This is a genomic window from Desulfosporosinus sp. I2 (assembly GCF_000960765.1).
GTDB lineage: Bacteria > Bacillota > Desulfitobacteriia > Desulfitobacteriales > Desulfitobacteriaceae > Desulfosporosinus.
Genome location: NZ_JYNH01000006.1, coordinates 1 through 57,671 on the forward strand (window position 1 = coordinate 1; position 57,671 = coordinate 57,671).

Annotated in this window: 53 protein-coding genes and 1 tRNA gene (1 of these 54 running past the window's edge); 50 read left to right on the plus strand and 4 right to left on the minus strand. The window is 42.6% G+C overall.

Annotation, left to right across the window (positions count from 1 at the left end):
- Positions 1-704 (minus strand): nucleotide sugar dehydrogenase (locus UF75_RS02815; RefSeq protein ID WP_045573084.1); only part of this gene is annotated, 704 nt, incomplete at its 3' end.
- Between the two features lie 183 nt (positions 705-887).
- On the opposite strand from UF75_RS02815, the gene UF75_RS26100 reads away from it, so the two are divergent.
- From UF75_RS26100 to UF75_RS02860, 8 genes are all read left to right on the plus strand, one after another.
- Positions 888-3,704, plus strand: coding sequence for a CotS family spore coat protein (locus UF75_RS26100; protein ID WP_052692968.1), 2,817 nt, complete (start codon positions 888-890; stop codon positions 3,702-3,704).
- A 300-nt stretch (positions 3,705-4,004) separates the two neighbouring features.
- The gene (locus UF75_RS02830) at positions 4,005-4,412 is read left to right on the plus strand and encodes a pyridoxamine 5'-phosphate oxidase family protein (protein WP_045573085.1); all 408 of its coding nucleotides are present in this window, start codon (positions 4,005-4,007) and stop codon (positions 4,410-4,412) included.
- Complete coding sequence (locus tag UF75_RS02835; protein ID WP_045573086.1) at positions 4,403-5,284, plus strand: xanthine dehydrogenase family protein subunit M; 882 nt, start codon at positions 4,403-4,405, stop codon at positions 5,282-5,284. Before UF75_RS02830 ends, UF75_RS02835 begins: the two co-directional genes overlap by 10 nt.
- 3 nt (positions 5,285-5,287) lie before the next feature.
- Positions 5,288-5,773, plus strand: a complete 486-nt coding sequence (locus UF75_RS02840; RefSeq protein WP_045573087.1) for a (2Fe-2S)-binding protein — start codon at positions 5,288-5,290, stop codon at positions 5,771-5,773.
- Positions 5,773-8,145, plus strand: a complete 2,373-nt coding sequence (locus tag UF75_RS02845; RefSeq protein ID WP_082074983.1) for a xanthine dehydrogenase family protein molybdopterin-binding subunit — start codon at positions 5,773-5,775, stop codon at positions 8,143-8,145. Before UF75_RS02840 ends, UF75_RS02845 begins: the two co-directional genes overlap by 1 nt.
- 240 nt (positions 8,146-8,385) lie before the next feature.
- Positions 8,386-8,928 (plus strand): gamma carbonic anhydrase family protein, encoded by a 543-nt coding sequence (locus UF75_RS02850; RefSeq protein ID WP_045573088.1) that lies wholly within the window; start codon positions 8,386-8,388, stop codon positions 8,926-8,928.
- A 132-nt stretch (positions 8,929-9,060) separates the two neighbouring features.
- A complete protein-coding gene (locus UF75_RS02855; RefSeq protein WP_045573089.1) occupies positions 9,061-9,915 on the plus strand; it encodes an amidohydrolase family protein in 855 nt (284 codons plus the stop codon).
- Between the two features lie 308 nt (positions 9,916-10,223).
- Entirely contained in the window at positions 10,224-11,225 is a 1,002-nt protein-coding gene (locus UF75_RS02860; protein ID WP_045573090.1) for a zinc dependent phospholipase C family protein, read from the plus strand.
- A 126-nt stretch (positions 11,226-11,351) separates the two neighbouring features.
- Here the strand turns inward: UF75_RS02860 and UF75_RS02865 are convergent, their stop codons facing one another.
- Complete coding sequence (locus UF75_RS02865; RefSeq protein ID WP_045573091.1) at positions 11,352-11,531, minus strand: hypothetical protein; 180 nt, start codon at positions 11,529-11,531, stop codon at positions 11,352-11,354.
- An 84-nt stretch (positions 11,532-11,615) separates the two neighbouring features.
- On the opposite strand from UF75_RS02865, the gene UF75_RS02870 reads away from it, so the two are divergent.
- Positions 11,616-12,278, plus strand: a complete 663-nt coding sequence (locus UF75_RS02870) for an HAD hydrolase-like protein (RefSeq protein WP_045573092.1) — start codon at positions 11,616-11,618, stop codon at positions 12,276-12,278.
- Between the two features lie 3 nt (positions 12,279-12,281).
- Here the strand turns inward: UF75_RS02870 and UF75_RS02875 are convergent, their stop codons facing one another.
- Positions 12,282-12,524 (minus strand): hypothetical protein, encoded by a 243-nt coding sequence (locus UF75_RS02875; RefSeq protein WP_045573093.1) that lies wholly within the window; start codon positions 12,522-12,524, stop codon positions 12,282-12,284.
- 81 nt (positions 12,525-12,605) lie between these two features.
- Between UF75_RS02875 and UF75_RS02880 the strand changes: the two genes are divergently transcribed.
- The 40 genes from UF75_RS02880 (at position 12,606) to UF75_RS03065 (ending at position 54,911) form a co-directional block, all read left to right on the plus strand.
- Entirely contained in the window at positions 12,606-13,328 is a 723-nt protein-coding gene (locus UF75_RS02880) for a type II CAAX endopeptidase family protein (protein ID WP_045573094.1), read from the plus strand.
- Positions 13,329-13,546: 218 nt separating this feature from the next.
- Positions 13,547-14,623, plus strand: a complete 1,077-nt coding sequence (locus UF75_RS02885) for a hydrogenase small subunit (RefSeq protein ID WP_045573095.1) — start codon at positions 13,547-13,549, stop codon at positions 14,621-14,623.
- A 70-nt stretch (positions 14,624-14,693) separates the two neighbouring features.
- Positions 14,694-16,406 carry a nickel-dependent hydrogenase large subunit gene (locus UF75_RS02890; protein ID WP_045573096.1) on the plus strand — a complete coding sequence of 571 codons (1,713 nt, stop codon included), beginning with the start codon at positions 14,694-14,696 and terminating at the stop codon, positions 16,404-16,406.
- A gap of 16 nt (positions 16,407-16,422) precedes the next feature.
- Positions 16,423-17,139, plus strand: coding sequence for a Ni/Fe-hydrogenase, b-type cytochrome subunit (gene cybH / locus UF75_RS02895; protein ID WP_045573097.1), 717 nt, complete (start codon positions 16,423-16,425; stop codon positions 17,137-17,139).
- Between the two features lie 207 nt (positions 17,140-17,346).
- Complete coding sequence (gene cmk, locus UF75_RS02900; RefSeq protein WP_045573098.1) at positions 17,347-18,030, plus strand: (d)CMP kinase; 684 nt, start codon at positions 17,347-17,349, stop codon at positions 18,028-18,030.
- Entirely contained in the window at positions 18,027-18,623 is a 597-nt protein-coding gene (locus UF75_RS02905) for a lysophospholipid acyltransferase family protein (protein WP_045573099.1), read from the plus strand. Before cmk ends, UF75_RS02905 begins: the two co-directional genes overlap by 4 nt.
- 80 nt (positions 18,624-18,703) lie before the next feature.
- Positions 18,704-20,695 carry a bifunctional 4-hydroxy-3-methylbut-2-enyl diphosphate reductase/30S ribosomal protein S1 gene (locus UF75_RS02910; protein WP_045573100.1) on the plus strand — a complete coding sequence of 664 codons (1,992 nt, stop codon included), beginning with the start codon at positions 18,704-18,706 and terminating at the stop codon, positions 20,693-20,695.
- A 113-nt stretch (positions 20,696-20,808) separates the two neighbouring features.
- Positions 20,809-21,963, plus strand: a complete 1,155-nt coding sequence (ftsW, locus tag UF75_RS02915; RefSeq protein ID WP_045573101.1) for a putative lipid II flippase FtsW — start codon at positions 20,809-20,811, stop codon at positions 21,961-21,963.
- A gap of 54 nt (positions 21,964-22,017) precedes the next feature.
- Positions 22,018-22,647: a membrane protein gene (locus UF75_RS02920; RefSeq protein WP_045573102.1), complete on the plus strand. Its 630-nt coding sequence runs from the start codon at positions 22,018-22,020 to the stop codon at positions 22,645-22,647.
- Positions 22,648-22,732: 85 nt separating this feature from the next.
- Complete coding sequence (locus UF75_RS02925) at positions 22,733-24,052, plus strand: DUF512 domain-containing protein (protein ID WP_045573103.1); 1,320 nt, start codon at positions 22,733-22,735, stop codon at positions 24,050-24,052.
- Position 24,053: 1 nt separating this feature from the next.
- Positions 24,054-25,391 carry a ribosome biogenesis GTPase Der gene (gene der / locus UF75_RS02930; RefSeq protein ID WP_045573104.1) on the plus strand — a complete coding sequence of 446 codons (1,338 nt, stop codon included), beginning with the start codon at positions 24,054-24,056 and terminating at the stop codon, positions 25,389-25,391.
- A 4-nt stretch (positions 25,392-25,395) separates the two neighbouring features.
- Positions 25,396-25,980 carry a glycerol-3-phosphate 1-O-acyltransferase PlsY gene (gene plsY / locus UF75_RS02935; RefSeq protein WP_045573105.1) on the plus strand — a complete coding sequence of 195 codons (585 nt, stop codon included), beginning with the start codon at positions 25,396-25,398 and terminating at the stop codon, positions 25,978-25,980.
- Positions 25,981-26,182: 202 nt separating this feature from the next.
- Entirely contained in the window at positions 26,183-27,196 is a 1,014-nt protein-coding gene (locus UF75_RS02940; protein WP_045573106.1) for an NAD(P)H-dependent glycerol-3-phosphate dehydrogenase, read from the plus strand.
- 351 nt (positions 27,197-27,547) lie between these two features.
- On the plus strand, positions 27,548-29,032 hold the full coding sequence (gene spoIVA, locus UF75_RS02945; RefSeq protein WP_045573107.1) for a stage IV sporulation protein A: 1,485 nt from the start codon (positions 27,548-27,550) through the stop codon (positions 29,030-29,032).
- 539 nt (positions 29,033-29,571) lie between these two features.
- Complete coding sequence (locus tag UF75_RS02950) at positions 29,572-29,784, plus strand: biotin/lipoyl-containing protein (protein ID WP_045573108.1); 213 nt, start codon at positions 29,572-29,574, stop codon at positions 29,782-29,784.
- A 166-nt stretch (positions 29,785-29,950) separates the two neighbouring features.
- On the plus strand, positions 29,951-31,729 hold the full coding sequence (locus UF75_RS02955) for a carboxyl transferase domain-containing protein (protein WP_242860093.1): 1,779 nt from the start codon (positions 29,951-29,953) through the stop codon (positions 31,727-31,729).
- A gap of 103 nt (positions 31,730-31,832) precedes the next feature.
- On the plus strand, positions 31,833-32,672 hold the full coding sequence (locus tag UF75_RS02960; protein ID WP_045573109.1) for an enoyl-CoA hydratase-related protein: 840 nt from the start codon (positions 31,833-31,835) through the stop codon (positions 32,670-32,672).
- Positions 32,673-32,696: 24 nt separating this feature from the next.
- Entirely contained in the window at positions 32,697-33,854 is a 1,158-nt protein-coding gene (locus UF75_RS02965) for an acyl-CoA dehydrogenase family protein (RefSeq protein WP_045573110.1), read from the plus strand.
- A gap of 80 nt (positions 33,855-33,934) precedes the next feature.
- On the plus strand, positions 33,935-36,025 hold the full coding sequence (locus UF75_RS02970) for a sigma-54-dependent Fis family transcriptional regulator (protein WP_045573111.1): 2,091 nt from the start codon (positions 33,935-33,937) through the stop codon (positions 36,023-36,025).
- Positions 36,026-36,270: 245 nt separating this feature from the next.
- Positions 36,271-37,389 (plus strand): sodium ion-translocating decarboxylase subunit beta, encoded by a 1,119-nt coding sequence (locus tag UF75_RS02975; protein WP_045573112.1) that lies wholly within the window; start codon positions 36,271-36,273, stop codon positions 37,387-37,389.
- Positions 37,390-37,666: 277 nt separating this feature from the next.
- A complete protein-coding gene (locus tag UF75_RS02980) occupies positions 37,667-38,680 on the plus strand; it encodes a TAXI family TRAP transporter solute-binding subunit (RefSeq protein WP_045573113.1) in 1,014 nt (337 codons plus the stop codon).
- 18 nt (positions 38,681-38,698) lie between these two features.
- Positions 38,699-40,693 carry a TRAP transporter permease gene (locus UF75_RS02985; protein WP_045573114.1) on the plus strand — a complete coding sequence of 665 codons (1,995 nt, stop codon included), beginning with the start codon at positions 38,699-38,701 and terminating at the stop codon, positions 40,691-40,693.
- A gap of 142 nt (positions 40,694-40,835) precedes the next feature.
- Entirely contained in the window at positions 40,836-42,983 is a 2,148-nt protein-coding gene (locus UF75_RS02990) for an acetate--CoA ligase family protein (RefSeq protein ID WP_045573115.1), read from the plus strand.
- 137 nt (positions 42,984-43,120) lie between these two features.
- Entirely contained in the window at positions 43,121-43,567 is a 447-nt protein-coding gene (locus UF75_RS02995) for an ACT domain-containing protein (protein ID WP_045573116.1), read from the plus strand.
- A gap of 59 nt (positions 43,568-43,626) precedes the next feature.
- Positions 43,627-43,703 (plus strand) — tRNA-Pro (locus UF75_RS03000).
- Positions 43,704-44,485: 782 nt separating this feature from the next.
- A complete protein-coding gene (locus tag UF75_RS03005; protein ID WP_045573117.1) occupies positions 44,486-46,714 on the plus strand; it encodes a hypothetical protein in 2,229 nt (742 codons plus the stop codon).
- 210 nt (positions 46,715-46,924) lie between these two features.
- On the plus strand, positions 46,925-47,371 hold the full coding sequence (locus tag UF75_RS03010; protein WP_045573118.1) for a hypothetical protein: 447 nt from the start codon (positions 46,925-46,927) through the stop codon (positions 47,369-47,371).
- A gap of 523 nt (positions 47,372-47,894) precedes the next feature.
- Positions 47,895-48,263 (plus strand): hypothetical protein, encoded by a 369-nt coding sequence (locus UF75_RS03015; protein ID WP_045573119.1) that lies wholly within the window; start codon positions 47,895-47,897, stop codon positions 48,261-48,263.
- 86 nt (positions 48,264-48,349) lie between these two features.
- On the plus strand, positions 48,350-48,697 hold the full coding sequence (locus UF75_RS03020) for a hypothetical protein (protein ID WP_156146189.1): 348 nt from the start codon (positions 48,350-48,352) through the stop codon (positions 48,695-48,697).
- A gap of 78 nt (positions 48,698-48,775) precedes the next feature.
- Positions 48,776-49,078, plus strand: a complete 303-nt coding sequence (locus UF75_RS03025; protein ID WP_045573120.1) for a hypothetical protein — start codon at positions 48,776-48,778, stop codon at positions 49,076-49,078.
- A 317-nt stretch (positions 49,079-49,395) separates the two neighbouring features.
- Positions 49,396-49,776, plus strand: coding sequence for a hypothetical protein (locus tag UF75_RS03030; protein ID WP_052692970.1), 381 nt, complete (start codon positions 49,396-49,398; stop codon positions 49,774-49,776).
- Entirely contained in the window at positions 49,769-50,020 is a 252-nt protein-coding gene (locus UF75_RS29815; RefSeq protein WP_242860088.1) for a HigA family addiction module antitoxin, read from the plus strand. The genes UF75_RS03030 and UF75_RS29815 overlap by 8 nt, the downstream gene beginning before the upstream one ends.
- On the plus strand, positions 49,981-50,868 hold the full coding sequence (locus UF75_RS03035) for an ImmA/IrrE family metallo-endopeptidase (protein WP_242860089.1): 888 nt from the start codon (positions 49,981-49,983) through the stop codon (positions 50,866-50,868). Before UF75_RS29815 ends, UF75_RS03035 begins: the two co-directional genes overlap by 40 nt.
- A 539-nt stretch (positions 50,869-51,407) precedes the next feature.
- Positions 51,408-52,235 (plus strand): DUF2779 domain-containing protein, encoded by an 828-nt coding sequence (locus UF75_RS03040; RefSeq protein WP_052692971.1) that lies wholly within the window; start codon positions 51,408-51,410, stop codon positions 52,233-52,235.
- A 302-nt stretch (positions 52,236-52,537) separates the two neighbouring features.
- Positions 52,538-53,167 carry a DUF488 domain-containing protein gene (locus UF75_RS03045; protein WP_045573121.1) on the plus strand — a complete coding sequence of 210 codons (630 nt, stop codon included), beginning with the start codon at positions 52,538-52,540 and terminating at the stop codon, positions 53,165-53,167.
- Positions 53,164-53,613, plus strand: a complete 450-nt coding sequence (locus tag UF75_RS03050; RefSeq protein WP_045573122.1) for a DUF488 domain-containing protein — start codon at positions 53,164-53,166, stop codon at positions 53,611-53,613. The genes UF75_RS03045 and UF75_RS03050 overlap by 4 nt, the downstream gene beginning before the upstream one ends.
- Positions 53,614-53,640: 27 nt before the next feature.
- Positions 53,641-53,937 (plus strand): hypothetical protein, encoded by a 297-nt coding sequence (locus UF75_RS03055; RefSeq protein WP_052692972.1) that lies wholly within the window; start codon positions 53,641-53,643, stop codon positions 53,935-53,937.
- A 104-nt stretch (positions 53,938-54,041) separates the two neighbouring features.
- Positions 54,042-54,293 (plus strand): hypothetical protein, encoded by a 252-nt coding sequence (locus UF75_RS26105; protein ID WP_348983021.1) that lies wholly within the window; start codon positions 54,042-54,044, stop codon positions 54,291-54,293.
- Between the two features lie 125 nt (positions 54,294-54,418).
- Entirely contained in the window at positions 54,419-54,679 is a 261-nt protein-coding gene (locus UF75_RS03060) for a hypothetical protein (RefSeq protein ID WP_045573123.1), read from the plus strand.
- On the plus strand, positions 54,663-54,911 hold the full coding sequence (locus UF75_RS03065) for a type II toxin-antitoxin system RelE/ParE family toxin (protein WP_045573124.1): 249 nt from the start codon (positions 54,663-54,665) through the stop codon (positions 54,909-54,911). Before UF75_RS03060 ends, UF75_RS03065 begins: the two co-directional genes overlap by 17 nt.
- Before the next feature lie 26 nt (positions 54,912-54,937).
- Here the strand turns inward: UF75_RS03065 and UF75_RS03070 are convergent, their stop codons facing one another.
- Positions 54,938-56,236, minus strand: coding sequence for a lactate racemase domain-containing protein (locus UF75_RS03070; protein ID WP_045573125.1), 1,299 nt, complete (start codon positions 56,234-56,236; stop codon positions 54,938-54,940).
- 242 nt (positions 56,237-56,478) lie between these two features.
- On the opposite strand from UF75_RS03070, the gene UF75_RS03075 reads away from it, so the two are divergent.
- Positions 56,479-57,671 carry the 5' portion of a sigma-54-dependent Fis family transcriptional regulator gene (locus UF75_RS03075; RefSeq protein ID WP_045573126.1) on the plus strand. Its footprint extends 727 nt past the window's final position, so the window shows 1,193 of its 1,920 coding nt (coding positions 1-1,193); the start codon lies at positions 56,479-56,481; its stop codon lies off the right edge, out of view.

Consider the following 57,671-nt stretch of genomic DNA (forward strand, 5'->3'; position numbering starts at 1 on the left):
ATATCGGCATAGTCTACTCCGTAAGCATCACAAATACGAGCCATTTCATTAGCAAACGAGATTTTCGTGGCTAAAAAGGCATTACTAGCGTATTTGATGAGTTCCGCTCCCGTTAAACTGGTAAAAATATAGGGTGCTTTTCCTCTTTCATATAGCTTTTTAAGCTCTATTATTGGACGACTGGTCTTCGTGCCAAAGACTAATTTATTAGGATGATAAAGATCCCATAAGGCTAATCCTTCCCGCAAAAACTCTGGATTGGAAACGACATCAAATAAGTCTTCATTGATGCCTTTTTCAACTAAGGTTTGGTGAATCCATTCATTGGTTCCTGGAGGTACAGTACTTTTTGTAATAATGATTTTATAAACATTTGTGGTCGAAGCAATGACTTCAACAACTTGGTTAATAAACGTAAGGTTACTGCTTCCATCTTCCTGAGAAGGTGTACCAACGGCAATTAGAATTATTGGATAATCTTTAATACTCTCTTCCACCTGCGATGAAAAAAAGAGCGTATTTTTTTTAATGTTTTTATTAATTAATTCATTCAATCCTGGTTCATATATGGGAACTCTGCCTTGACGAAGGCTTTCAATTTTTGATTCTTCCATGTCCACACATACTACTTCATGTCCAAAGTCAGCTAAAGCAGCAGCCGTTGTGAGGCCTACATAACCTGCGCCTACGATGCATATTCTCATTAATCGCTCCACCTATTCTAATAAAATGTCCATAATAGTTTATTAGAAAATGAGAATATGCGTTACATAATACAAAATATGGGAATAAGTTCTGAAATATAGACGTTAAGACTTTCCATGATTCCACTCACCGTCAGGGTTGAATAGATTATATATGTATCTTGTTAAAGTGGAGGGAAAGATGTGAAGGAATATCAGATTCACCCGTGGGATACCGAAGATCACCCAGGAATAATCGATTTAGATATGTGGGTACCACCAGAAATTGATGAATTAGCAACCCAAGTGATCGCTTGTTATGACATGAAGGTCAACGTCAAAACCTTAGTTACCGCTAAATCAGACAAAGGTGGGGCCATTTGGAAAATTGAAACCGATAAAGGACCTCGCAGCTTAAAAGTCTTACACCGTAAGCCCGCTAGAAGTCTTTTTAGCGTCGGAGCGCAAGACTATATTGTAAAACAAGGAGGGAGAGTACCGGAATTAAAACAAACCCAAAAAGGGCTTCTCTATGTCGAAAAAGGCGGTAAGTTATGGATTGTTACGGATTGGATTGAATCCCTCGTTCCAGCGAATAATGACCTTGAAGGTGCTCAGGCCTTATGTTATGGTTTGGGAGAGTTTCATAAGCATTCTAAGGGATATACTCCCCCACCAGGTTCCGAAAGAGCGTCTAGATTGTATCGTTGGCCAGATTATTATCGGAAAATTACCAGCAAAATCAATTGGTTTAGAAGTGTCGCTCAAGCTTACCCTGATCTTTCAGGTAGCCAATTACTTCTTTCCACTATCGACGTTTTTGAACGAGAAGCGCAAGCCGTAGTCAGCTTTCTTGAGAAATCATCTTATGCACAGATGGTTGCCATGTGGGAAGAGCACTGGGGACTTGTTCACCAAGACTTCGGATGGTCTAATGGTCAACTTGGAACCGGTGGACTTTGGGTGATCGATCTAGACGGGGTATCTTACGATTTACCAATTCGCGATCTACGAAAGCTAATATCAAGCACAATGTTCGACTTGGGCAAATGGGACGTTACGTGGATTCAGGGAATGATAAACGCCTACCACTCAGCAAATCCTCTTGACCTAGAAACGTATGAGATTCTATTAAATGATCTAGCCTTTCCCAATGAGTTCTACAAACACATAAATGAGATGTTGTACGATCCTCAAAATTTTCTTAATCTAAATATTGAAGCGATTCTTCAGCGTCTTACTCTCGTAGAACAAACAAAGGGCCAGGCCTTAGCTACACTGAAGCTCGATAAGAATAAGTTTAAGACTGGTAACTATGCGTCGATACCAGTTTTTGAACCCGAGATTCTTGAAATGATGCAAATGAGAGCGACTAAGGAAAAGACGACTTTACCAAGTCTAATTAAAGAAAATTTTCTCTTAAATTCAACAAAGGTGCAAGATGGCTCTTCTATTAAAAAGAAAAGAAATAAACGTAAAAGTATTGAAAAAGGTAAAAGCTCCAGTGGGAAGGACAGTATCAATAAGAATAGGAACCATCAATTAAAGATTCTTATGATTTGTACAGAAAAGTTACCAGTCCCGCCGGTACGGGGGGGTGCCATTCAAACCTATATCCAGGGAATTTCGGGGAAATTAGGTCAAATACATGATTTGACGATTTTGGGAACAACAGATTCCTCACTACCCCTTGAAGAAACTAAAGATAACATTCAGTATGTAAGAATCGACGGTCAGCAAATTTTTGAGATTTATGCCGAGAAGGTTATCAATTTCCTTCGCGATGAATCGTTTGACCTTATTCATGTCTTCAATCGACCGAGGCTTATTCCGTTAATTCGTGAAGTCGCCCCACATTCTCGATTAATCTTAAGTATGCATAACGATATGTTTAATACTAATAAGATTTTACACGACGATGCGCTTTCGGCAATTGCTGAAGTAGAACGTATTGTTACAGTTAGTGATTATGTTGGAAATACAATTTCAAATCTATATCCTCAAGCAGCAGAAAAGGTTCAGACGATTTATTCAGGAGTAAACCTCGAGGACTTTGTTCCTTGGGAGACGTCAAATACCGCCACTCAGATTCGCCATAAACTCAGGAAAGAAAATAATCTTGAAGACAAAACGGTTATTTTATTTGTTGGGCGGTTAACCCCTAAAAAAGGAACAGATCTATTAATCCAAGCACTAAAAGAGGCTCATTCTTCTAATCCGAATATTGCCTTGGTCATCGTAGGCGGAACATGGTATAGCGTGGATAGAGTCACTGATTATGTTGCCTTTGTACGTGCCCTTGCCGAGAGAGTTCCATTTCCGGTAATTACTACGGGTTACGTTTCCGCTGATAAAATTCATCAGTGGTTTTGGGCGGGAGATATTTTTGTGTGCCCTTCCGAATGGCAAGAACCTTTGGCTCGTGTTCATTACGAAGCCATGGCAGCAGGCTTACCCTTTATCACTACGGCAAGAGGTGGGAATCCTGAGGTTGTCATTGATGAAAATGGGTTAGTTGTTCAGAAACCTGAGGACCCTGTTGAATTTGCTGAGAAGATTAAAATACTCTTATCTAATCCCGAGCTTAGACAAAGAATGGGGCAGACAGGTAGACGTTTGGCAGAAGAACGGTTTGGTTGGGAACGAGTTGCTCAGGAAGTCATAGAGACATGGAAACCTGGAGCTTTTATTAAAACCAATCTGAAGATCGATCGTACCGAACTCATGACGAGTAAGAGTCTAGAGAAAGCCAAATTGACGGATAAAGGCAAACTTAAAAGGAAAGAAATAGTGGAAGTAAAAGTTAGTGGTACCGATAATATTAAGTGCCAAGCAGAGGTCTCTGTTGATTTAGATAGTCTTTCGTCAGTAGTGAAAGCCAGTTCCAACGTTGTGAAGATTACCCGGGACATGATGTTCCCCATGAGTTTTGATCATGATTTGTTGAATATTATTACACCCTCTAAAGTAACACCCGGTTTATCTGTCATTAAAGTGACCAGTCCAATGATTCGACGTTAGGTACAAAAATTGCCTACCCTTGTAGAATGAACGTCTGAGGGAGTACCTTCCGGAATATTACGAAGCCTCCCCACTTAAGAAGTAGGGAAGCTTTTTTAAATTTGGATATAACTAACTCCAAAGTGTAGAATTATAGATTATAAACTGAAAATTCTCATTTCAAAATAATACATCTTATGATACTATGTATAATAATACTATGTAATAAAATAAACAGATAATCGTTAGTTTTCTATGCTTCAAAGTCTATATAACATGCTAGTAGTACAAATAACTGTGATTAGTTATGGAGGAATAAGCATGAAAGCAATGATCGATTTTTTATACGCTAACCCAATTGGCTGCTTGGCATCGATTGATGAGGATGGCAGACCCCATCTAAGACCTTGGAGATTTATGCTTGAACAAGAGGGTAAGTTCTGGTTTTGCACATCGAATACGAAGGATGTTTTTTGTCAAATACAATCTAACCCGGCGATTGAATTTTGCTCAACCTCCCAAGATTTTGTCACTGTAAGAGTAAGTGGAGATGTAATTTTCGGGATAGACATCAATATCAAGCGAAAAATGCTAGCAATCAATGACTTAGTCAAATCCATTTATAAAACCCCTGATAACCCCGAGTTTGAAATATTTTACATAAAGCATGGTCAAGCTGCAATGTTTGATTTTAAAAAAGAAGAGGAGGTAGCGCTAAGATGTTTTTGAATCACTTTGAGTATTTGGCACCAAAAACGCTAGCAGAAACCCTGGAAATGGTGGCCCGCTTAGGAAATAAAGCCAAAATACTCGCGGGTGGCACTGATTTGATGGTGGTAATGAAAGCAAAGGCAATTAGTCCCGACTATGTGATCGACATCAATGGGGTAGAGGAGCTTAAAGGGATCGTTTGCGAGCAAGGAAAAGGAGCTGTTATCGGGACCAATACTAAGTTGGCTGAGATTCAATTTTCTGAGGATATTCAGGCAAAATACCCTGCTCTTGCGTATGCAGCCAGTGAGGTAGGTTCATCTCAGGTAAGGCAGATGGCTAGTCTGGGCGGTAATTCTTGTAATGCTTCTCCGGCGGCAGAGACCCCAACTCCCCTAGTGGCAATGAACGCAAAAGTTGTACTTAAGAGCATTTCGGGAGAGAGAGAACTGCCCCTCGAAGAATTTATTCTTGGCGTCCGGCAACTTAATCTTGCAGAGGGCGAAATGTTAACGAGCTTCATACTCCCGGAACCTGCCCAAAATTCAGCCTGTCGCTATACCTATATGGGGCGCAGAGATGCTATGGAAATCGACTGTGTCAATATGGCAGTAACTATAGAACTCGAAAATGATGGCCAGACGGTGAAAAATGTCAGGCTAGTGATGGGCTCCGTTTATCCTAGGCCTTTGCTCTCAAAGGAAGTGCCTGCACTCTTACTAGGGCAAAAGCTGAGTGATCAACTGATCGAAAAGGCAGCTGAGGCTGCTCAAGGCGAGGCTAAACCTATTGATGATATTAGGGCATCTGCTGAATACCGACGGGAAATTGTCAAAGTATTGGCGCAAAGGTTGCTTAAAGAGGCTTATGCCGCTGCGAAAGGGGTGTAGTTGATGAAAACACTGATAGAATTAAATATCAATGACAGGATTTATGAAGTTGCTGTTGATGCTCGAGATTTACTGATAGATGTAATCAGAAAAAAAGTAGGCCTTACCGGCACTAAGAAAGGCTGCGGAGATGGCGACTGTGGTGCCTGCACCGTATTAATTGACGGTAAACCTGAGTTGTCCTGTATTAAGCTGGCGATAGCTTGTCAAGGTAAAAAAATTACGACTATTGAAGGTCTGGTACAAGAAGGTGGCGTGCTACATCCGCTTCAGCAGGCTTATGTAGATCACGGAGCAGTACAGTGCGGTTTTTGCACCCCGGGCATGATCATGTCCTCAAAAGCATTGCTAGACAGGAATCCTGCTCCCACTGAGCAAGATATCAAGCATGAGTTAAGTGGGAACATTTGTCGTTGCACGGGCTATAAAAGAATCATCGAAGCAGTTGAAGCGACTGCCAAGGTTTGGTCTAAAGAGGGGGTGAAGTAATGGAAAAATCAAAATGGGACCTGACACCGGAAGGCTGGAATCTTGAAGGGGTACCCGCCTACCAGGATGAGAAACGATATACGCAGGTGGGAAGAAGCGTACCCCGAGTAGATGGCCCTATCAAGGTTAAGGGTGAAGCAATTTATACAGGGGATATGACACTTCCCGGCATGGTTTATGGAAAAATCAAGCGTAGCACGTACGCCCATGCCCTTATTAAAAAGATTGATTGCAGCAAAGCTCTGGCGTTGCCGGGTGTTCTGGCAGTCCTGACTGGAGATGAAGCGCCTAATAAATGGGGTATCGTTCCTCAGTCAGCCAACGAAACTACTCTAGCCGTTGGAAAAGTCCGTTTCTATGGTGAAGGGGTAGCAGCTGTGGCAGCCCTAGATGAAGAAACTGCCGAAGCTGCCCTGGAATTGATTGAAGTGGAATATGAGCCTCTCCCGGTGTTATTGGATCCCTTTGAATCCATGGAACGCTCCAATGAAGTGCTTATTCATGAGGATAATAAGGGAAATATAATGGCTGCCGGTGATCAGGTCTATGGCGACGTGGATAAGGCCTTTGCCGAGTGTGAGTACGTTTTAGAAAGAGAATACCATACTAACTATCCTCAACACGGCTTCCTCGAGCCGCATTCTGCCCTAGCCAGTTATGACACCCAAAGCGGTCAACTCCATTTGTGGGCTAGTAGCCAAGTTCCCCACTACCTACACCGTCAGATGTCCATCGTTTTAGAAATCCCTATGAACAAAATTCGGGTTACTCTTCCGACCATTGGCGGTGGTTTTGGTGGAAAAGGCGAAGCCTCACCCTCAGAATTTGTAGCCTGTTTATTATCCAAGAAGGTCGGCAGACCTGTTCAAGTGGTCTTTGATCGCCAAGAAGTATTCTATACCAATAAAGGTCGGCATCCGTGCCATATGAAGGTGAAAATGGGCCTAGACAAGGATGGTTTTATCCAAGCAGTAGATTTTGATAACACGTTGGATAAAGGCGCCTACGCTGGTTGGGGTGTCGTGGTGATGTTCTACACTGCATCAATGCTCCATCTACCTTACAAGGTGCCTAACGTCCGGTTCAGGGGAAGAAGTGTTTTTACCAACAAACCTAGCACCGGGGCTATGCGCGGTCTCGGCGGGGTTCAGCCAAGGTGGGCCTTGGAGTGCCTGATGGATGAAATGTCCGAAATGATGGGAATTAGCCCGTACGAATTAAAGTTAAAAAACGCTATCGAATCAGGTCATACCTGCATAAATAATATGTTCGTACCGCATAGTGAGTTTAAGAAATGTCTAGATACAGCGGTCAAAAAATCCGGCTATCTGGAAAAGCGCGGCAAGTTGCCTTTTGGCAAAGGGATCGGAATGGCTGGTGGTTATTATATATCTGGGACAGCCTATACTCTCTATCAGAACTACAAGCCACATACTACGGTGATGATCAGGGTAGATACAGAGGGCGGTGTTACGCTGCTTTGTGCAGCTGCTGAGATTGGTCAGGGCTGCAATACCGTCATGGCCCAGATGGTTGCTGAGGAGTTAGGCATCCATTTTGAGGATGTGCACATACAGACGGGAGATACAGAAATAGGGGCCTTTGATTTGGGTAGTTTTGCTAGCCGTCTAACTTATGCCTCCGGGGCGGCTATTAAGATGGCCAGCGTAGAAATTAATCAAAGACTCAAAGAAACCGCTGCTGGTATGCTTGGAGTCCGGGCTGATCAGTTGGTCATTAAAAATCATGAGATTTATTCTATGTATGAAAGCAAAAAACGCATCTCATGGGAAAAAGCCGTTGAAGCCTATACTAGTATCAATGGGACCTTGGTCGGGATGGGTAACTATTCTCCACCACGGCGCAAGGGGATTGATATTGTAAGTGGCAATAGGGTTCAGGGCGCAAATATCGGTCACTCACCTACCTTTGGTTTTAGCGCCCAAGTACATGAAGTAGAAGTGGATGTGGAAACCGGTCGGATCTATGTGAAGAAGGTAACCGAAGCCGGTGACTGTGGTACGCCTGTCAATCCCATGAGTGTCGATGGACAGGTAGAAGGGTCCATCTTGTTTAATATAGGGGCCTGCCTTTACGAAGATCAAAAGTTAGATGCCAACGGCAAACACTTAAATCCTAACTTCCACGATTACAAAACGCCGACTACTATGGAAATGCCGGAAATGGATACCACCATAGTAGAAAGTTATGACCCAACAGCACCGTTTGGGGTAAAGGAAACAGGCGAAGGAGCCGTTCAGCCTACCTTTCCAGCTATCACAAATGCTATATACGATGCTATCGGCGTAAGATTTTACAACCTGCCCATAACCCCAGAAATGGTGCTCAAAGCATTAAACGATAAAAAATAAACGTATTACATTCTTAGCGGCAACGGAAATAAAACCGTTGCCGCTAAACCGTTTGTGAACTCTACCCCGTTGCCGCTTAGAGGTACCTCTCCCCACTTGTTGAAGGTGGAGTCTTAAGTGATCAAAAAATATTTAGATAAAGGCGAGGGAAAAACAGGAAATTTACTGTTGCCCAAGGAATTTATATGACATGATTAGAAGAAATTTGGGGAGGTAATTACGGGAGGGGTTGAACGAAGAATGATTTACGAATTTGAAGGTAAACGGCCTGTGATCGGTAAAGGGACCTATGTCTCGCCAGAAGCGACAATAATCGGAGCTGTAATCATCGGTGAAGGATGCTACATTGCTGCAGGAGCACGAATAAGAGGAGATTGGGGAAAAATTACGATTGGAGCAGGTTCTAATATCCAGGAGAACTGCATTATTCATGTCTACCCTGGTTGTGAAGCTGTCCTCGGGCCACGGAGTCACATTGGTCATGGAGCGATTCTTCATACACCTAAGCTTGCTGAACATGTTTTGGTCGGTATGGGTGCTATCATTATGGATAACACAAGTATTGGAGATGGATGCTTAATTGGCGCTGGCGCTTTAGTATTAGAAAGTACTATAATTCCACCTTATAAACTTGTCGTCGGTTCGCCAGCCAAAATAGTTGCTGACCTTTCTGAAGCTACGCAAAGAAAACTTAATGAAGCGACCAGTTACTACCTCGACTTACCTGCACGTTGCCATAAAGGAATTATCCAAATAAGTCTAGAGGAAGTTATGAAATTCTAAAAAACGCTTTCTTATTAATCTCAGTTTACAGAATATAGTGACAATACAATTGGACGCATACGTAAATTGGCATGATCGATTCCGATTGTAATGCTGGAAAAAATGATCTTGTGTAATGAGGAGATGGAGCAAATGACATTTGAAAGTGAGCACAAAGAATCACGCAAGCCGCGTATCGATTTTCATGTTCATTTGGGGGTATACACTTATCACCACCCGTGGGTAACAGAGTGGATGAGGCAAACTCATCCTGTAGGGTATGAAGACTATATTAACCGTTATAACGACCCGGGAGCTTTTGAAGAATTGTTATCCTTAGAAGGGGTTGATTATGCCTGTGTGCTTGCAGAATTGAGTCATATTACCACGGGACTCTGTACTAATGAACAAGTGATGGACTTTTGTCGGGGTAGGTCGAGGCTAATACCATTCTGTGATGTTAATCCCCATATTTTCACTAACCTGGGGGATGAACTGCGTCATAAAGTCGAAGATGAGGGTTTTAGGGGCTTGAAATTGTATCCCACCTACCAACATTACTACCTCAACGACCAGAGAATGTACCCACTCTATCAAGCTGCCCAAGAGTATGGTATTCCTGTTTTGATTCACACTGGGTCATCTATTTTTAAGGGCTCTCGCATAAAGTATGGAAATCCTCTGCACTTAGATGATGTGGCGGTGGATTTCCCTAACTTAAATTTGGTTATGGCTCACTCAGGTAGGGGGTTCTGGTACGAGAAAGCTTTCTTTCTCTCTAAAATGCACGCTAATATCTATATGGAGCTTGCCGGTCTTCCTCCTGCTAAACTGCTGACTTATTTTCCAGAACTGGCTCGCAACACGGATAAAGTTATCTTTGGGAGCGATTGGCCAGGCATGCCAAACATCGGTAGAAATATGGAAGCCATCAGCAAATTACCAATACCAGCGGAGGGTGTAGAAAACATTCTTGGTGGTAATGCTGCGAAGTTGTTGCGGCTGTAGGGGTAGAATCTTAACAAAATATAAATGCATACCCCTTTTCATTCCCGATGCTTGCTAGTATACCACTTAGTGAATGGTGTATAATATTTCCTATGCCGAAATTAACTACTTAGTGAGCTTGCTCAACTAAAGTAAAAATCGAGACATCGGTAAAATTTTAATGGATGACGTGCCGCTCATCACTAGATAATTGTTATATTAAAGACTTTTGAAGATTATGCTGCGTAGATATGGGTAATTGACGCACCTGCTTAATGGCAGGAGATTGACCATTTAGAGAGAATACTTTGGGGTAGAGGGGGGATTGTATGCCAAAGGAATTAACACATTGGCATATTGCTCGCGAAGCTATGAAAAAGGGAATCCCAGGAGAGGTGGGAAAGATCATAGCGAGTAACCCTGCACTATATTATCTCGGTGCCATTGCTCATGATATTGGTTTTTATGATTTATCTTCGCCGTCTTTAGTAAATTTAGAGCATGTAGCCAACCAACTCCATGGTGTGGGAGGCGACAATACTGTAGCCCCACTTTGTGAGATAATGGAGAGGGCACTTGGTCAGGACAACCATCGAGTGCACCTTGCATTTTTGTTGGGTATGTTGACTCACTTTGTGGCAGATAGCACGTTTCACCCCATGGTTTACTACATGAGTGGAAATTATTTTGCTGAAGATCCAGAGGAACGGGATAAAGCCGTATATCGGCATCGATTACTAGAGACAGCCCTTGATCTTTGGTTAAAGAGCGTTCAACCGATGGATTATCCCTCAGGTTTGCTTCAGCTTTGGCGGGATACGGGGGAAACTGAGAGAAAGGCGTTTAGACTACTGATCGAACAAGCTGTCTGCAATGGGGATATTCGTAAAATCGAACATTTCCATAAGGCTTGGCGGAATCACCGTTTACTGCAAACCGTTTTCGGTTGGTCAACGCCATGCAAAATCATATCACTTTACCGGCGTTTTGGTCATTTATCAGTTGGAAAACTGGAGGCTCTATTTTATACTCAGCCTTTGGATTTGTCGTTTTTTGAGACGAAACTTGTTTGGCGACATCCCGTAACGGGAGAAAGCCATGCTATAATGATAGAAGCGCTTTTCGATATCTGTGTCAAAAAGGTTGTCCACTTATTTAAACAATTAGCTGAACAACCGATAGAAAAATGGCCGCATCTCTTATGTGAGCTTTCACCGCTATCTTTAGATAGTGGGCTTCCCTTTGTGCCAGTTGCGCAAATGAAATTTTTCTGTGCTGAGCCACTTGAATACCGGTTGCGGTATGATTTAAGAGGTAAAATCCCCACCTGAATCAAGGATATAGTTTCTAAGCTAGTTCGTGCGGTTATATCGGAAAATAGTGAACTCCGAGGAAATCCTCGGAGTTTTAAGATATCATGGGTTGAGTTATAGTAAGTATTGAGGATAGGTGTTGGTTTACGTGGGATTGTGCATAATCTCCATATCATCGTCGTCGTCATCATAAGAGCATCCACACCCTCGTGATACAATCGTGAAACCGTACCTTTCTGACTTTCGCCCGAGCAAAAACGCAACGACAAGACTCAACAGAAAGAACATCCCATGGGTATGATAATGTTTTTGGTGAAACAACATTAAAAATCCCTCCTTTAGTTTTAGAATGGCCGCTATGGGTTAGATTCATCCCGGAAATTTAAGGAAAAATAGTTGGAGGTTATTATGCATTACAAGGTATTGCTTTGGGATTTAGATGGGACGTTGACAGATCCTAAAGTAGGGATTACGCTCTCTGTTCAATATGCTCTAAGTAAGTTAAATTATCCTTTACCGAAAGTGGATGACTTAGATTGGATTATTGGACCCCCTTTAAGAGAGAGCTTTAAAACTCTTCTTCAAACGACAGAGGAAACTCTTTTGGATCGAGCGATCAGGCTGTATAGGGAACGATATCAAGAAATAGGGCTCTACGAGAATATCGTTTATCCTGGGATTCCCGAGTTATTATCCCAGCTGAAAGACAAGGGGTGTAGGCATCTGTTGGCAACCTCAAAACCGGGAGTTTTTGCAAACAGAATTCTTCAACATTTCTCAATAGATTCTTACTTTAGTGTTATCATGGGAAGTGAATTGAATGGTCAATTTGTGGAGAAGGAAGTTTTGATTGGGGAAGTACTTAAAAATGTGCCTTCTGAGTTACATTCGAAAACAGTGATGATTGGGGATCGCAGATTTGATGTCCAAGGGGCAAGGGCCAACCACATTGATGTCATCTCAGTGGGATATGGTTATGGAACAGTCGAAGAACTACATAAGGCAAACCCTGATTTTATCGTCCAAAGTGTCAAAGACTTAGAAAATTTATTGAACGAGGATCTTGTTTGATCTTTAATTTCTAGTATTGACTGGGTATCGAACTGCCGCGTCTAAATAAACAAAATTCTCATCCTTTTCTTGACGCACCATGCCGACAATACCGTGATCGTCTGTTTTTTCCAGATGGCGATGAACGGCAAACTGATAGGCACGTTCATCCCAGGGATTTAAAAATTCTTTGACTGTATCGAAATAGGTTTCGATGGGAATTTTAAGATGATGATGATAGACTTGAAGCGTTGTTTCTGAAGACATACGGATTCCTCCCTTCGAGATTAGTCTGAGATATTACATAAAGAAATATGTGTTGATAAAGAAGAAAGAAGGAGGGCGAACATGGACGATGAATTCCAATCTAATGTAGTCCGAAGTGAGTTCCCCCTTAATAAGCGGAATTTGAGTTGGATTGATCTAGTGCTGGTTTTGGGTGGAGTTATAGGTATTTATGTCTTTTTGGCCTTTGGAACTCTATGGCTAATGGAATTATGGCCGCATGAACGTGCCTTAATGTATTTGAATGCTTTTATGACACAGCTATCCTTCGCACTTCTGATTTGGTTGCTAAAAAGAATCAGGCACTGGGAATGGCAGGATTTTGGTTGGAAGGGGGTACCTATTAGAAAGTTTTTCTTAAATGTACTAGGTTTATATTGCTTATCTTGGGTCATTAACATTGGTTATGCTATTGTTCTTTACAATAATGGGTTAACCCCCCCTGATACCGATGTTTATTCGAAATTATTAGGACAGGCTACGTGGTATACTTTAGTGCTTAACTTGCTTTTAGCAGGAGTATTAGCACCCTTCGTGGAAGAAACGTTATTTCGAGGACTGATTTTCGGCAGTTTGAAAGCGTATTTTGGGAAATGGACAGCAGCTACCGTAAGTGCAGTCATTTTTTCCGCTCTTCATTTTCAAGCCTACGGATTCTTGCCGCGCTTTGTTTTAGGGATCATTTTAGTGTACCTTTTTGATAAATACAAATCTCTCTATCCATCGGTTGGGTTACACGCCTTAAATAACATTGTGGCCACCACGATTGCAGCAAAGCTATTGTAATGACGACTTTAAAACTTCCTATAACAATCCTAGGTGAACAAACCTAAAGGAGGGCCTTTTACATTTCAACCGAAGTGTAGAAGGCTCTTAATAATTATTAGGTAAAACTAAGGATTTTAGCGTTCATTAGCGCGTTAGAATAAATTTGAGTTCTAGGCAAACAATAAGGGCACATTGACTTTATAGAGCGGGGGTCATGGGTTTTGGGAGGGATAACTATGTCAAAAACTGAAAGCTATTATCAGTGGGCTCGACGCAAAGGGATATCCAGGAGGGACTTCCTCAAATTCTGCACGTTAATGGGTGCAATGCTAGGGCTGGATGCCGCTGAATTCCCGAAGATTGTTCAGGCCCTACAGTCTAAACCGCGCTTGCCAGTGATTTATCTTAATTTACAGGAATGCACCTGCTGCGCGGAATCGTTCTTGCGTTCTGCACACCCTTTGGTTTCTGATTTGATCTTTAATATGATTTCCCTTGATTATATGGAAGTGTTACAAGCAGCTGCCGGGCATCAAGCGGAAGCTGTCCGCTTGAAGACGATGAAAGATCATCCCGGGGCCTATATCTTGGTTGTCGAGGGCAGCGCGACTTTGGGTGATGGAGGGGTTTATTGTACTATTGGAGGAGTGACATCTACTGAACTTTTAAAGGAAACGGCCAAGGGAGCCGCGGCCGTTATCGCCTATGGGTCATGTGCGACTAATGCCTGTATCCAAGGCGCCTACCCCAATCCTACGCAAGCGGTTCCGATCCGGAGTGTCGTTAAAGACAAACCCATTATCGATGTTCCGGGTTGTCCCCCCATCGCAGAAGTGATCACCGGAACGATTGTACACTATCTTACCTTTGGAAAGATACCGGAGTTGACGAACCAAGGAAGGCCTAAGGCATTTTATCAACACCGGGTGCATGATAATTGTGTACGGCGTGCTTTTTTCGATGCCGGTCAGTTTGTGGAATCGTTTGACGATGCCGGAGCAAAGCAAGGTTGGTGTCTGTATAAAGTGGGATGTAAAGGGCCAACAACCTATAACGCCTGTGCAATTACAGAATGGAATGATGGAGTAAGTTATCCCATTAAATCTGGACATCCTTGTATTGGTTGTTCGGAAAATAATTTTTTTGATAATACCCCCCTATATACACATTTGGCCAAAATCCCCAACAATGCGATTGGAAAAGATGTGGATAAAGTCGGAATGGGTGTGCTCGGCGTTGCTGCACTTGGAGTCGTCGCCCATGCGGGAATGACGGCTATGGTAAAGCATCAGGAGTATCAGCATAAGAAGTGAGAAAGAATAAGGAGGCTTGAGGAAAGACCTCAATAATTAGTGGTATTGCATTTATGAAAGGAAGCAAACAATGGCAACAAGAATCGTCGTTGACCCTATCACCCGTATTGAGGGACACTTGCGTATTGAGGCGGTGGTTGAAGGAAACCGCATCGTCGACGCTCTGAGTGCGGGTACTGTCTTCAGAGGTATCGAAAAGATTGTTGAAAATCGAGATCCCAGAGATGTGTGGGCGTTTGTGCAGAGGATCTGTGGCGTGTGCACTCATATTCATGCTTTAGCCTCAATTCGGGCGGTCGAGGATGCGTTGGATATTCGCATTCCTAAAAACGCTAATTTAATTCGCAATATCATGACCACAACCCAATTTGTCCAAGATCATGTCATCCATTTTTACCATTTGCATGGCTTTGACTGGATTGATGTACTCAGTGCTCTCAAGGCAGATCCTGCCCAAACAAGTGCTCTAGCCCGCTCGATCTCAAATTGGCCAAATTCCTCGGATGGATATTTTCGAGATGTACAAAATAAAGTGAAGACCCTAGTAGAAAGTGGACAACTCGGGATATTCGCCAATGCTTACTGGGGCCATCCAGCCTATCGCCTACCTCCAGAGGCGAACTTAATCGGAGTTGCTCATTATCTCGAAGCCTTGATGTGGCAGAAAGAAGTGGCTAAGATACATACCATTTTCGGAGGGAAAAACCCCCATCCCAACTATTTGGTAGGAGGGATGGCCTGCACTTTGAATATGGATGACAATGATGTTATTAATATGGAACGTTTGAATTTAGTGAAAAATAAGATCGATGAGGCGCAAGTCTTTGTGGATCAGGTTCTGATTCCGGATATTTTTGCGATCGCTAGTTTTTATAAGCAAGATCTTTACGGTGGGGGCGGAGGAAATTACCTGGCCTATGGAGGGATCCCGACGATTGATATTCGTGAACCGGATAGTTTTCTCTTTCCGGGGGGAGTTGTTTTAGATCGTGACTTAAGTAAAGTCCATGACGTCGATCTAAAAGACGCTAAGCAAATTCAGGAATTTGTGTCCCATTCCTGGTATCGTTATGATGATCCCAAGGCAGGATTGCATCCCTGGCAAGGAAAAACGGAAGCCTCATACGAGGGACCGCGCCCACCTTATACTAATCTAGACGAGAAAAAAGGATACAGCTGGATAAAAACACCACGTTGGCAAGGTCGACCAATGGAAGTGGGGCCTTTGGCTCGTTTTGTTGTGGCATATGCCAAAGGAAATCAAGAGATCAAAGGGCTGGTTGATGACGCACTCCACCATTTAAATCTGCCAGTATCGGCACTTTATTCAACGTTAGGTCGTACTTTGGCAAGGGCTTTAGAAGCAAAATATTTAGTAAACCATCTGGCAGGGTTTTACCAGGATTTAGTAGACAATATTAAAGCAGGGGACTCTCAAACGTTTAATGGGGAAAAATGGGAACCTGAAAAATGGCCTTTACAAGCCCAAGGGGTTGGAATTGCAGAAGCGCCACGCGGTGCCTTAGGGCATTGGGTTAGGATTAATAATGGGAAAGTTAGTGGTTATCAAGCGGTGGTACCAACGACTTGGAATGCATCTCCTAGGGATGACTCTGGTCAAAAAGGGCCCTATGAATCCTCATTACTGGATACCCCTATTCTGCACGAAGACCAACCTTTGGAACTGCTGCGCACAATTCATTCCTTTGATCCCTGTCTGGCTTGTGCTACCCATTTATTAAATCCCCAAGGGGATGAAATCTTAAAGGTTAGAGTGCTTTAAAGGAGGACTCTCAAGAATGATGACTCTAAGACATCAGGTATATGTTTGGCAATTTCCAGTGCGATTATTTCATTGGGTCAACGCTTTAGCGATTACTGTTCTCTTCGTGACCGGAATGTATATCGGACATCCAATTCTGGACTCTCCTGGCGAGGCGGTTGGGAACTTTTTCATGGGAAAGGTTCGTTTTTGGCATGGTCTGAGTGCCTATATTTTTAGCGCAAATATTCTTTTTCGGCTCTATTGGTTTTGGGCCGGAAATGAATATTCCAAAATCCGATTATGGAAAAAAGAGTTCTGGAGCGATGTTGTTACAACCTTCAAATACTACACTTTTATGACGAGAGAACATGTTTTACACGTGGGGCATAATGCCGTCGCCCAATTGATGTATCTCATCTTTATTTGGCTGGCAGGGCTACTTATCATCCTTACTGGACTTGCGATGCGTGGGGGAAGCGACCCTAATGGAATCATTCAAGGCCTTTTTGGCTGGGTAGTTCCCTTCTTCCGCAACGAATATCAGGTCCGTAATGTTCACCATTTTCTGGCTTGGGGCTACGCATTGTTCCTCTTGGGTCACCTCTATATGGTTTTTCGCCAGGACATTCTGGATGATGACGGAACCATTTCCTCGATGGTTAATGGGTATAAGTTTGAAATTATTCCCCCTGATGCACAGGAAGGGCGGACAGATTACTTGACTAAGGAGAGGCGACGAAATTATAGTTGACAAGGTAATGTTTTATCAGAACTGATGCCTCTGCCAGAGGAGTCAGTTCTGTTTTAACATCATCTTGGATAAGCTGTAAAATGAATGATTGTTTGCGTGGAAAGGCGTATGATATAATCTGTGTAGAAAAACATTGAGAAGTTTAAATGGAGCAGACGGTCCATTCAAACATAGAGAATATTCCTGAAAATAGATAGGGGTAAGAGTGTGACAGAAAGACAACAGCAAGCACTACAAATAGCTATTGATGGCCCTGCCGGCGCAGGGAAAAGTACGATTGCCAAGATTGTAGCAAAAAAATTACACCTTTTCTATATTGATACTGGTGCTATGTATCGAGCAATTGCTTATAAAGCGCTCAAAAGCGGAGCACCTTTAAACGATGAATCTAAGATAAGTCAAATAGCTAAAACCACGAAGGTTGTACTTGATCATTCAGACGAGAGACTCGTTTGGTGTGATGGCGAGAATGTCACTCAGGCTATACGTAACCCCGAAATTTCACGGGCAGTTTCGGTTGTGGCCTCGTACCAGGGGGTTCGAGAACGCTTGGTAGAACTTCAACGCATGGAAGCTAAGCGGGGGGGGGTAGTGATGGATGGTCGAGATATCGGCACCCACGTTTTACCTGACGCAGATTATAAGATTTTTTTAACGGCGACTTCTGAAGAAAGGGCTAGGAGGCGGTGGGTCGAACTCTCGAAGGCTGGAAACGTTGTGACTTATGATGAAGTTGCTCGAGATATGCTAAAACGTGATCGATCGGATACAGAGAGAGAAGTTTCACCCTTAAGGCCTGCTCAAGATGCAATTATTCTCGATACAACCGGTTTAAGTGTGGAAGAACTGGTAGCGGAAATTATTATGTTAACTCAGGAGGACGAATCATGAAGCTTTATAAGTTTGCGAAGAAGATGTTTCGCCTACAGTTTCGAATAATGGGTTGGAAAGTTCAAGGCGCGGAGAACTTACCCATGCAGGGCCCTGTTATTTTGGCCATTAACCATGTTAGCATTTGGGATCCGCTTGTCGCGGCATGTGGTGTACCCCGCCATGTATCCTTTATGGCCAAAGAAGAATTATTTTCTATACCGGTTTTAGGGATGATCTTTTCCAAACTTGGTGCCTTTCCAGTGAAACGGGGACAGGGTGATATGAATGCCATCCGGCAATCGTTGGCCATCTTAAAGCAGGGGCGAGTGTTAGGGCTTTTCCCTGAAGGAACAAGGTCAAAGACTGGGGAGCTCCAAAAAGGGCTTCCAGGAATGGTCCTGCTCATGGAAAAGAGCCAAGCTTCCGTTGTCCCGGTCAAGGTTTACGGGACAACAAATTTATTAACCAAAGGGTGGGGAAAAATTGGGGTTGTTGTTGGCAAGCCCTTGACCGCTCAGATGCTGAAGGCTCCTGAAGGGGTGGGAAACCGCCGTGAATGGATTGCGGATCGCATTATGCAGGCAATGATCGAATTACCCAAAGCCGAGTGAATATAAATCACAGGAATGGCAGGAATTTCGGAGTAGAATAGAGAATTAGTTCTGTACAATTTACAGGGAGGTCCTATGGTTTGAAAGTCACGATGGCGGCAAAAGCTGGGTTCTGTTTTGGAGTGAAACGTGCCTTAGAAATGGCAGAACGAACAGCAGGAACTTCACAAGCTGTTTCCCTTGGACCCCTTATTCATAATCAGCAGGTCGTAAAACGCTTATCAGAACATGGAATTCGAGTAGTGGATGATTTGAGTGAAGTAACCTTCAATCAAGCGTTAATTATTCGATCTCATGGTGTTGCACCTAGCGTTTATGATGGGGCTGCGCACAAAGGGGTTCGGGTAGTCGATGCCACTTGTCCCTTTGTTCAAAAAGCTCAACGACTAGCGGCCGAGTCCGCACAATTAGGGCAACAAGTGATTGTCATGGGAGATAAGCTTCACCCTGAGGTTCAAGGTATTTTAGGGTGGGCTGGAGAACAGGCCATACCGATCCAAACGGTCGAGGAAGCAAAAGAGCTTCCTTATTACCCGCATTTAGCCGTTTTGGCACAGACAACTCAACTTGCGGAAAACTTTTCTAAGATCGTCGAAGAGTTGAAACTTCATACGGGTGACATAACCGTTCATAACACGATCTGTAATGCAACTGCAGAACGACAAAAAGTGGCTCGAGAATTAGCAGAGACTGTTGATGTCATGGTTGTTGTGGGCGGACGTAATAGTGCAAATACCCGAAAACTAGCCAGTATCTGTGAGGAACGCACAAAAACATATCTCATTGAAACTGCGGATGAATTGGAAACTACTTGGTTTATCGAAGCTAAAAATGCCGGCTTAACAGCGGGGGCTTCTACGCCGGATTGGATCATTGAGGAGGTTTATAAAAAAATGTCTGAAATGAATGAAAACGAAATGAATATGGAACGTTGGATAGAAAGCTTGCAAGAGATTCATCTCGGCGCACGGGTTTCTGGTACTGTCGTTAAAATAAACAGAGAGGAAATCTTCGTCGATATTGGCTGGAAATGCGAGGGAGTCATTCCACTCAATGAGTTATCGATTGGTCGGCCGACTCATCCGGAGGATGTTGTAGCAATCGGGGATATCATCAATGCTGTCGTACTTCGCGTAGAAAATGAAGAAGGGTATACCGTTCTTTCAAAACGAAAAGCAGATGAAGAGGCTGCTCATGAACGTTTAGACAACGTTGCGGCAAGTAAAGAAGAAATTCAGGCTAAGGTCGTTGAGGTAGTTAAAGGTGGCTTAGTGGTGGATGTGGGACTAAGGGGGTTCGTTCCAGCCTCTCAAATCCAATTAGGTTATGTCGAAGATCTGAATCAGTTTTTGGGGCAAACCTTACGCTTGAGATTAATTGAATTTGACTCATCAAAACGCAAAGTAGTACTTTCCCAGAAAGTAATTTTGGAAGAGGAACAAGCGCTTAAACGCCAACAGTTACTAGAAACCCTCAAAGAGGGTGATGTAGTTTCCGGCGTCGTCAGGCGGATAGCTGATTTTGGAGTTTTTATTGATATTGGTGGAATGGATGGGTTGCTTCATATTTCGGATATGGCATATACGCGGATTAAGCACCCTTCGGAATTGCTGGCGGTTGGGGACGAGGTTGAGGTTCAGGTTTTAAGATTGGATCACCAAACAGGAAAATTAGCCTTAGGGTTTAAACAGCTTAAAGAGAGTCCCTGGCTTCAAGCAGCTGTAAATTATCCTGTGGGATCAATCATTCAGGGAAAAGTGGTGCGTATCACTCCCTTTGGCGCATTTGTCTCGCTGGGAGCGGGTGTCGATGGATTAGTTCATATTTCCCAATTGTCAGAGCAACGGGTTAATAAAGTCGAAGATGTGCTTAAAGTTGGAGAAATCGTAACTGCTAAGGTCCTTCAATGTAAGCCAGAGGAGAAAAGAATAAGCTTAAGTATACGTGAGGCGATGGCTGATTCCACTCAGACAAATGATACGCAGGCTTTAGCTGAACAGCCTGAAATCCAGCCGGTAACAATAGGGGATGTCCTTGGGAATATTTTCAACTCAGAGAACCAAGCAAAGTAACTCTCCAAGACGGGTGTTATTAAATGGTTAACAATGGCTTCCTGTTCTATGACGCAGGAAGTCATTTTAAACACAAGCCAGTTTCTCTATTACGTTAAAGGAAGGGGAGCCTGATGGCTAAACGAAAACTAAAGTTGCCAATAGATTTCCCCATATTATTCCTAACTCTAGCACTTTTAGCGTTTGGATTAATCATGATTCTAAGCGCGGGCGCAGTGCGAGGGTTTAACACACAACAAAATTCATACTTTTTTGTTACGCAACAATTAAAGTGGACGATTGTAGGTGCTTTTTTTGCAATTGTGGCCATGCTTATTCCTTATACGTTTTTAAGGCGCTTGGCCGGAATAGGTATCCTTATAAGCATGGTATTACTGATAGCAGTCATCTTTACTGATTCAGGGATTCAAGCGAATGGCTCTGCCCGGTGGATTAAACTATTGGGATTTACAGTTCAACCTTCAGAAGTTGCCAAACTTGCCATGGTACTTTTTTATGCGCATATTTTAGATCGATATCCGGTAATGCGGGGCAAAGATTGGCGTACCCCTTTAGGCATACTCCTGCCGATTACGATCCTTATTTTGGCCCTTGTCTATAAACAACCTGATTTGGGGACAGCAATGGTCTTGGCACTAACCTGTGCAGTCATGCTGTTACAGACGGAACTTCCGACATTTTGGTTTGTAGCTGCCGTACCGACGCTTGGACTGCCGTTAGTTTATATGATTCATAGGACAGAATACCAATGGAATCGAATTTTAGTGTGGCTTGACCCGTGGAAATATGACATGGATTTAGGGTATCAGATTACAAATGCTGAAATTGCCTTCGGCTCGGGCGGCTTGTTCGGAGTTGGTTTAGGGCGAAGTATGCAAAAATATGGATTCCTTCCTGAAAACCACACCGATACAATTTTTGCTATTGTTGGAGAAGAATTGGGCCTGATAGGGACTGTGTTTTTGATACTTCTCTTTGTTGCGTTGTACGCACGCGCCTATTATGTTATCAGTGGATGCCCGGATCGTTTTGGACGATTATTGGGTTTTGGATTGATATCAACGTTAGCTATACAAACAACCATTAATTTAGCAGTGGTGACTGGAGTACTTCCGGTGACAGGGATTACCCTTCCTTTAATCTCTTATGGCGGGAATTCCTTGGTGATTACTTTGGTCAAACTAGGTCTGATCTTAAATCTATCTCGCTATCGTAAAAAAACCCCGACTCTGATGCTGGCGAAACGCCCACAGAAGATCACAGTGTAAACTCCTTCTTTACGGGAATAATAGGGAAAAGTTCCGTCATAAGGTGGGAGTTATGTGCTATTTCCCTATGGAGAATGGGTAATTCTATTCTTAACCCTCGAAACTTGGGTAGAAAAACGAGCTTCTCAGCGCTTTTTTCTCAGCTTATCGATTGCTTGGCTGATCGGAAAATGGTTAGAATTCATGGTTCCTGTAACGCTACCTTGGCACTGGCACTATGCACGTTTGTCAGTTATGCTGGTTTTCTGGGGATGGGCTATGAAACGAGCTGAAAAACGGATGTTTCCGCTTTTAGTGACCAGTTTAATCGTAGGCATGGAGACCCTGTTTCAAGTCAATGAGCCTGGAGTTCTCCCATATGGGCCATGGATTTTTCTGTTGATAATGGTTGTGGTTGCTTGGTTAACAGCGAAAACTTTTTGGGGAACAGCAGCCGCGTTATCAGGGAGCTTACTAATAAATCAAGCTTTCGTGCGTTTTACCTATGATGGAATCGTAAGCTATGCCGACTTACCTGAGGAATTTGTTTGGAATTTTGGAGTCGGTTTCTTCGCGCTTGGGGCCAGCCTATGTCTAGGTCGGCAATATTATACCGAACGGAATCTAGAAAAGGTGACCGCTAATAAGTTGTCTTCGAATAATGAGGTTACTTACGAACCTCTGGAGGAACGCGAACTTCAGTAGCAGGCCTGATTGATATGTAGTATACTTGTAAACGATTGAGGCTAGGAAATACCCTCGATCTTAATTGTCAGGAGGATGAAACGTTTTGTCGAACGGGCTAGTGGTCACTGCTGTCCATAATGGGAGTGTTGCTGAGGAAATGGAAATTGAAGTTGGGGATCGTGTTCTTAAAGTCAACGAAGAAGAACTTAACGATATTGTAGACTTTCAATTTGGCATAGCTGAAGATCAATTTATGCTACTGATCGAGAAGAAAAACGGTGAACAATGGGAGCTTGAGATTGAGAAAGATCCAGAGGAATTCTTAGGTCTTGAAGTAGAAATCAGTTCTAACGGACTAAAATTTTGTCGTAATAATTGTACGTTTTGTTTTGTGGCTCAAATGCCAAAAGGAATGCGGTCGACCCTTTATGATAAAGACGACGATTACCGCTTATCCCTTACCCAAGGAAGTTTTATTACTCTTTCTAATTTAAATGAGGAGGAAATTGAGAGAATTATTTCCCTCCATCTTAGCCCTCTCTATGTTTCGGTCCACGCTTGGAACTCAGAAGTACGGGCGCGTATGATGAGGAACCCCCACGCAGGAAGGCTACCCGACCAAATCAAACGCTTTGCAGAGGCTGGAATCGCGGTCCATGCCCAGATAGTGGTGGTTCCGGATCATAACGATGGAGAGGTTTTAAATGAAACGATCAAAGAGCTGGGCAATCTCTATCCAGCGATACAATCCATTGCCGTGGTCCCCGTGGGGTTAACCCGCTACCGTGAACACCTTACCCCCTTGCGTGGATTCACGCCCGCTGAAGCTTTAGATATCTTAGCTCAAGCAGAGGTGTGGCAGAAGAAATTCCTGTCGTTGACGGGCCAACATCTGGTCTATTATGCCGACGAATTCTATGTTATGGCTGGACGAGAGTTTCCTGGGGCTGCCGTTTACGATGATTTTCCTCAACTTGAAAATGGTATAGGAATGGCCCGAAAATTCATGACCGAGATGGAATCGGTATGGGACCTTTTACCGACAGAATTGGCCGGTCGCCGTATTCATCTGATCACAGGGACCTCAGCTCAAGAGTTTTTTGAGTCATGGAGTCACCGTTTAATGGATCGTATCAAGGGCTTGGAACTAACGGTCCATGTCATACATAACGATTTTTTTGGAACCTCTGTAACAGCTGCAGGATTGTTAACGGCCCAAGATATCTCCCGGCAACTGGAGGATCTGTCAGGTGGGACATTTCTAATTCCCCGTGTGATGCTGAAAGCTGATGAAGACCTCTTTCTGGATGATCACAGTGTCAAGTGGTTAGAAGAAAAGGTCAATGGCAAGGCTAGTATTGTCGAAAATAATGGCATAGTATTCTTGGAACATCTAATTGGGGATTCTTTGGAGGTGGGATGATTTGAGTAAACCAGTAGTAGCAATTGTAGGACGACCGAATGTGGGAAAATCTACCTTGTTTAACCGTATCACAGGTGGACTGGTAGCCATTGTTGAAAATATGCCGGGTGTGACAAGAGATCGTCTTTATCGTGATGCAGAATGGCTGGGACGAAAGTTTGCCTTGATAGATACTGGGGGAATAGAATTTAAGGATGAAGGAACTCCCATCGCTGCGCAGATGCGTCGGCAGGCAGAAATTGCTATGGAAGAAGCAGACGTCATTATTTTTGTCGTCGACGCTCAAATATCTCCGACTCCTGATGATGATCTAATTGCCAGAACGCTCCGCCGCTCGGGGAAGCCTGTCTTGCTGGCAGCCAATAAAGTTGAAAATTTCGAAAAGGTTGAAGGACAACTTTATGACTTTTTAAGCTTAGGATTAGGAGAAGCAATTCCTATTTCTGCAGTACATGGTATGAATACGGGAGATTTACTTGATTTGGTTATCTCTAAACTACCAAAGGATGAGGAAGACGATTATGATCCCGATGTGATTAGGATTTCCGTGATCGGGCGTCCAAATGTAGGAAAATCTTCCTTAGTAAACATGATTCTCGGGAGAGAACGGGTCATAGTAAGTAATATTCCTGGAACGACCCGAGATGCCATTGATACTCCGTTTGAACACGAGGGCAAGCACTATATTCTGATTGATACAGCAGGTATGCGTCGTAAATCACGCATCGATGAACTAACTGAGCAATATAGCGTGGTTCGTTCTCTTCGGGCCGTGGATCGCTCGGACATGATTCTCATGCTGATTGATGCCGTTGATGGAGTCACTGAGCAAGATAAGAAAATCGCTGGGTATGCTCATGAAGCGGGCAAAGGAATTATTTTGGTCATTAACAAATGGGATCTTGTCGATAAAGATGAAAAGACCATTAATAAATACGAAAAGACAATTCGTGAAGAATTAGGGTTTATGCAGTATGCGCCAACCATGTTTATTTCCGCCAAAACAGGGCAAAGGGTTAATAAAATCTTGGAACTTGTCGATTTTGTCGTGGAACAAAATTCCACACGCGTGACAACGGCAACCTTGAACACCTTGCTGAGAGAGTGGATTCATCTTAATCCGCCCCCGTCCGACAAAGGGCGGCGCTTAAAAGTAAGATACCTTACCCAAGTGGGAGTAAAGCCGCCTACGTTTGTTTTCTTTGTCAATGATCCAGAGTTAATGCATTTTTCCTATAAACGCTATTTGGAGAATCAAATGAGGAAACATTTTGGGTTTGAAGGTACTCCAATCCGAATTGTTGTCCGACAAAAAGATGAAGAGAAAGAGAAGGATTAATGCCATGCCACGCTATTCGATTTTTATTTTAGCGTATTGCTTGGGTGCCATCCCTTTTGCTTATCTTGCTGGCCAGCTCAAAGGAATTGACGTGCGTCGGCATGGCAGCGGAAATATTGGCACAACAAATGCCTTTCGCCTTTTGGGGGTTAAACTGGGCATTTTAGTATTGCTCGGAGATTTTTTGAAAGGCGCCTTGGCAGCTCTCCTCGGTTTATGGGCGTACGGACCATGGGGAGGAATCATAGGAGGGTTCCTAGTAATGGCGGCCCATAGCTGGAATCCGTTATTCAAGTTTCGGCCCAGCGGGAAGGGGGTTGCCGCAGGATTCGGGATTATTACGGTGCTAATGCCAAAAGTTATGTTTTTAGCAATCGCACTTTTTATTGTGGTCGTCGTCTTGACGCGTTATGTTTCTATGGGTTCCGTAGTTGGTGCTCTAACGGTTGCTATTACTGTTTTTGTTTTTTCGGAACCGTTTGCGTATCGGGTTTTTGGCTTGGTTGCCGCCTCTGCTGTGATCTACCTGCATCGGAGCAATATCCAACGTGTCTTAAATGGAACAGAACACCGATTTGGAGACAAGTAAAATCGTGGTTCGTGGTTCGTGGTACGTAGTTCGTGGTTCGAGGGTTGCGGTTCGCGTTCATGGTCTACTTAATATTCGAACCGCGAATATCGAACATCGAGTGCGTGGTTCGTAGTTCTAGAGTTGAGGTTCGTAGTAAGTAGTCCACTACAATATTCGAACCACGAACCACGAATATCGAATATCGAGTAGGGGGTAGGTTATGCCAAATATAGCTGTTTATGGTGCAGGAAGTTGGGGAAGTGCTTTAGCTGTGCTCTTGGCGAATGCTGGGCATCAGGTCTCCCTCATCGGTCGTGATCCAGACGCTATGGAACGTATGCGGAAGCAACGCGAAAATACCCATTATCTACCAGGCGTTGTTTTGCCATCAAGACTTCTGCCCACAACGGATCTCAAACAATTAAATGCGGACTTGGTCGTGTTCAGCGTCCCTTCACATAGCGTCAGAGAAGCTGCCCGCATAGTTAAGCCTTATCTCGTGCCGGGTTGTATCGTGGTTAATACGGCCAAGGGTTTAGAGGATGGAACCCATCTCCGCCTTTCGCAAGTATTAACTGAGGAGCTTTCCCAAAATCCCATTGCCGTCTTGTCCGGTCCTAGCCATGCCGAAGAAGTCGGTAGGGATATGCCGACAACTGTCGTAGTAGGCTCGGATGTCGAGACGGCTGTAGCGGTCCAAGATATGATGATGACTTCTAAATTTAGAATTTATACGAATCCTGATGTCATAGGGGTAGAACTCGGTGGGGCCTTAAAGAATATCATTGCATTGTGTACAGGAATTGCTGAAGGGTTAGGATTTGGAGACAACACCAAAGCAGCACTGATGACTCGGGGATTAGCGGAGATTGCTCGTTTGGGTGTAGCTTTAGGTGGGCATCCATTAACCTTTGCTGGGTTATCAGGGGTAGGCGACCTAATTGTTACATGTACCAGCTTGCATAGCCGCAATCGTCGGGCAGGTGTCGCTCTTGGCCAAGGTAAGCCTTTGGAAATAGTCCTTAAAGATGTAGGAATGGTGGTAGAAGGGGTTAGGGCTGCCCGTGTTGCTTATCAGCTTAGTAAGGAGAAAAATGTCTCGATGCCTATCACGGAGCAAGCCTACAAAGTACTTTTTGAAGGAGCAGATCCACAAGAGGCAGTGGTCGATTTAATGTCCCGTGGAAAACGCCATGAACTTGAAGAAGTCGTGGAGATGAGTTGGTTAAGATAGTATACATATTTTAAGGTTTAGTTTCATAAACGTAGAAGAGGTTCTTTAAAGGCCTTTTCTGCGTTTTTTTTGTTGTACTAGCCGAGATGGTAAATGACAGACTGTTACAAAAATATAACGTTCTGGAATCATAAGTACAACTAAAGCTACCGCAGGCGCCTGGAAGGCTTGGCGCTAGCCAAGTTTTCTATATGTAGTCATATTTACCCAAAAGAGCCAATATACTTATACTGCTTAATGTGCTAGTCCGGTTATTGGGAATCCACGGGTTACAGGGAGGTGGAAGGGGAGATAAGGTGGAGGCCCTTCCCCAAATTTTGGGACAGCACTCAAAAGGGAGGGAAATTACTAATGGAAAAAGTAGACATTTTTAGGGATATCGCTGAACGTACAGGGGGCGATATCTACCTCGGTGTCGTCGGGCCAGTCCGAACAGGAAAGTCCACCTTTATCAAACGATTCATGGACCTCCTAGTCTTGCCCAACATCCTAGATGCATTTGAGCGGGAACGGGCCAAAGATGAACTTCCTCAAAGTGGAACAGGAAGAACTATTACGACGACGGAACCTAAGTTTATTCCATCAGAATCTGTGGAAATCGTTGTCAAAGACACAATTCACATGAATGTCCGTTTGGTCGATTGTGTAGGCTACAGTGTAGAAGGCGCTTTAGGGTACGAGGCTGAGGACGGTGAGGAGCCACGCATGATGAAAACATCCTGGAGTGACGAACCCATGTCATTCCAGGAGGCAGCAGAAATGGGCACTCGCAAAGTCATTACGGACCATGCGACGATTGGGATAGTCGTCACAACGGATGGATCTATTACAGATATTCCACGGGATGCCTATCTTGATTCCGAAGAACGTGTCATTACCGAACTCCGTCAACTGGGAAAACCATTTGTGGTGGTCTTAAATACGACTCGTCCTTATGCAGATAACACACAGGAATTGAGTCGTGCTCTTGAAGAAAGATATGGTATACCGGTTATACCTGTAAATTGTCTGGAAATGAGCCAAGAAGATATTACGCAAATTCTCGAAGAAGTATTGTATGAGTTCCCCGTCGCTGAGGTCAATATTGATCTTCCCAAATGGGTCGAGGAACTGGATCCCATTCATCCAGTTCGGGCCGCTTTTGAAGATACCGTACGAAAAGCGATTGACGGTGTTCGGCGTCTGAGAGATATCGACCAAGCCTTAGATGTTTTAGTCGAATGTCAATATGCACAAGATGTCCTTCTCAAAGAGATGAATTTAGGTAATGGTATTGCTAATGTAGAAATTACCGCAATCGATGGACTCTTTAAAACTGTTCTGCAAGATTTCACAGGGATTGAAATTGAAGGAGATCATTCTTTACTTCGTTTAGTCTTAGACTATAGCAAAGGTAAAAAAGAATGGGATAAATTGTCCGCAGCCATTGAAGAAGTCCGAGTCAACGGCTACGGCGTTGTCACTCCTCAACTGGAGGAAATGTTCCTGGAAGAACCTGAATTAGTAAAACAAGGGGGGCATTATGGAATTAAGCTCAAGGCCAGTGCTCCATCATTGCATATTATCAGGGCGGATGTTACCACGGAAATTACCCCATTAATCGGGACGGAAAGGCAAGCTGAAGAACTGGTCAAGTATATGCTGGATGAGTTTGAAAGCGATCCTAAGAAGGTCTGGGAATCCAATATTTTTGGTAAATCGTTACATGATTTAGTTCGCGAAGGTATCCAAAATAAGCTTTACAAAATGCCGGAAAATGCGCAACATAAACTCCAAGACACCTTACAGCGGATTGTTAATGATGGTAGCGGAGGGCTAATCTGCATTATTATTTAGCATAAGTAGACTAAGAATTTTGTCCCTAGAGTTTAGGAATAGCTCCAACTGAATTGGGTTATCAGAATTGGAGAATTGTTTATAAACTGAAGAAAATGGGTTAAAAGAACGCATGGAAACGCAGTATAGAGACTGTCTCCAGCGTTCTTTTTATATATATAGAAATAGTTTTTAATTATAGTCATTTGTGCATATAAGTATTGTAATTTTCTGACTAATGAGATAATATAAATAAAAACATTCCAAGAATATGCATAATTGTAAGAAGTATTATTGGCTAAAAGTTAAAATCATAAAACCAAAATAGGCTATGGTAAGTGAAATATAGGCCTATTTAGTTGAAATACGTGCTTTTTTTGCTAAAAATAAAAATGTGTTAATTATTATTTTAAAAAAAATCTTTTACACTAAATTAGGTTATGCAAATACACATATATATGCATCTGTGCATAGTTAAAATTATGATTCTGTTTTCATTAAGCTGTTATGTAGTAAAGGTATGGGAAAACATTAAACCTTATTGAGAGGAGGTGAATCAAATGGCAAACTTAGTTTCGCCGATGGCAGGAAATGTATGGAAGATAAATGTAGCTGTTGGAGACGTGGTTGAAATGGACGATGAAATAATAATCCTTGAAGCGTTAAAAATGGAAACCCCTATTTATGCAGTTGATGCTGGCAAAGTCGTTAAGATTGAAGTTAAACAAGGGGAAAGTGTGAGCGAAGATCAGGTATTAGTTGTAATCGAGTAAATTGTCCGTTCATGTTAGCCCCCTAGATTAGTTACAAAACTTCAGAAGGTGCAAAAATCCACTAGAAGTATGTCCCTTATATATGTTGTATGCATAGGTCATATGTATGTGAAGCGGAGTATGGTACCACTCCTACTTGAAGTGGGAGGCTCGCGACTGGATGAAGATGAAAAGGGGGAATTGTCCTTTGAATAGAAAACAAACAGCCTTACGACCTTATTTTGAAAAGATGTCGGATATCGGTAAACCTTTAAGTGACGGTGAGATTAAACGTAGTGAAGATAATATAAAAATTATTCAAGAGCAAGAGGAAATAATTAGTAAAGCGATCGAAGAGGTTAAAAATACTGGGACTCCCTCTGATACAATAAGAAAACGAGGCCAGATGACGGTTTGGGATCGACTGGAATATTTAGTGGATGCCGGAACGTGGTGTCCGTTACATACACTTTATAACCCTAGAACGAATGAAGAAGGTTGTACAGGGGTTGTAGACGGTCTAGGGAAAATAGACGGGAAATGGGCAGCGATTATCGCCTTCGATAATAAGGTCATGGCCGGAGCTTGGATTTCTGGCCAAGCTGAGAATATTTTAAGGGTCACTGATTTGGCCAAAAGGCTTAATATTCCTCTAGTTTGGCTCACTAACTGTAGTGGAGTTAAGTTGATGGAGCAAGAAAATGTCTATGCTGATCGACGAGGAAGCGGTGCTGCCTTTTATAGGCATGCAGAGCTGAATCGGCTTGGAATTCCGATCCTAAATGGTATTTATGGTACTAACCCAGCTGGAGGAGGCTATCAAGGAATCAGTCCTACAATCCTGATTGCCCATAAAGATGCTAATATCGCAGTCGGGGGTGCGGGGATTGTTGGAGGGATGAACCCTAAGGGCTTCTTCGATTTGGAATCGGCCCAACAATTAATCAATGCTACCAAAGGATTCAAGGAAAAGGCACCGGGCCGTGTGGAAACTCATTTTGATGAAACTGCTTATTTTAGAGAAGTTCATGATACTGAAGTTGGCGTCTTAGACGGTATTAAAGAGTATATGAGTGGCATGCCGGCTTTTGATCCCAAAGTGTTCCGTGTAGCTGAACCAGCTCTACCAAAGTTTCCGGTTCAAGATTTAAATAGAATAATCGCTGCCAACCAAAAAAGGCCCTATGATGCTATTCAAGTATTGGCACGGCTTACGGATAATAGTGAATTTATGGAGTATAGGCCAGAGTATGGACCGGAGGTGTTTACCGGGGTCGCTAAAATTGATGGCTTCCCAGTGGGAGTGATCGGCAACAAACAGGGAATATTGCCGAAATATCCGGAGTATGCTCAGGGTGCCTACGTGGGCATAGGTGGTAAACATTATCGTCAGGGACTAATCAAACAATCTGAGTTTGTTACCTTATGCGGTCGAGATAATTTACCGATCATTTGGCTACAAGATACAACGGGTATTGATGTAGGTGATATTGCGGAACAAGCCGAATTGCTCGCTCTTGGGCAGAGCTTGATTTATTCAATCGAAAAAACAGACATCGCGATGATGTGTGTGATTTTAAGAAAAGGAACGGCTGCTGCTCATTATATTATGGGAGGTCCCCAAGCTAATGAAAACAACGCCTTTACTCTGGGAACTCCGGTAACGGAAATTTATGTAATGCACGGGGAAACTGCTGCAGCCGCATCTTATGCTCGAAGATTGGTTAAGGAACAAGAAGCAGGTAACGATTTGGGACCCATCATAGAAAAAATGAATCAAATGGTGAAGTCATATGAAGATAAGTCAAGACCAGTGTTCTGTGCACAGCGGGGTTTTGTGGATGAGATTGTTACCCTTCCAGATTTAAGAAAATATTGTGTGGCTTTTGCAGGCGCAAATTATCAAAACCCTAAATCTATCACACCCATCCATCAGATGATCCTACCTAGGACGATAAAGGGATAAAATGTTCCAAGCGAATTTTCGAGTTTAATCAAAAAAGAAGCTACCATGGATATCCATATTAGATGAAGGCAAACAAAACTAAGACATAAAGGAGACGTTATTCATGGTAAGACAACAGGATGACCATCTTATTTATCAAAAAGAGGGTTATTTAGCTAGAATCTTTCTTAACAGACCGGAAAAGTATAATGCCTTTTCCTTACCCATGATTCGGCAATGGTCAGAAGCATTAAAAGACGCTCAAAATGATCCATCAATAAGAGTCATTGTAGTCACGGCCAAAGGTAACTCTTTTTCTGTTGGCGGTGATATAGAAGCCATGTCAGAAGGAAAGGGTTTTGTAGGGTGTGATGATCAGGGTGAGTCATGGGGGGATAAAGCCTTTGATCGAAAACAGGCTTTAACAGAGAATATTCATAAAATTGCTTTGACCTTAGACATGATGGATAAACCAGTTATTTGTGGAATTAATGGTATGGCTATAGGGGCAGGCCTCGATATGGCTTTAATGTGCGATATTAGGGTTGCAGCAGATGACGCTCAGCTTTCTACTGGCTATATAAAAGCAGGCCTTGTGCCGGGTGATGGGGGTGCCTTCTATCTACCACGTTTGGTTGGAGTTGCAAAGGCCTTGGAAATCTTATGGACTGGGGAATTAATATCTGCTTATGACGCAGAAAAAATGGGTATGGTCAATAAGGTTGTCCCCGCCCTAGATTTAGAAGAAGCTACCATAGAGATGGCTAGGAAAATTGCCGACTCCGCCCCAGTCTGTGTAAAAATGATTAAGAGGGCTGTTTATTCAGCTCAACGTACTAATGACTTACGCACAGCTTTAGATCTGATTTCTTCTCAAATGGCCATTGTTACCGAAATGTCCGACCACAGGGAAGGACTAGCTGCCCTTAAAGAGAAGCGTAGACCTATTTTTACTGGCCTGTAAATTAATCTAGAGGGGAGATAAGAAATGGATTTCGGATTAAGCGAAGAACAAAGAATGGTTCAAGAGATGGCTCGTGATTTTGCCGAAAAGGAAATTGCTCCGTTTGTTGAAGAAGATGAAGAAAATCATTACTACCGCCGAGAGATCCTGACTAAAATGGGTGGGCTAGGCCTGCTAGGGTGGAGCATTCCGGAAGAGTATGGCGGAAATGGTATGGGTTGGATGGAAGCCGTCGTCGCACTATATGAAATAGCTAAGGTGCATACTTCCTGGAGACTAAGCGTCAGTGGCAACGTCTGGGGACCAGCCATGACGATTAATCAATGGGGTACAGAGGAACAAAAACAAACGTATATCCCCCGTCTTGTCAGTGGGGAAGCGGTTGGTAGTTTTGCAATGACTGAAGCCAACACTGGTTCCGATGTGGGGAGTATGAAGACCTTTGCGGAAGATAAGGGTGACCACTGGTTGATGAATGGCTCGAAAATGTGGATATCAGGCGGTCATACTTGCGATATTGGGCTTGTCTATGCGGCAACGGAAAAAGGAGGAGGAACTAAGGGTTTATCCTGCTTTATCGTCGATTACAATAATACCCCGGGCATTACCAGAATTCCGATTCTTAAGAAAGTAGGCATGTGGCCTGCCCCAACGTCTGAACTTGTCTTTGAAAACGCAGTGATTCCGAAAGAAAACCTTTTAGGTCCATTTAATAAGGGTTTCCTAATTTGTATGTGGATGTTGAATAATACACGTATGGGTTGTGCTACTGGTTCCGCTGCGCTCTCGGCAGCCTGCCTAGAGGGCTCTGTTCAGTATGCTAATGAGCGTGTCCAGTTTGGTATGCCAATTGGAAAACATCAAATGATTCAGCAGCAAATTGCGGAAATGAAACTTGAAGATGAAGCGGCTAAATATCTCGTCTATCGGGCTGCCTGGCTAAAAGACCACCAATTACCTAATCAGCAGGCGACCTCGATTGCCAAGCTATTCGGTTCTAATGCAGCGGTACATGCCGCAAATATGGCCATGAAAATCTACGGTTCCTATGGTTATTCAACCGAATATCCGTGCGGTAGATGGTTAAGAGATGCTAAGCAGTTTGAAACTCTGGAAGGGACTTCCAACATCCATATGCAGATTATTGCGAAAATCGAACTTGGCTATCAGCCGAATAGGTAGTTACTTGATGTATTTAAACACTTAGAAGTTAATGGCAAAGGGTTATTGTTTAGCAAGTTTCTTGATGGGAGGAGAATAGTTTGTTGCGTGTTGGGCAAGTAATGTCACGACTTTCTGTATGTCTTCACAGTTACCACACTATAGGGGATGCACTTACTTTGATCAAAGAAAAAAAAGTAACTGGCTTGCCTATACTCAACGATCAGGGCCGTTTGCTAGGGATGGTTACCAAAGAACAGATTTTTGAGAAGGGCCTTGAACAGTTCTCAGCCGAGAATAAGGCCGTCGACTATTTGACTACCCGCTTCCTTCCTTTAAAAGAAGATGCCTTAATAGAAGAGGTTAGGGATTTACCATTTGATATATACCCCGTATTGAATAACCAAGAAGAAATTACTGGAGTGGTTACTAAATATTCCTTGATACAATCTTATCTTCAACAGGCTGAATTACGTAGTCAAGAACTCGAGGCGGTCTTTGACTCGGCCCACAATGGGATTTTAGCGATCAATAAACAAGGAATTATTACATCCCTCAATCCGGCGGCAGAAAGGCCTACGCGTTCAACTAAAGAGAAAGCGGTCGGACATTTCTTAAACGATATTATTATTCCGACAGGCCTTTTAGAGGTTGTGCGCAGCGGAATCCCTGAATTTGGGGCAAAATTTAAAGTGGGTCGCAGATTGTATATTTCCAATCGGACACCGATTCTTAAAGATGGGGAAGTAGTAGGGGCGGTAGGAGTTTTCCAAGATGTTTCTGAGATAGAAAAGGTTTTGCAGGAATTAAGAAGTGTTAAACAACTCAATGAAGAGCTCCAAACAATCATCGCTTCCTCCTATGACGGATTAATCATTTGTGATGGTCAGGGTGAGATCCTGCGTTGCAACCCTGCTGTAGGGAGGATATTAGATGTTACATGGACGGAACTGGTGGGAAGGCCGTTCAAAGATTTCGTGGATAAGGGTATTTTTCAAAAAAATATTGTTCATTTAGTAAAAAAGCAGGATGCACTTGTCAGTCTTCTGGAAAGGCCGTTGGCTAAGCACTCGCTAGTGATCACGGGTAACCCGGTTTATAGTGAAGAAGGGGAAATTGTTAAAATTGTCATCAACATTAGGGATATGAGTGAGTTGGTATTTTTACGAGAAGCGCTTGAAGAGAGTAAACAACTTTCTGAGAAATATCAGTCACAAATCGCTGAGATGAGGAATCATCAGGAAATAGGTGCTGAGTTAAGGTCCTGTTCCGTCATCATGAACAATGTCATGGATCTTGCGATTAGGGTTAGTCAGGTGGATTCCCCCGTAGTATTGATCGGGGAACAAGGGGTAGGTAAGGAAGAAATCGCCAGATTGATCCACGTTCGAAGTAAACGTGGACAAGCACCTTTTTACAAATTGAATTGCGGATCACTACCCAATCAACTGTTAGAGATTGAACTATTTGGACAAGGGATCCCTTTGGATATCGCCCATAGGGGGAAAAAGGGAATATTCGAGCTAGCGGAAAAAGGGACTGTTTACCTTGAGGATATTGGTAAGATGTCCTTAAGTTTGCAACAACGTTTGTTGCGGATACTTCAGGATAAGATATTACAAGTTTCAGGTGGCAAGGAACCCATCTCTGTCGATATAAGAATTATTGCCAGTTCAAGCAGACCTTTGAAAGAGTTAGTGGAAAAGGGACTTTTCCATAAGGATCTCTTCTTTAGTCTCAACGTAGTACCTATCAAGGTTCCGGCCCTAAGGGAACGTAAGGAAGATCTTATTCCACTTGTTCTTTTTCATCTCGAGCAAAACAATAAACGCCATGGGCTGGACAAAGTTTTTTCTCCGGAAGCTGTTCAATTGTTTTTAAACTATTCTTGGCTTGGTAATGTTCGAGAGTTGGCAAATGTGATAGAGCGGTTGGTGGTCACCTCGAATGACAAGTTTATTTCCGCGAGGGAAGTTGACCTCGTACTTTATGAAAAGGAACAAAGCCCTCTTAGGTCGGTTACAGTGGCTGGGTTAATTCCTCTTAAAGAAGCTATCGATGATTTAGAACAACAACTTGTTACGTTAGCTATGAAACAACACGGAACCACGATTAAAGCCGCGGAGGCTTTAGGGGTTAACCAGTCTACGGTAGTTCGGAAGCTTAAGAGGTTAAAAAATAATCAGGATTGAAAGCACTAAGTACTAGCAGCATAAATATTTCCTGAACAAGAAATAAAGAAAGGATGGATTAGTGATGATTGATTGGAATTTAGCGCTCCAGATTTTTATAAGTGGCGTTAGTATTGTAATGCTTGTCATGTTCATGCTACAAATTACAGTCAGTGTTAGTTCAATTGTGGTTAGATATTTCGAACGACATCTAGAAAAAGCTAAAGAATAGGTTAGATATATTAGAAAGAAGGAGAAATTTATATATGGAAAAGGTGTTGCAGGAACTGGTTACTTCGAGCGGGTTTTATCATCTTACCTTCGGAAATTTGGTTATGTGGATAATCTCCTTTACTTTAATGTATCTGGCCATCAAAAAGGGATATGAACCCCTGCTTTTATTACCAATTTCTTTCGGAATTCTAGTGGTTAATTTACCCCTAACATTTTTGATGAAGCCGGAAAGTGGACTTATTTGGATTTTTTATCATTTCGGAATAGAGTGGGAAATTATTCCTCCTTTGATTTTTCTTGGCTTAGGAGCGATGACTGATTTCGGCCCGTTAATCGCAAATCCCAAAACATTACTGCTCGGTGGTGGTGCACAAGTAGGAGTTTACATTACCTTTTTTGCAGCTCTGTTTTTTGGGTTCGATATGAAAGAAGCTGCGTCAATAGCGATTATCGGGGGAGCAGACGGCCCGACAACAATATATCTTACGTCTCATTTAGCGCCCCACCTACTTGGCCCGGTGGCTGTAGCCGCATATTCCTATATGGCCTTAGTCCCCATCATTCAACCTCCGATTATGAAATTGTTGACAACTAAGGCTGAGCGAAGAATTATTATGAAAAAATTGCGTCCAGTAAGTAAACTGGAAAAGATTTTTTTTCCAGTGGTTACAGCAATTTTAATTATGTTAATAGTGCCTGCTTCAGCTTCATTAATTGCCATGTTTATGCTTGGTAACTTATTTAAGGAATCAGGGGTCGTTGAAAGGCTAACGAAAGCAGCCCAAAATGAAATCATGAATACAGTGACTATTTTATTAGGGGTTTCCGTTGGAGCCACCATGACCGCCGAAGTTTTTCTGAAGCGAGACGTTATCTTCATTTTTATTCTAGGATTATTTGCGTTTGCAGTTGCTACTGCGTCCGGAGTTCTCTTAGCAAAGCTTATGAACCTTTTCTTAAAAGAGAAGATCAATCCATTGATCGGTGCGGCGGGGGTTTCTGCCGTACCGATGGCTGCTAGGGTAGTACATAAAGTAGGGGCTGAAGAAAACCGTCAAAATTATCTATTAATGCATGCCATGGGTCCTAACGTCGCAGGTGTAATAGGTACTTTAATTGCCGCATCGGTTATGTTGACGTTTCTAAGATAAGCTTTTATAATGGCGCGATATTGTTTCTAGAACCTAAAAAAGTTCTTAAGTCAGTAAAACGTCAATTATTTTTAAATTTAGTTTTCTGATTATTAATAATATTTTTAAATTAATAAAATATTATATAACTTTACAATTACTAAACACTGGTAATTTGGCTATCAGCCTACAAGGTCAGTGTTTATAAAGATTATTAAAAGAGAGGGGGCGCTAGAGAACAGAATGTTTAGACTTATTTAAGTTTAAGTTCAAAAAAATTATGAGGAGGGCGAATTTAATGCGTAAATTGCTAAGCATAATAATGATTGCGGTTATTGCTCTTGCTATGACAGGGTGTGGAAGTCAAACTGCCAAGGCCCCTGCAGGTTCAGATCAAGGTGATACTGGAAAAATACAAAAAGTAAATATTGCTACAGGAACTACTTCAGGTGCTTACTATCCGATTGGAAATGCCATGGCTAAGATATGGTCTGACAAGGTTCCAGGGGTTAAAGCTTCGGCCCAGTCAACTGAGGCTAGTGCAGCAAATATGAATTTCTTGCAACAAAAGGAAGCGGAAGTTGCTTTTACGATGGCCAATGTTGCAGTATATGCCTATGAAGGTCAGGATACATTTAAGGGTCGGGCCAACAAAGATTTGCGTGGCATGACGTTCCTATATCCTAATGTGACCCAAATTGTAGTGCGTAAGGATTCAGGAATTACCTCGCTCAAGAATCTGGATGGCAAGAGATTTGCTCCAGGGGCCACGGGCAGCGGGACAGTAACAAATTCCAAAGAGGTTTTGGGTGAATACGGGCTAAATTTCTGGGATAAGGATAAGGGTAATGTGAAGGCCGACTACGTCGGATTTACTGAGGCGAGTGAGCTGTTAAAGAACAAACAGTGTGATGCTGCTAATTTCTCCGGTGCCGTGCCATTGGCAGCGATCATGGATGTCTCCAATACAATTGACATCAAGGTGATTTCTATTGAACCGGACGTGATCAAGCAAATTATCGCCAAGTATCCGTTCTACTATGAGTATGTAATTCCCAAAGGTACCTACAAGGGGCAGGACGAAGATGTGCACACTGTAGCTTTAGCCAATCTCTTAATTACACGGGCTGATCTCAGCGAAGATTTAGTCTATAAACTTACTAAAGGAATTTATGAAAACTTACCGGATCTGTTGAATGCTCACGCTATCACCAAGTACATCAAGAAAGAAGATTCCAATAAAGGGATGGGACCTATTCCGTTGCATCCTGGTTCAATTAAGTACTTCAAGGAAATTGGTGTGATCAAGTAAAGAAGGTGGTTAACTACAATGAACGACCAACTAGGAAAAAGTGACGATAAGCTGGTCACGAGATTATCTGCAGATGAAATTGCCTCAGAAGAAGTAGTCCAAGAATTTCTGGAAAAATACGACAAAGAATCTCAATTCCGGAAGTTTAAACCCAAATCAAAACTTGCGATCTTGGTCTCGACAATAGCTATTTCATTTTCTCTTTTTCATTTGTGGGTAGCGGGTATTGGTTCGCTTGAGGCCATTAAGTTACGGTCTATTCACCTGACCTTTGTCATGGTGCTGATTTTCCTGCTTTATCCTGCCACTAAGAAAGGGATGCGGGGCAAACCGGGCATTTTTGACTGGGTAATGGTCGCTCTAAGTTTGGTAGCTGGGCTCTATATGGTATTTGCCAACGACCAATTAGCAACTCGTGGTGGTCTACCGATTACCAGGGATTACATCGTGGGTGCCTTAGGTATCCTAGTTGTGTTAGAAGCGGGACGCCGAGCGCTAGGCAAAGAGTTACCAATCCTTGGCGTAATATTTCTCATCTATGCCTACTTCGGAGAATACGTCCCAGGTACCTTTGGTCACAGCGGTTTTAGCCTGAATCGGATTATTGCCCACATGTACCTGGGCTCAGAAGGTATTTTTGGTGTCGCCTTGGGTGTATCGGCCACCTTTATTTTCCTCTTTGTGTTATTCGGTGCTTTTTTAGGAGAAACAGGGATGGCCAAGTTGATTAATGATTCATCTATGGCCATGGCCGGAACCTCACCGGGTGGACCAGCCAAGGTCGCCGTATTTGCCAGTGGAATTATGGGAACCATCAGTGGCAGCGCAGTAGCCAACGTAGCAACCACCGGTGCTTTTACCATACCCCTGATGAAAAGCGTTGGCTATAAGCCTCATTTTGCTGGTGCGGTTGAAGCAGTAGCTTCCACGGGCGGTCAGTTAATGCCTCCAGTTATGGGTGCAGCTGCTTTTATCATGGCGGAATTTTTAAATATTCCCTATAAAAACATTATGCTTGCCGCGCTGATTCCTGCGTTTCTCTATTACTTAGCGGTATTTGCTATGGTACACTTAGAAGCCCTTAAGACTGGATTAAAAGGCGTGTCGCGTGATAAATTACCAATCATGAAAGTAGTCTTAAAAGAGCGTGGTCATCTCGTATTGCCGCTCGTGGCTATCGTTTACTTACTTATGAAAGGTGTAACGCCCACTTATGCGGCTTTTTATGGGATTCTAGTGGCGATCGGGGCCAGCTTTTTGCGTAAAACGACACGGATGAGCTGGCGCGGGCTATTGATGGCCTTGGAAATGGGGGCTAAAGCGAGTATTGGGGTAGCCATTGCTACAGCAGTCGTCGGTTTTATCGTCGGAGTATCCTCTCTGACCAGCCTAGGCATTACACTAGGCGATAACATGATCTCCTTTGCTCACGGCAATTTATTTGCCACTTTGGTCTTGACAATGATTACCGCTATTATTTTAGGGATGGGCATGCCTACTACCGCAGTTTACATCGTGGGGGCTACGATTGCCGCCCCTGCTCTGCTCAAACTAGGGATCGCTCCATTGGCCGCTCACCTGTTCGTATTTTACTTTGGCAATATCTCTAATGTTACCCCCCCTGTGGCCTTGGCTGCCTTCACAGGAGCAGGGATTGCTGGTTCTAGTCCAAGTCAAACGGGATGGGCCGCAGCTCGCTTAGCATCAGCTGGGTTTATCATTCCCTTCATTTGGATTTATTCCCCAGCTTTAATAGCGCAGGGGAGTTTGGGTGAGATTCTCTGGGCGGTCGTAACAGCAACTGTGGGCATTATTGCGCTAGCCTGTGCAGTACAAGGGTTTATGCTAAAAACGACCAATATTTTGCAGAGAGTATTATTATTTGTTGCTGCCTTTGGCCTTATTAAGCCCGGCCTAATTACAGATACGATTGGTATTACGGTATTAATACTTGTTTACCTCTGGCAGCGATACCAGCGTAGTTCCGTAAATGTTGAGGGAGTCAATATCTAATTCCTAATTTTAGAAGAGTAAGCAGGATGATGACTAAAACGACATTAGAATCTATTAGGTGTCATAACTCAGAAGCCTGCCGGAAAATTGGCGGGCTTTTGAGATCATTGCAATGAAAAGACATAGGAGAGGGGAAAAAGGAATGCGCTATTTCATGGAACCAACAGGTGTGGCTATTATAGGAGCTAGTCAGGACTTTAAGACTATTAACGGCAAAATTCTAAAATACTTGTTAAAACACAAGTATCATGGACAGATTTATCCGGTTAATCCAAAGTATCAAGAAATTGAGGGGCTGACCTGTTATTCCTCGGTAGGGGCTATTTCGGAACAAGTTGATTTGGCTCTGATTGCCGTGACAGCAGCAAGGGTGCCAGGAATTTTAAGGGATTGTGGCGCAAAAGGAATCAAAAGAGCTGTCATTTTTTCATCTGGCTTCGCCGAAACCGGTGCAGAAGGGAAGGTGATTCAAGAAGATATTAATAAGATCGCCCAAGAATTCCAAATGCGCATAATTGGACCAAACTGTTTAGGTATCTTAAATGTTTCTTCTGGGCTGATCGCGTCTTTTAGCGCTTCGATGGAACTGGACAGCATCAAGGCGGGGCCGGTAGCCTTAGTATCCCAAAGTGGGGCTGTCGGTTTTATGTTATTTAATCTCCTGCAAGAAGCCGGGGTCGGTGTAAACTACGTTATCACTACTGGCAATGAAGCGGATGTAACTGCTGGTGAAGGGTTGGCTTATGTAGTGGAAAACTCGGACACTAAAGTAATCCTTACGTATTTGGAGGGTTTAAGAGACGGAGAGTCCTTCAAAAAAACAGCAGAAAGAGCTGCTGAGGCCGGAAAACCAATTATTGCTTTAAAAGTCGGGAATTCTGTCAGTGGACAAAAGGCGGCAGCCACTCATACGGCGGCCTTAACAGGTTCAGGAGCGGCCTACAAAAGTTACTTTGACAAAATGGGTATCATCCAGGCTAATGACAGTGATGATATCATCGACTTGGCCCAAGCCTTTGTGCCCGGAAAATTGCCCCAAGGAGCTAGGATTGGGATTGTAACAATGTCAGGTGGAGTTGGTATCTTGCTAGCAGATCGTTCAGAAGAATGGGGTTTGCAAGTACCACAATTAAGTGAAGCTTTACAAGAAGAAGTACGAAAGGTCATACCGGCCTTTGGCTGCGCCCAAAACCCTGTTGATGTCACAGCTCAATCCCTCAACCAGGGAGAAGAGTTTAAGAAGTGCCTAAAAATCCTCTTAGCGTCTGATGAATTAGATATGCTGATCGTCGCCATCACAATGGCTACCGGAAAATTGGCTGAGAAAATTGGCCTGGATATTGTCGATGCAGCCTTGGGGACAGAGAAACCTTTGATTGTCAGTTGGAGTGTTGGCCAAGTAGCTAAACCGGGTTTTGATGTTCTAAAAGATGCGGGAGTCCCCTTGTATAACTCTCCAGCTCGAGCAGCTAAAGCAATTGGGGCTTTACACCGCTATGCCAGCTTTAAACGTGCTTGGAAAGTACCGGTATCAGACGAAATTAACCAAATACGACAAGCCAAAATCCAACAGGTTCTTAAGGAAAGTAGCCAAGCGCTAAGTGAGCACGCTACCAAGGAATTATTAGAACTCTACGAGCTCCCAGTTACCAAAGAATACGTTGCCAAGAGTGCTGAGGAAGCTGTAGCTATAGCAGAAAAAATGGGCTACCCGGTAGTCATGAAGATAGATTCACCTGATATCTTGCATAAAACCGAAGCGGGCGGTGTTGCCGTTAATATCAGTTCGGCACAAGAAGTAGAAACTAAGTTTCTCGAAATAATGGAAAGAGGCCTGGTTTACAATCCCCAAGCCAAGATCAATGGAATCCTCATTCAAGAACAAGTGCCACCGGGAGTAGAAGTAATCATCGGTCTACAAAGAGATCCGGTTTTAGGAACGCAGATCATGTTTGGGTTGGGTGGAATCTTTGTAGAAGTTCTCAAAGACGTGGTCTTAAAACCTGTGCCTTTAAGTAGAACAGACGCGCATAAAATGCTTGAGGATATTAAAGGGGCCGCTCTTTTGAAAGGGGTCAGGGGAAGACCTGCTGTTGATCAAGAAGCCTTAGTAGAAATCCTCTTGGGTGTGAGTCAGTTAGCCGTGGAATCAGAGGATACCTTGTTAAGTCTAGATATTAATCCAGTGACGGTTTTGGTAGAAGGAAAAGGAGCCAAGATTTTAGATGGAGTGTTGGTAGGCAACAGCACGGAGGGTAATCCGCACCTAGCCCATGGCCTGGCCGAGTAAGCGAAGGTATTAGCCCAAAAAAGAGTGGGGATTTGCTAAGAGACTTCAGTTCTTATTCTTGCCAAACTCACATAAATTGGCTTATAATAAGTCAGAACATTAAGGGATTGATCGTTGAGATAGATAGGAGCGATTAGGTGGCTGGCAAGACTCATGATTTTCTAATGGTTAGTAAAAGTATTTTGCCCGAAGCCATATTAAAAACCGCTAAGGTCAAAGAACTCCTAGCTCAAGGAGAAGTCTATACAATTCATGAGGCTGTAGAGCTCGTTGGGCTTAGCCGAAGCGCCTATTATAAATATAAAGATGGCGTCTTTCCGTTTTACGAGGCTAGTCGGGAAAGAATCATAACGATTTCCCTTCTTTTAGAAAATAAGGCTGGAGTACTATCTCACGTACTGAATTTTATTGCCTCGGTAAAAGGTAATGTCCTGACTATTAATCAAGGGATTCCGCTCCAAGGAGTTGCCAATGTTTCGATTTCTATTGAAACCGCTGGAATGGCAGACACTCCGGAGAATTTATTAGCTGGGCTTGGGGAAATCTCCGGGGTTAGAAAGATTGAAGTAATCGGTCAAACTTAGGCTTGCGGTTTTTGAACAAATATGGTATCCTTTAAAAGCCTTCAAATGAGGCGATATATCGGGGCGTGGCTCAGCTTGGTAGAGCGCTACCTTGGGGTGGTAGAGGTCGCATGTTCAAATCATGTCGCTCCGACCAGTATTATCAAGGCTTTCAGCCTTTTAAGGTAGGCAGGTCAAACCCCAAATGTTGACCAAATGCCGACCAAAAAAAATAGACCATAATAAATGGTCTATTTTCATATCCTGCTCTTAGTTCTATCTGCTTTCTTCTTATTGGAGCTCGATGATTTTTCGATTGGTCTAGTACATCATTTTCATACAGCCATGTCGCATGATAATGCCGAAGAAAGTGCAAACGAGTCTTCGGTATTTTTTTGTCTCTTACGAGCTTCGCTTAATGTCTAGTGTCGCTATCGGGTCGCATCGGGAACATCAATTGGTCACTCTTTATATTCTTGTCATTAATATCAATATTTTTCGCTCGTTCTTTTTGAGCGCGAAGCCATCCATGATCACGACTTTTAAGAGGTCCATTAAATAAGGTGGAGCTGGAGGCTGGCACGAAGGCTGGTACAACTCCCAGTAAAGGAAGAAAACATCTACATCAATCTTAAGTCATTTACTCCGGGCGGCTGGATCAAGAGTGCTCACCCGTTCCTCGACGTTGTGGCAGACTGCAGGCAGGACTACAGCTGGCTGTTATAGGAGGCAAATTGTAAGCCGTATTGGAATTTAGTACAGATTATTGGGGGCTGTCTCATAATGATGTCTGAGGACATTCATGAAAAGGCAGCTCCTTTCACTTTCATGACAAGTGGACGGATTGCTTCAGAGTAATTTGCCAAGTTGTCTGACATTTTTCGAAGCCTGAACATATTATATTCCAGTAATTTCTTTGAGAAGGAATGAATTCAGAGCATGCTATTTGAACGGGAAGACTGGAAATTGTTCAGAAATATGGAGACACTGCCCCAAAAGGCAGGGGTGCCTAAAAGCAAATTATCCCTGTTGGTTTGTAAGGAACTGGTGGACAATGCCCTAGATCTAGGCGGAGATTGTGAAATTGGTTATGGGGGGGAGTTTTTTTATGTCAAGGATCACGGCAGCGGCCTGGATCCCGAACTGTTTTCCATCAACAGGCCCCTCAGATCCTCTAAGTATTTAAGATTGCCCACCAGAGGAGCGCTGGGGAATGGCCTGCGCGTGGTAGCCGGGGCGGTAGCAGCGTCGGGCGGCGAACTCTATGTTTCCACCCGAGGGAAAACTTATAAAATCCATTGGCAAAAGGACGGCAGGGCCCTCCCGGAATGCTTAGGCGCATATCACGAAGAGGGGACAAAAATCAGCTTGACTTTAGGCAAAATGCCCATCGATTCAAACTGGGCGCGCCTGGCGATAAACTATGCCCAAGGTGAAACCTACCGGGGAAAAACCTCTCCCTATTGGTATACCAGCGAGAACTTTTTTGAATTGTTTCAATCCTTCAGCGGATCGGTCAGGGAACTGATCGCCCAATTTGACGGCTGTACCGGCAGAAAAGCAGGGATAATAGCCGCTAACTATTCCAAGACACCTGCCGCTGCCTTAGACTTTAGCGAAACAGAAGGGCTTTTGGGTGAGCTGAGAGCCCAAGTTAAAAATGTTAATCCGGAGCGGCTGGGGCGGATCGGCCAGCTGGTTTACTGGAAGGGCTACTGTAAATCATCCGGTGTCTTTAAGGTCAGGACGATGAAAGGGAACCAGGAGGCGGAAATACCCTTTGTCCTGGAAGTCTATGCGGCGCTCTCCGATACACCTCATCTCACGGTATTACTCAACAAATCCCCGGTGACCGGCGAGGTCAATATCTACCACAACAAAAATGAGCTGAATCTTCTCGGCTGCGGCTTAACCTGCAATGTTAAGGCCAAGCCCGCCGTTGTTTTAATCAATATCATCACACCTTATATCCCCATTGTGACGGACGGGAAAGAGCCAGATCTCTCGGTCATCGTCGACGAGATTCGAGACGGCATTAAAAAGGCGGTGGGCAGAGCCCCAAAATCCCTGACCACCCCTGGGATTAAAACAAAATCCCAGAAAGAAGTTGTGGCGGAATGCCTGGAAAAGGCTATAGCCAAAGCCAGCGGCAACGGGGAATACCGCTTCAGCCTGCGCCAGCTCTATTATGCCGTCCGGCCCTACGTGATCCGTGAAACGGGGAAAGAACCGGATTACACCTATTTCTGCCGGGATCTGATCGGCAGTTATGAGGCGGAACATGGCGACATTCCGCTGATGTACCGGGATGAGCGGGGGACGCTGTACCACCCCCATTGCGGTCAGGATATTCCCATCGGCACCATCGCGGTGGAAAATTATCAGAAGCCGGCCTGGACCTTCAACAAAGTCCTGTATATTGAAAAAGAGGGCTTCTTCAATGTGCTCAAGGATAAGAAAATCCCGGAGAAATATGATCTGGCCTTGCTCACCAGTAAAGGTTATGCCAGCCGGGCGGTGAAGGATTTGTTGGATGCCCTCGGGGAAAATTCAGAGGAAGAGATCACCTTTTTCTGCATTCATGACGCCGACGCTTATGGCACCATCATCTATGATACCCTGCAGAATGAAACCGGTGCCAGGCCCGGCAGAAAAGTGAAGATCATCAATCTGGGCTTAGACCCTGAAGAAGCCCACGCTATGGGGCTGGAGGTGGAAAAGGTGGAAAAATCCGGCCGTAAGAAGGGCGTGGCCAGCTATATTGATCCCTTGTGGGAGAGATGGCTGCAGAACTACAGAGTGGAACTGAATGCCATGAGTACTCCCCAGTTTCTGGCCTGGTTGGAGGGAAAAATCCAACTGCACGATAAAGGCAAAGTGATACCCCCCGAAAGGATCATGCAGGAGAGCCTGGATCAAAGCCTTCAGGATAAACTGGGCCAAAGGATTGCGGCGGAACTGTTGGAACAACATCACTACGACGATCAGGTAGAGCAAGCGGTTCGGCAGGTCAAAGAGCGCTGTGGGGACAGCCAAGCCCGGTTAGCGGAGACGGTGCCGGCGGAACTGGGGCAGGAACCGGTCCGGCACTGGAAGGATGTTGTGGAAGCTGTGTCCGAGGAGATGATTAAAAATTGCTGGTTTTCAGGTCTGACAAATCTAGATTAGTCCAGGACAAAACCGCCAGATTTTTAAACTGGAGGCTGTGTGCAGGTTCAAAACAGGCCGACCCGGGAGGAAAGCTGCTCCATAGCTGCTTATGACTCTGAACCTATGTCAGCAGTTGACGACTTTGAATCGTTACAGCTTCAATTACGATTCCAACGAAGCACAAAAGTTGAGACAAATTCAGAATTCTAAGAAACAAGGTTGCGCGGCATGCTAACACAGGAAGAGTTAGATGATCTGCATCCCATTATTAATGTTCAATATAACATAGTAACTAAAATGACTCAAAAAATTGAAGATATTGAAACAGCCTTTTCTACAAATAGAGATACTGCGATGGAAATGAGTATTACTCCGGCATCAATTGAAATTATTTTAAGAATGTATATAATGATCCGTCATTTTGTAGAAAACGACGATATTGTTTTTATGGTGGGAGGTAATCCTAAATACCGTTCCATGTTATTAAGTTCTCATTCTATAGCTTGTGCGGCAAATGTTGGAAAAGTATATTTAAGGCAAGGAAACCCTCTTGCTGTTAATTATGCTGAATGGTTAGCGTTAATTAGATACCTCATTCCATCGGTTAAATATTGGTTATTTGATAGAGCAGAATTAGAACTGAAGCATCTTGAAAGTATTAATGACGATATTTAGGATCAATTACTTGAAAACTCCGACAAACTATTGAAAAAGTCAAAGTTTGAGAATATGGAGCCTATTATATTGGGGGAAGTAACCAGTTGTTACAGGAGTGCAAAGTCCGAGGATATGCTCGCCTCTGCCACATGGACACGATGACAAAAACCAAAAAGCTGGAGTCCGCAGGACATTCTCGCCACAGCATAGAATGTTCTGCTGGCTAGCACCGAGCGAACGATTCCCACCCGTCCGCGTATGAGCGACGTAGGAGGGAATTCGCGGTCCTCGGCACCGGCCGCGTATGACCAGCGTGAGCGGGAATTCGGGGACGGACGGCCAGCAGGCCGAGTCCACTGGCAGCCGCACTTTCCTGTGCGTGCGGCATGGTCCGTCCAGCGATCCAAAGAAGTCTCAAAAGGTAGTATGAGAGTACAATGACCTGCACTATGCATAGGTTTTCTGAACGATTATATGTAGTATTAATAGATGTTCAGTTCTTAGAAGAGTAATGATAATAGGAATACCGAGCAGATGAATAATGCCAGCCAAGTCGGATGCAGACCTTGACGCAATCCTGAGCGGTACTACCAGTATGCTAAACGGAGGGGAAGGATGCCGAAGACAAGAGTATCTAGAGCAAGGAGCCAAACTAGAAGATTTGAAAGCGGCTCTGGTAAGAATCGAACCGGCCTCTTTTTCGCGCTATCATCAATTGCTAAAACTGCTGAACAGTGGGGAATACGGTTGGAACGTTAAAACAAGCAAGGACAGGATCGTACTCTTTACTGAACGCATTGAAACGATGCGTTTCCTGGCAGCTCAATTACGCAAAGATCTAAAACTTAACGAACAAACAGTCCAAGAAATGTGCGGATTTCAAATGCCTCCGTCACTAATGAAATTCTAAGAATTTATCAAGGATACAAAAACTATAGCCTTGGTGATTTTCTTCATCATTTGAAGGGGAATAATGATCAATTCTATAAAAAATTCTTGAATCCGTATGGAGATGAGAAGTACTGTAAATTCGAGATTATTGATGAGACTGTATTATACCAAAAGGGTTTGTATTCCTATATTTCACAAGGGGAAGTGAAGTATATAGGAAGATGCCGGGATAGCTTTTATTCAAGAATTAATACTGGGTATGGATATATCAGCCCAAAGAATTGCTACATTGATGGACAGGCCACTAATTGCCACATAAACAGTAAAATTAATAGTGCGGGTGAAGGTCTTGAGTTATGGATCGCATCTCTGGAGAATGAAATCGAGATCATAGAACGTGAAAGAATTCTAATCAAAAAGTATCAAACTAAGTGGAATATTGCGCTAAAGTAATGGGCGATTGTTAGCCTTGAAATTGATAATTTTAGCTCCCCATATTGTGACCGAGTTTGTTTGAGGTGGTGAGAGGTTATGAGGGAAAATGCTTTTACTGATTGGTTGGAAATTGTTGACGGTAGGGATATAAGACAAACAAGAGATAATGTTTCAAGAGCAAAACGTGTAGAACACGCGCTTACTGAATATTTGCAAAGATCGGTGCTATTAGAAGATGAATACAATCAAGACAGATGTGCTTCAATACTTGAGAATCTATCGATAGATTCTGCTGGTATAATTCCTGTTACAATAAATCTTCCGAAAGATAAAAATGGATTATCAAGTTTAAGGACAGCAGTAAATAAGTATATAAGATTTTGTGATGAAACAAAATAATTATGTTTTAGCCGCTTTAGTTCTGACGCTCTAGATGAGCGTCTTTTGTATTCTGTTTATTTTGTAGTTTTGCCATCGTCTTCAGAGACGTTCAAATATCAAGCGGCCTGTTGCAACGGTAACCCTTTGTCGGTCTGAACGATTTCCTGACGCTTGAATTAAGAGTCTTTTTTTATTCATATCGTATTCGGTGGAGGAATTTGGCAACTCATGAAGAATCATTGTAGGGGTAGCGGATTATGGCACAACTGAATAGCATTATGAGGCAAATTGTATAGATATATATTAAAAAAATATTACCAAAAAGGTAAAATTAATTGCATTACATAAAGGGGTGGAATATAATAAACATAGAATATAGAAGTGGTAAACTTCAAAAGCAATGTTCAGATTACTGTTTAGCTAAAAAAGATTTTGGGGTTGAGGTTGCAGATAAGCTATTGAGTTTAATCAATTTCCTCGATAATGCTAAAAATCTAATGGATATTTCAGTCATGCGCATATATCATTTGCATCCGTTAGAGCGTGATAGAAAGGGTCAATTTGCTTTGGATTTAGGGCGAAGATTAGGATGGCGTTTAATTGTAATTCCATTGGATCATGAAGGTAATAGATGGAGCACTACCGTTGATGTAAATATTATATACAAATCAACCACAGCAATTTTAGTCTGGGAGGTGACAAAACATTATGAGTAAAGCTGAATATAAAGAGCTAGTAGCTTTTCATCCAGGGTACTATCTAAAAGAGATTATTGAAGATATGGGGATTACCCAAGACGAGTTTGCTAAAAGATTGGAAACAAGCGGGAAAAATTTAAGCGATTTGTTAAATGGAAAAAGCAAATTATCGAATGAAATTGCTTTAAAGCTTTCTATCATGTTTGGCACATCGACAGATGTGTGGCTCAACTTGCAAAAACTTATAATGAGAAAGTTATAGAGATTGAACGCAGAAAAATTGAGGATTATGAAGCGGGTTGTGCTCAATTAATAGATTACTCTTATTTTATTGATTTAGGAGTAGTACCGATAGTAAGAAAATCGGCGGATAAGGCTAAAGAGTTATTGAAATTTTTTAAGATAGCATCATTTAATGTCTTGAAGACTACCGACTTTTTAGTTAATTATAGAACGGCCGTTTCAGTCATCAATGAGAAAAATGTTATTAATTCAAATGCCTGGGTTCAAACCGCTTTAAATATTGGTCAACAGATAAACACAGAGTCATTTGATTTAAGAAAGCTTAATAGTTATTTGCAGGAAATTAGAAAAATGACATTACAGAATCCAGCGGATTTTTTGCCAAGATTGACAGAAATATTGGTATCTTGTGGTGTTGCATTTGTTGTTCTACCACACTTGAAGAATTCTGGTGTTAATGGGGCAGTAAAATGGATTAATAAAGAAAAGGTAATATTGGCGATCAACAATAGAAGGAAGTACGCAGATATATTTTGGTTCTCTTTGTTCCATGAAATTGGTCATGTCTTACAGAGAAAAATTACAATGCTAATAGTTGGCATAGATGTTGAAGAAATGGATGAAACAAATAAAATCTTAGAAAGAGAAGCGGATGATTTTGCCAGAAATAGTTTATTACCAATGGACCCTTATAGTGAATTCTTAAGCGGTAAAGATTATTCAGAAGGAGCTATAAGGCGATTTGCAAATAAAATAGATATACATCCTGGTATTGTAGTAGGTCGGTTACAAATAGAAGAACACATTGGATTTGAACGTTCTAATGGGCTTAGAGAAAAATATATTATCCACAAGAAAAAAAAGTAAAGAAAAGTGGGCTATTATGAAAAAGAAATCAAAGCTAGTCAGTAAGCCTAGAACAAGATCTCTCTTCAATACTGGCACACGCCCCCATAAATCAAATAAAGACTACACCCGAAAAATTAAATATAAGCAAACGACCTCTGAAGATGGAGAGCAATAAATAGAACCCCTGGTTATCAAGTTGTCCTGCCAGTTATGCTAGGTTTTGTGCGTTGGAAGTTTTGAAATAGTTCCACTACAAGGCTTTTCTTGCATTTTGATTCCGAAGCGTCTGAGGAGCGGAGCTAGGTCAAACTGAGGCGCTGAGCACTGTCCCTGATGCTCAACAGCATATCAATTAAATATTGGCAACCACGTTCCCCTATACTATGAAGTGTAGGGGAATTCTTTGGACATATTTCAGTCTTTCGCCATGTTTCGCCGTCAATTTGGATTATAGTTGTCTACAAGGACAATAGCACCGATAATCGACACCGCTGAATTCATAAGTAATAAACAACGATTTGTCTTCGCCTCTTGGTATAGTGGTGATGAGGGAGGGGTTGGGTTATGCGACCCAGATATCTAACCGTCCTTATGAAGGCATTGCCTTTCAGTTTTCCCACCATGTAGTGCATAAAGACGGGCGGATTGAACATCGCGGACAATACCTTAACACGGCACCAGGGGTATTCCCCAACTATGATTTTCTCAGAAGTCTGAAAAACGAATTAGACCAGGATCAAGGGAGCATTTTCCGGTATGCTGCGCATGAAAACACATACTTAAATATGATTTATCGGCAATTGAGGGAAGACCAAGAGGATATACCCGATCGGGAGGAACTCTGTAGCTTCATTCGTACCATTACAACTCCAGTAAAAAAGAGCAAAGAGTGGGTGGCAGGGCCCCGTAATATGATCGATATGTGCGAACTTGTCAAACGTTATTATTATGATCCCGCCACGAAGGGCTCGAATTCCATTAAGCAGGTTTTGCCAGCGATTTTGAATAGTTCACGATTCCTACAAGAAAAATACGCCAACCCTATTTATGGCGCCGATAGCGGTATCCCTAGTTTGAATTATCGAAACTGGAAATGGATTGAGTACGTCGAAGACAGGGTACTAGATCCCTATAAATTATTGCCTAATATGTTTCAGGATATCTCGGAAAAGGACTTCGCAGTGTTGAGCGATAGTGATGAGTTGCGTGATGGGGGAGCGGCATTAACAGCTTATGCTCGAATGCAATTCGAAGAGATGTCGGAATATGAACGTACGGAGATTGAGAAAGCATTGTTGAAGTATTGTGAGCTGGATACCTTAGCAATGGTTATGATTTATGAGGGGTGGAAGAATTTAGTTTACCCGAAATATGAAAAGGTTTGAAACAAATTAATCAGATTGCCCCCCGAAAATTATCATCACAATAGCGGATGATTTGCTGATTACATATCAAAAGGGCGAGGAGTTGTGGGAGCGTTATCCAGGATATTAGGAGGTGTGAGGGTGACCATTACTTATAAAAAGTGCCCAAAATGCGGGTCGAAGAATTCATTGCTTACAACAACCGTAGCTAAGTAATAAATATGTTGTTTGTAAAAAAATGTTATTAATTTGAATATTATTGTTTAGCTCATAAGATCAATAAGGTATACTATAAGAAAAGCACTAAAAAGGGGGTTCTTGAAGTGCAGAAACTTTACACTATTGGCCATTCAGTTCATTCTGTTGAACGATTTGTAGACATGCTTAATAAGTACGATATAAATTGTCTAATAGATGTTAGAAGTACACCTTACTCAAGATTTGCACCCCAATATAATATTTCTGAGATTAAAAAGATCTTACAAAATAATCAGAAACAGTATATTTTTATGGGAGAGGAATTTGGAGCAAGGCGTTCTGATACAGCCTTATACGATTCGAGTGGCGTTCTTGACTTTAACAAAGTAATCAAGAGTAGTCTATTTCAATCTGGTTTTAACAGAGTAAAAACTGGTTTGGATAAAGGATTTAACATAGCTTTTATGTGTACAGAAAAGGATCCAATTGATTGTCATAGAAGTATTTTAGTCGGTAGAGCTTTCAATGATGAGAAGTTTGACGTTTCTAATATACTTGAAGATGGAAGTGCTGAGACACAGGAGGAACTTATCGAAAGACTATTAAATCACTACTTTCCAAACAGAAATCAAGCTAATATCTTTGATTTTTTAGAAGGCGAAAAAAAGAGGGAAGATCTAGTTCACGAGGCCTATATCCTGAGAAATAAAGATATAGCGTATAAATTAGAAGAAAAAGAGGTTGGAATAATTTGAAATTGTATACTTTGGGATTTACAAAGAAATCAGCTAAACAATTTTTTGAAGTATTAGGGAAAAGCAATATTCAAAAACTCGTTGATATTAGATTAAATAATATTTCTCAATTAGCAGGATTTACTAAGGGAGCTGATTTGAAGTATTTCCTGGAAAAGTTATGCAATATACAGTATGTGCATAATGTTAGCTTTGCTCCGACAAAAGATATTTTAGATGATTATAAAAAGAAGAAAATTTCATGGGACCAATACGAGAAGAGGTTTAATGAATTATTAGGTCAAAGGAATATCGATGGAAATTTGATTAAAGATTTCTCGATAGAATCAGAAGTAATTTGTCTATTATGTAGTGAACCAACTCCAGAGAATTGCCATAGGAGATTGGTGGCAGAGTTCATTAAGAGAGAATTCCCAGATTCAGATATAGAAATTGTCCATTTGTAGGAAAGTTTCTAAGGGGAGTGGGAGAGTGTGGGGAAAGAAATAATTCTACTTGCGGAGTCTAAGAAATATAACAATTTATGTATTGCAGGGATCGATACGAGCACAGGTGATTGGATAAGAATCGTTTCACAAGATAGTGGCGTTTCTCACGCAGTCAAGGTTGAGGATGCAATTTATGAAGATGGAAGTGTTCCAGAATTACTGGATATTGTTGAAATAGAATGTAATGGGTGTCAATTAAATTACTACCAAATTGAAAATTATGTATATGATCCTGGTTACTATTGGTCTAAAATCGGACGAGCTACAAAAGAGACGTCTTAAAAATCCACCCACTTGAACATAAAGATTTTATATTTCACAATACAGATAAGAGAGTACATAAAGATTATCTCCTTGAACTTAATGATGAATTTAAGTATTCGCTTATGCTTATTAGACCCACTAGGATCAAGGGACATGTGAGACAGTGGCCAAATAGGAAAGATGTAATATTGCAAGTGGCTGGAGTAAGTTTAGTTTTCAAATCGAATATCCACCAAAAATATGCCGTCATTGACCAAAGAATTGTGTGGTATGGAAGTATCAACCTTTTGAGTTTTGGTAGTGCCGAAGAAAGTATCATGCGACTGGATAGCCCAAACATTGCTAATGAATTAGTAATGAGCATGGACAAATAAAATACAGCCGGGAAATATCAAGTTTCCCGGCTATATTATTCTTAATGATCTTCAATTAATTTATGATATAATATATGTAAGTAATTGTAAGTGAAATGGATGTTAAATTTAGGGAGGTATTCGGTATGACTTTAGCGCAAAAGATTGAGCAGATTTTAAAAGATGAGTTAAAGCCTGAAAATATTAAAACAATTATCGATTTAGCAGAATTGTTAAAGGTTAGAGAAAGCCAAAAGAAATGGGATGAAATTAATGAGTCCGAACATGAATTTATCGCTGCGGAAGAACAGTCCCATCTTAATGAAGTAAAAGCAAAAGGTCAATTTATTGACCAAGATGAACTTCTACAAGAATTGGGGATAAGCAAAGATGAGATACAAAATTAAGTATGAAAAAGATTGTCTTGAATACTTAGAGAAATTGGATAGAAATACTCAAGTTAGAATCATTAATGCTATAAGCCAACTTCCGTTTGGGGATGTGAAAAAATTGCAAGGAAATATTAATGACTACAGATTGAGAGTTGGTAATTACAGAATTGTATTTAGCAAAGATGATGAAAACATATTAATTTGTGTCATCAAAATTGCTCCTCGTGGAGAAGTTTATAAGAAATGATAAGAGACCTGAAGAGGGTCTTTTAATTATTTCTGTATTAGCTTGAAACCAATGTCTGTCAGATTTCCTATCGAATCAAACGAAAAGTCCTCAGGTTTAGTAAGTATCGTGATATCCGCATGCTGCTCTGCCTCGGCGAGCATCGCTTCAGAAATAAAGATTTCATCAAGATGAAGCGAATTAGGAATGCGAACTAGGCGAAGTTGACTTAAGTCGTAAACACCACAGGTTTTAATGGTAGCTTGAATAGCTAAACGATCTGTCTCCATGATGAGAGGAATCCGCCCAGAGGGGGTAGCTGTCGAGGTTAAAATATTGGCGTAAGTGATATCGAAGTTGATCTTGTTAAACAGGCGTCGGGTGGTGATATCCGCGAGACCCATTCCACAGGTATTCCCGTGACTACGGTCTGTAACATCGAGCACGACCAGTCTTGAAGGCGGTTTAGCAGTAGGAGCAACACAGGTTGTCGAGGCGCGACCGATCGTATGTGAATCCATGCCCCCTCCCGAAAACTCCTTACCTAACTGATCCACGATGAGAACGTCAATGTGTTGTAATAAAATTTTGGGAAGATTTGCTTTGGACTCAATAAGTAGCTTTTGGTCCATAGCAACAATTTCTTCAGGTCGTACTGCTACAATTTTTGCTATACGATCATAGGCATTTTCCACAGTGCCAATCCCAAATATGAAGGATGCCTTCTCTAGTTTTATCTTGGTCATTTCCATGATGAACTCGCCCATACGTGTGAAGCCGAAGACATGACAGGAGTCCGCACCTTTTTGTTTGCCTAAGCCGATGGTAATCATCTTGGAAAGACCGCTTTCGATGGGTCCAGTGAAAGCATTATGGGCTTTGATACGGTTAACAACGATAATGCCATCCGCTTCGAACGCGTGTTTATCGATTAAGATAGGTAGTCCGATATCAAGTACCCCTAGTTGAACAACTTCCATAGACGAAATTATAGGGCAACCGATCGTAGCTTCGGTTATTCCTAGATTAGCTAAGACTTGCTGCTGTCCTTCTGCCGTTGCACCGCCATGACTGCCCATGGCCGGAACAATAAAGGGTGAGGCTTCAAGTCCCTTTAACTCGTCTACCAAAGTTCGGACGATGAGAGGAAGTTCTGCCATCCCACGACTCCCAACAGCAATGGCAATACGCATTCCTTTTTTGACACTTCCGCTAATCTCCGGTCTTCGGATTTGTTCCCTGAGGGTTTGCGCAACATCCTTAACTTCTATAGCAGGAAATTGTTGGCGTATTCTAGCCATCTTGGGTAAAGGGATGTTCTGGAGCATCTCCGTAATAACTGACATTTCCTTAAACCACCTTTACAATTATAAGTAATTATGCTAATCAAATAACATGCAAGCAGCATGCCAAAAATAGAGACGTATAGACCAAGTGAACTCGTCCCACTAAAGCTGCATAAAATGACCTGTAGGGACAACCTTTGTGTTTGATGCTACAAATGTTGCATTTTCCAGTTAATACTAAGCTTGTACAAACAGTCTTTGTTTGAGATATAATAGAAGAAAATTCGAAATAGGTGGTGCCCATGGAGAAGATCGCTTTTATAGCTCCGTTTGAGAAGATTTTGGCTATGGGTCAAAAGGCAATTGAAGAATTAGGGCTTGAAGATAAGGTGAAGTGTTATCTTGGGATTCATGCCTATGGTGTGGAAATTGCCAAAAAAACCGTCAATAGTGGGACGGACGTCATCGTTAGCCGCGGGGGAACGGCTGAGCTTATCGCTAAGTCTGGTATTCAAATACCTGTGGTTGAGATACCGATCACTGTTCAAGATTTGGCGGAGGCCTTGGTCAAAGCAAAGAAATTAACGGGGTTGGATAATCCGAAGATTGCTGTAATGGCCTTTAAAAATATGATCTATAGCGTTGAAGTCTTTGCCAAGGTAATGGACATTCAATTAATTATTTATAAGGTGGATACGGAAGAAGAAATACCCGGCATGGTGGAACGAGCCCTTCGGGAAAAGCCCGATGTCTTGGTTGGCGGTAAGATCACAACGACCTTAGCGACGGAAGCGGGTGTAAAAACGGTATTACTCACATCAGGAATTGATTCGTTTCGGACAGCCTTTCAGCAAGCGGAAACCCTGTCTTATGTCCGACGCCTCGAGAAGGAACGGATGCAGAAATTTCGTGTCTTAGTGGATTACTCCACCCAGGGAATTATTAGTATTGATAGTGAAAAACGGATAGAGGTTTTTAATAGCGCTGCTGAACGATTATTAGGCTATAGCGCGCTTGAGGTAACTGGGAAAAATATTGAAACAGTTTGCTCTTCTCTCCCTGTCGATAGCTGCTTGAAAGAAGCAAAGGATTTACGGGGCGAATTGCTAAAAATCAACCATAAGAAAGTCATTGCTAACATTATCCCGATTATCATTGGCGAAGTTGTGACCGGCGCCATGATCACCATTGAAGATGTAGGACAAATTGTGGAAATGGAAGCAACGATTCGCAAAAGTATTTATAGCAAGGGATTGACTGCTCAGTATCAGCTGAGTGACATTCGAGGATTATCACCACAAATTATTGAATCCAAACGGATTGCTCAAGAATACGCGGGTGTTGATGCGACCGTCTTGATTCTTGGCGGATCTGGGACCGGGAAGGAATTATTTGCTCAGGGCATTCACAATGCCAGTAAGCGAAAGCAGAGCCCCTTTGTGGCGGTGAATTGTGGGGCAATCCCATTTAGCCTACTGGAGAGTGAACTCTTTGG

What these genes read in the sequence shown, in the direction of transcription:
- UF75_RS03015 (WP_045573119.1), top strand. Translation starts at nt 47,895, where the DNA reads ATGCCAGCCAAGTCGGATGCAGACCTTGACGCAATCCTGAGCGGTACT.
- UF75_RS26105 (WP_348983021.1), top strand. Translation starts at nt 54,042, where the DNA reads ATGCTTATTAGACCCACTAGGATCAAGGGACATGTGAGACAGTGGCCA.
- UF75_RS02875 (WP_045573093.1), bottom strand. Translation starts at nt 12,524, where the DNA reads ATGTCTTCAGAAACAACGCTTCAAGTCTATCATCATCATCTTAAAATT.
- UF75_RS02975 (WP_045573112.1), top strand. Translation starts at nt 36,271, where the DNA reads ATGGAAAAGGTGTTGCAGGAACTGGTTACTTCGAGCGGGTTTTATCAT.
- cybH (WP_045573097.1), top strand. Translation starts at nt 16,423, where the DNA reads ATGATGACTCTAAGACATCAGGTATATGTTTGGCAATTTCCAGTGCGA.
- UF75_RS02850 (WP_045573088.1), top strand. Translation starts at nt 8,386, where the DNA reads ATGATTTACGAATTTGAAGGTAAACGGCCTGTGATCGGTAAAGGGACC.
- UF75_RS02880 (WP_045573094.1), top strand. Translation starts at nt 12,606, where the DNA reads ATGGACGATGAATTCCAATCTAATGTAGTCCGAAGTGAGTTCCCCCTT.
- UF75_RS02835 (WP_045573086.1), top strand. Translation starts at nt 4,403, where the DNA reads ATGTTTTTGAATCACTTTGAGTATTTGGCACCAAAAACGCTAGCAGAA.
- plsY (WP_045573105.1), top strand. Translation starts at nt 25,396, where the DNA reads ATGCCACGCTATTCGATTTTTATTTTAGCGTATTGCTTGGGTGCCATC.
- UF75_RS02980 (WP_045573113.1), top strand. Translation starts at nt 37,667, where the DNA reads ATGCGTAAATTGCTAAGCATAATAATGATTGCGGTTATTGCTCTTGCT.
- UF75_RS02870 (WP_045573092.1), top strand. Translation starts at nt 11,616, where the DNA reads ATGCATTACAAGGTATTGCTTTGGGATTTAGATGGGACGTTGACAGAT.
- UF75_RS02940 (WP_045573106.1), top strand. Translation starts at nt 26,183, where the DNA reads ATGCCAAATATAGCTGTTTATGGTGCAGGAAGTTGGGGAAGTGCTTTA.
- UF75_RS03060 (WP_045573123.1), top strand. Translation starts at nt 54,419, where the DNA reads ATGACTTTAGCGCAAAAGATTGAGCAGATTTTAAAAGATGAGTTAAAG.
- UF75_RS02885 (WP_045573095.1), top strand. Translation starts at nt 13,547, where the DNA reads ATGTCAAAAACTGAAAGCTATTATCAGTGGGCTCGACGCAAAGGGATA.
- UF75_RS02990 (WP_045573115.1), top strand. Translation starts at nt 40,836, where the DNA reads ATGCGCTATTTCATGGAACCAACAGGTGTGGCTATTATAGGAGCTAGT.
- UF75_RS03010 (WP_045573118.1), top strand. Translation starts at nt 46,925, where the DNA reads ATGCTAACACAGGAAGAGTTAGATGATCTGCATCCCATTATTAATGTT.
- UF75_RS03005 (WP_045573117.1), top strand. Translation starts at nt 44,486, where the DNA reads ATGCTATTTGAACGGGAAGACTGGAAATTGTTCAGAAATATGGAGACA.
- UF75_RS02890 (WP_045573096.1), top strand. Translation starts at nt 14,694, where the DNA reads ATGGCAACAAGAATCGTCGTTGACCCTATCACCCGTATTGAGGGACAC.
- UF75_RS02955 (WP_242860093.1), top strand. Translation starts at nt 29,951, where the DNA reads ATGAAAAGGGGGAATTGTCCTTTGAATAGAAAACAAACAGCCTTACGA.
- UF75_RS02965 (WP_045573110.1), top strand. Translation starts at nt 32,697, where the DNA reads ATGGATTTCGGATTAAGCGAAGAACAAAGAATGGTTCAAGAGATGGCT.
- UF75_RS02985 (WP_045573114.1), top strand. Translation starts at nt 38,699, where the DNA reads ATGAACGACCAACTAGGAAAAAGTGACGATAAGCTGGTCACGAGATTA.
- UF75_RS02845 (WP_082074983.1), top strand. Translation starts at nt 5,773, where the DNA reads ATGGAAAAATCAAAATGGGACCTGACACCGGAAGGCTGGAATCTTGAA.
- UF75_RS03070 (WP_045573125.1), bottom strand. Translation starts at nt 56,236, where the DNA reads ATGTCAGTTATTACGGAGATGCTCCAGAACATCCCTTTACCCAAGATG.
- UF75_RS29815 (WP_242860088.1), top strand. Translation starts at nt 49,769, where the DNA reads ATGAGTAAAGCTGAATATAAAGAGCTAGTAGCTTTTCATCCAGGGTAC.
- ftsW (WP_045573101.1), top strand. Translation starts at nt 20,809, where the DNA reads ATGGCTAAACGAAAACTAAAGTTGCCAATAGATTTCCCCATATTATTC.
- UF75_RS03025 (WP_045573120.1), top strand. Translation starts at nt 48,776, where the DNA reads ATGAGGGAAAATGCTTTTACTGATTGGTTGGAAATTGTTGACGGTAGG.
- UF75_RS02840 (WP_045573087.1), top strand. Translation starts at nt 5,288, where the DNA reads ATGAAAACACTGATAGAATTAAATATCAATGACAGGATTTATGAAGTT.
- UF75_RS02905 (WP_045573099.1), top strand. Translation starts at nt 18,027, where the DNA reads ATGAAGCTTTATAAGTTTGCGAAGAAGATGTTTCGCCTACAGTTTCGA.
- UF75_RS02960 (WP_045573109.1), top strand. Translation starts at nt 31,833, where the DNA reads ATGGTAAGACAACAGGATGACCATCTTATTTATCAAAAAGAGGGTTAT.
- UF75_RS02855 (WP_045573089.1), top strand. Translation starts at nt 9,061, where the DNA reads ATGACATTTGAAAGTGAGCACAAAGAATCACGCAAGCCGCGTATCGAT.
- UF75_RS02950 (WP_045573108.1), top strand. Translation starts at nt 29,572, where the DNA reads ATGGCAAACTTAGTTTCGCCGATGGCAGGAAATGTATGGAAGATAAAT.
- UF75_RS02830 (WP_045573085.1), top strand. Translation starts at nt 4,005, where the DNA reads ATGAAAGCAATGATCGATTTTTTATACGCTAACCCAATTGGCTGCTTG.
- spoIVA (WP_045573107.1), top strand. Translation starts at nt 27,548, where the DNA reads ATGGAAAAAGTAGACATTTTTAGGGATATCGCTGAACGTACAGGGGGC.
- UF75_RS03065 (WP_045573124.1), top strand. Translation starts at nt 54,663, where the DNA reads ATGAGATACAAAATTAAGTATGAAAAAGATTGTCTTGAATACTTAGAG.
- UF75_RS02860 (WP_045573090.1), top strand. Translation starts at nt 10,224, where the DNA reads ATGCCAAAGGAATTAACACATTGGCATATTGCTCGCGAAGCTATGAAA.
- UF75_RS02865 (WP_045573091.1), bottom strand. Translation starts at nt 11,531, where the DNA reads ATGTTGTTTCACCAAAAACATTATCATACCCATGGGATGTTCTTTCTG.